The organism is Stenotrophomonas sp. YJH_SMC_106-19, from assembly GCF_059368375.1.
Map to the genome: position 1 here is coordinate 1 of NZ_JCAFRQ010000008.1, position 56,836 is coordinate 56,836.

General features: G+C 66.5%; 51 protein-coding genes and 1 pseudogene (1 of these 52 cut by a window edge). 16 read left to right on the top strand and 36 right to left on the bottom strand.

Annotated elements, in window-relative coordinates:
• From AC5P5M_RS17570 to dnaA, 18 genes and pseudogenes are all read right to left on the bottom strand, one after another.
• Positions 1–210: pseudogene (locus AC5P5M_RS17570) on the bottom strand (hypothetical protein); the annotation flags it as partial.
• Positions 211–455: 245 nt separating this feature from the next.
• Positions 456–716, bottom strand: coding sequence for a hypothetical protein (locus AC5P5M_RS17575; RefSeq protein ID WP_414487598.1), 261 nt, complete (start codon positions 714–716; stop codon positions 456–458).
• A 330-nt stretch (positions 717–1,046) separates the two neighbouring features.
• Positions 1,047–1,265, bottom strand: a complete 219-nt coding sequence (locus tag AC5P5M_RS17580; protein WP_414487599.1) for a hypothetical protein — start codon at positions 1,263–1,265, stop codon at positions 1,047–1,049.
• Between the two features lie 743 nt (positions 1,266–2,008).
• Positions 2,009–3,100, bottom strand: a complete 1,092-nt coding sequence (locus tag AC5P5M_RS17585; protein WP_180876224.1) for a PA0069 family radical SAM protein — start codon at positions 3,098–3,100, stop codon at positions 2,009–2,011.
• A gap of 77 nt (positions 3,101–3,177) precedes the next feature.
• Entirely contained in the window at positions 3,178–3,921 is a 744-nt protein-coding gene (locus AC5P5M_RS17590; RefSeq protein WP_495206208.1) for a pyridoxine 5'-phosphate synthase, read from the bottom strand.
• Positions 3,922–3,930: 9 nt separating this feature from the next.
• Positions 3,931–4,200, bottom strand: coding sequence for a hypothetical protein (locus AC5P5M_RS17595; RefSeq protein ID WP_312555501.1), 270 nt, complete (start codon positions 4,198–4,200; stop codon positions 3,931–3,933).
• 40 nt (positions 4,201–4,240) lie between these two features.
• Entirely contained in the window at positions 4,241–5,704 is a 1,464-nt protein-coding gene (gene cls / locus AC5P5M_RS17600; RefSeq protein WP_065182132.1) for a cardiolipin synthase, read from the bottom strand.
• Positions 5,705–5,864: 160 nt separating this feature from the next.
• Complete coding sequence (locus tag AC5P5M_RS17605) at positions 5,865–6,278, bottom strand: ExbD/TolR family protein (RefSeq protein WP_053517211.1); 414 nt, start codon at positions 6,276–6,278, stop codon at positions 5,865–5,867.
• Between the two features lie 3 nt (positions 6,279–6,281).
• Positions 6,282–6,707: an ExbD/TolR family protein gene (locus AC5P5M_RS17610; protein WP_053517212.1), complete on the bottom strand. Its 426-nt coding sequence runs from the start codon at positions 6,705–6,707 to the stop codon at positions 6,282–6,284.
• 61 nt (positions 6,708–6,768) lie between these two features.
• Positions 6,769–7,530 carry a TonB-system energizer ExbB gene (gene exbB, locus AC5P5M_RS17615; protein WP_053517213.1) on the bottom strand — a complete coding sequence of 254 codons (762 nt, stop codon included), beginning with the start codon at positions 7,528–7,530 and terminating at the stop codon, positions 6,769–6,771.
• Positions 7,531–7,622: 92 nt separating this feature from the next.
• Positions 7,623–8,291, bottom strand: a complete 669-nt coding sequence (locus AC5P5M_RS17620) for an energy transducer TonB (protein ID WP_053517215.1) — start codon at positions 8,289–8,291, stop codon at positions 7,623–7,625.
• A 143-nt stretch (positions 8,292–8,434) separates the two neighbouring features.
• Complete coding sequence (locus AC5P5M_RS17625) at positions 8,435–9,628, bottom strand: tetratricopeptide repeat protein (RefSeq protein WP_053517216.1); 1,194 nt, start codon at positions 9,626–9,628, stop codon at positions 8,435–8,437.
• A 132-nt stretch (positions 9,629–9,760) separates the two neighbouring features.
• A complete protein-coding gene (locus tag AC5P5M_RS17630) occupies positions 9,761–10,567 on the bottom strand; it encodes a M48 family metallopeptidase (RefSeq protein WP_053517217.1) in 807 nt (268 codons plus the stop codon).
• Positions 10,568–10,637: 70 nt separating this feature from the next.
• Entirely contained in the window at positions 10,638–11,483 is an 846-nt protein-coding gene (locus AC5P5M_RS17635) for a CPBP family intramembrane glutamic endopeptidase (RefSeq protein ID WP_461289124.1), read from the bottom strand.
• Between the two features lie 67 nt (positions 11,484–11,550).
• Positions 11,551–14,010: a DNA topoisomerase (ATP-hydrolyzing) subunit B gene (gene gyrB / locus AC5P5M_RS17640; protein ID WP_065174070.1), complete on the bottom strand. Its 2,460-nt coding sequence runs from the start codon at positions 14,008–14,010 to the stop codon at positions 11,551–11,553.
• A gap of 112 nt (positions 14,011–14,122) precedes the next feature.
• Positions 14,123–15,217 carry a DNA replication/repair protein RecF gene (gene recF / locus AC5P5M_RS17645; RefSeq protein WP_461289125.1) on the bottom strand — a complete coding sequence of 365 codons (1,095 nt, stop codon included), beginning with the start codon at positions 15,215–15,217 and terminating at the stop codon, positions 14,123–14,125.
• Positions 15,218–15,924: 707 nt separating this feature from the next.
• Positions 15,925–17,025 (bottom strand): DNA polymerase III subunit beta, encoded by a 1,101-nt coding sequence (gene dnaN, locus AC5P5M_RS17650; protein ID WP_005411731.1) that lies wholly within the window; start codon positions 17,023–17,025, stop codon positions 15,925–15,927.
• 275 nt (positions 17,026–17,300) lie between these two features.
• Positions 17,301–18,632, bottom strand: coding sequence for a chromosomal replication initiator protein DnaA (dnaA, locus tag AC5P5M_RS17655; RefSeq protein ID WP_053517222.1), 1,332 nt, complete (start codon positions 18,630–18,632; stop codon positions 17,301–17,303).
• A gap of 254 nt (positions 18,633–18,886) precedes the next feature.
• Here dnaA and rpmH point away from each other — a divergent pair, with 254 nt between their 5' ends.
• The 5 genes from rpmH (at position 18,887) to AC5P5M_RS17680 (ending at position 23,963) form a co-directional block, all read left to right on the top strand.
• Positions 18,887–19,027: a 50S ribosomal protein L34 gene (gene rpmH / locus AC5P5M_RS17660; RefSeq protein ID WP_005411729.1), complete on the top strand. Its 141-nt coding sequence runs from the start codon at positions 18,887–18,889 to the stop codon at positions 19,025–19,027.
• A 5-nt stretch (positions 19,028–19,032) separates the two neighbouring features.
• Positions 19,033–19,527 carry a ribonuclease P protein component gene (rnpA, locus tag AC5P5M_RS17665; protein ID WP_080375251.1) on the top strand — a complete coding sequence of 165 codons (495 nt, stop codon included), beginning with the start codon at positions 19,033–19,035 and terminating at the stop codon, positions 19,525–19,527.
• A complete protein-coding gene (gene yidC / locus AC5P5M_RS17670) occupies positions 19,527–21,242 on the top strand; it encodes a membrane protein insertase YidC (RefSeq protein ID WP_065174067.1) in 1,716 nt (571 codons plus the stop codon). Before rnpA ends, yidC begins: the two co-directional genes overlap by 1 nt.
• A gap of 112 nt (positions 21,243–21,354) precedes the next feature.
• A complete protein-coding gene (mnmE, locus tag AC5P5M_RS17675; RefSeq protein ID WP_495206209.1) occupies positions 21,355–22,704 on the top strand; it encodes a tRNA uridine-5-carboxymethylaminomethyl(34) synthesis GTPase MnmE in 1,350 nt (449 codons plus the stop codon).
• A gap of 143 nt (positions 22,705–22,847) precedes the next feature.
• Positions 22,848–23,963 (top strand): glycerophosphodiester phosphodiesterase, encoded by a 1,116-nt coding sequence (locus AC5P5M_RS17680; RefSeq protein WP_065182139.1) that lies wholly within the window; start codon positions 22,848–22,850, stop codon positions 23,961–23,963.
• A gap of 86 nt (positions 23,964–24,049) precedes the next feature.
• Here the strand turns inward: AC5P5M_RS17680 and AC5P5M_RS17685 are convergent, their stop codons facing one another.
• Together AC5P5M_RS17685 and AC5P5M_RS17690 are read right to left on the bottom strand one after the other, a co-directional pair.
• Positions 24,050–24,820 (bottom strand): rhomboid family intramembrane serine protease, encoded by a 771-nt coding sequence (locus tag AC5P5M_RS17685; RefSeq protein WP_476342965.1) that lies wholly within the window; start codon positions 24,818–24,820, stop codon positions 24,050–24,052.
• Between the two features lie 103 nt (positions 24,821–24,923).
• Positions 24,924–25,886 (bottom strand): TerC family protein, encoded by a 963-nt coding sequence (locus AC5P5M_RS17690; protein WP_053517229.1) that lies wholly within the window; start codon positions 25,884–25,886, stop codon positions 24,924–24,926.
• 350 nt (positions 25,887–26,236) lie between these two features.
• Here AC5P5M_RS17690 and AC5P5M_RS17695 point away from each other — a divergent pair, with 350 nt between their 5' ends.
• Entirely contained in the window at positions 26,237–27,406 is a 1,170-nt protein-coding gene (locus AC5P5M_RS17695) for a class I SAM-dependent rRNA methyltransferase (RefSeq protein WP_283219174.1), read from the top strand.
• Between the two features lie 128 nt (positions 27,407–27,534).
• Positions 27,535–28,776, top strand: coding sequence for a dipeptidase (locus AC5P5M_RS17700; RefSeq protein ID WP_340044145.1), 1,242 nt, complete (start codon positions 27,535–27,537; stop codon positions 28,774–28,776).
• Positions 28,777–28,827: 51 nt separating this feature from the next.
• Here the strand turns inward: AC5P5M_RS17700 and AC5P5M_RS17705 are convergent, their stop codons facing one another.
• The 3 genes from AC5P5M_RS17705 to AC5P5M_RS17715 all read right to left on the bottom strand — a co-directional run bounded on the left by AC5P5M_RS17705 (position 28,828) and on the right by AC5P5M_RS17715 (position 32,045).
• A complete protein-coding gene (locus tag AC5P5M_RS17705; protein WP_053517233.1) occupies positions 28,828–30,255 on the bottom strand; it encodes an amino acid permease in 1,428 nt (475 codons plus the stop codon).
• Between the two features lie 173 nt (positions 30,256–30,428).
• Complete coding sequence (gene leuE, locus AC5P5M_RS17710) at positions 30,429–31,058, bottom strand: leucine efflux protein LeuE (RefSeq protein WP_053517234.1); 630 nt, start codon at positions 31,056–31,058, stop codon at positions 30,429–30,431.
• A gap of 15 nt (positions 31,059–31,073) precedes the next feature.
• The gene (locus AC5P5M_RS17715) at positions 31,074–32,045 is read right to left on the bottom strand and encodes a LysR family transcriptional regulator (RefSeq protein WP_495206210.1); all 972 of its coding nucleotides are present in this window, start codon (positions 32,043–32,045) and stop codon (positions 31,074–31,076) included.
• A gap of 91 nt (positions 32,046–32,136) precedes the next feature.
• On the opposite strand from AC5P5M_RS17715, the gene AC5P5M_RS17720 reads away from it, so the two are divergent.
• Positions 32,137–33,144 carry a zinc-binding alcohol dehydrogenase family protein gene (locus AC5P5M_RS17720; RefSeq protein ID WP_164151451.1) on the top strand — a complete coding sequence of 336 codons (1,008 nt, stop codon included), beginning with the start codon at positions 32,137–32,139 and terminating at the stop codon, positions 33,142–33,144.
• Positions 33,145–33,216: 72 nt separating this feature from the next.
• On the opposite strand, the gene AC5P5M_RS17725 is transcribed toward AC5P5M_RS17720, so the two are convergent.
• Positions 33,217–33,822 (bottom strand): glutathione S-transferase family protein, encoded by a 606-nt coding sequence (locus tag AC5P5M_RS17725; RefSeq protein ID WP_164151449.1) that lies wholly within the window; start codon positions 33,820–33,822, stop codon positions 33,217–33,219.
• 50 nt (positions 33,823–33,872) lie between these two features.
• Here AC5P5M_RS17725 and AC5P5M_RS17730 point away from each other — a divergent pair, with 50 nt between their 5' ends.
• The 3 genes from AC5P5M_RS17730 to AC5P5M_RS17740 all read left to right on the top strand — a co-directional run bounded on the left by AC5P5M_RS17730 (position 33,873) and on the right by AC5P5M_RS17740 (position 36,510).
• On the top strand, positions 33,873–35,435 hold the full coding sequence (locus tag AC5P5M_RS17730; RefSeq protein WP_164151447.1) for a DNA recombination protein RmuC: 1,563 nt from the start codon (positions 33,873–33,875) through the stop codon (positions 35,433–35,435).
• A 71-nt stretch (positions 35,436–35,506) separates the two neighbouring features.
• Positions 35,507–35,896, top strand: coding sequence for a hypothetical protein (locus tag AC5P5M_RS17735; protein ID WP_111187105.1), 390 nt, complete (start codon positions 35,507–35,509; stop codon positions 35,894–35,896).
• Between the two features lie 68 nt (positions 35,897–35,964).
• Complete coding sequence (locus tag AC5P5M_RS17740; protein WP_065174060.1) at positions 35,965–36,510, top strand: glutathione peroxidase; 546 nt, start codon at positions 35,965–35,967, stop codon at positions 36,508–36,510.
• A 57-nt stretch (positions 36,511–36,567) separates the two neighbouring features.
• On the opposite strand, the gene AC5P5M_RS17745 is transcribed toward AC5P5M_RS17740, so the two are convergent.
• The 6 genes from AC5P5M_RS17745 to AC5P5M_RS17770 are packed head-to-tail and all read right to left on the bottom strand — an operon-like array spanning position 36,568 to position 40,654.
• Entirely contained in the window at positions 36,568–37,572 is a 1,005-nt protein-coding gene (locus AC5P5M_RS17745; protein ID WP_065174059.1) for an MlaA family lipoprotein, read from the bottom strand.
• 1 nt (position 37,573) lies between these two features.
• The gene (locus tag AC5P5M_RS17750) at positions 37,574–37,885 is read right to left on the bottom strand and encodes an STAS domain-containing protein (protein WP_053517244.1); all 312 of its coding nucleotides are present in this window, start codon (positions 37,883–37,885) and stop codon (positions 37,574–37,576) included.
• A complete protein-coding gene (locus AC5P5M_RS17755; protein ID WP_065174058.1) occupies positions 37,875–38,537 on the bottom strand; it encodes an MlaC/ttg2D family ABC transporter substrate-binding protein in 663 nt (220 codons plus the stop codon). Before AC5P5M_RS17755 ends, AC5P5M_RS17750 begins: the two co-directional genes overlap by 11 nt.
• Positions 38,534–39,058: an outer membrane lipid asymmetry maintenance protein MlaD gene (mlaD, locus tag AC5P5M_RS17760; RefSeq protein ID WP_495206211.1), complete on the bottom strand. Its 525-nt coding sequence runs from the start codon at positions 39,056–39,058 to the stop codon at positions 38,534–38,536. The genes AC5P5M_RS17755 and mlaD overlap by 4 nt, the downstream gene beginning before the upstream one ends.
• A gap of 58 nt (positions 39,059–39,116) precedes the next feature.
• Positions 39,117–39,866: an MlaE family lipid ABC transporter permease subunit gene (locus tag AC5P5M_RS17765; RefSeq protein ID WP_065174057.1), complete on the bottom strand. Its 750-nt coding sequence runs from the start codon at positions 39,864–39,866 to the stop codon at positions 39,117–39,119.
• A complete protein-coding gene (locus AC5P5M_RS17770) occupies positions 39,866–40,654 on the bottom strand; it encodes an ABC transporter ATP-binding protein (protein WP_495206212.1) in 789 nt (262 codons plus the stop codon). The genes AC5P5M_RS17765 and AC5P5M_RS17770 overlap by 1 nt, the downstream gene beginning before the upstream one ends.
• Before the next feature lie 190 nt (positions 40,655–40,844).
• Here AC5P5M_RS17770 and recC point away from each other — a divergent pair, with 190 nt between their 5' ends.
• The 3 genes from recC to recD are packed head-to-tail and all read left to right on the top strand — an operon-like array spanning position 40,845 to position 49,743.
• Complete coding sequence (recC, locus tag AC5P5M_RS17775) at positions 40,845–44,195, top strand: exodeoxyribonuclease V subunit gamma (RefSeq protein WP_495206213.1); 3,351 nt, start codon at positions 40,845–40,847, stop codon at positions 44,193–44,195.
• An 8-nt stretch (positions 44,196–44,203) separates the two neighbouring features.
• Positions 44,204–47,866 (top strand): exodeoxyribonuclease V subunit beta, encoded by a 3,663-nt coding sequence (gene recB / locus AC5P5M_RS17780; RefSeq protein WP_495206214.1) that lies wholly within the window; start codon positions 44,204–44,206, stop codon positions 47,864–47,866.
• A complete protein-coding gene (gene recD / locus AC5P5M_RS17785; RefSeq protein WP_495206215.1) occupies positions 47,863–49,743 on the top strand; it encodes an exodeoxyribonuclease V subunit alpha in 1,881 nt (626 codons plus the stop codon). Before recB ends, recD begins: the two co-directional genes overlap by 4 nt.
• 47 nt (positions 49,744–49,790) lie before the next feature.
• Here recD and AC5P5M_RS17790 read toward each other — a convergent pair whose 3' ends face one another.
• The 6 genes from AC5P5M_RS17790 to AC5P5M_RS17815 form a co-directional block, all read right to left on the bottom strand.
• A complete protein-coding gene (locus AC5P5M_RS17790; protein WP_164151439.1) occupies positions 49,791–50,189 on the bottom strand; it encodes a hypothetical protein in 399 nt (132 codons plus the stop codon).
• A gap of 94 nt (positions 50,190–50,283) precedes the next feature.
• Positions 50,284–52,323 (bottom strand): FUSC family protein, encoded by a 2,040-nt coding sequence (locus tag AC5P5M_RS17795; protein WP_253118421.1) that lies wholly within the window; start codon positions 52,321–52,323, stop codon positions 50,284–50,286.
• Between the two features lie 3 nt (positions 52,324–52,326).
• Positions 52,327–53,778, bottom strand: coding sequence for an efflux transporter outer membrane subunit (locus AC5P5M_RS17800; protein ID WP_065174051.1), 1,452 nt, complete (start codon positions 53,776–53,778; stop codon positions 52,327–52,329).
• The gene (locus AC5P5M_RS17805; protein ID WP_495206216.1) at positions 53,775–54,692 is read right to left on the bottom strand and encodes an efflux RND transporter periplasmic adaptor subunit; all 918 of its coding nucleotides are present in this window, start codon (positions 54,690–54,692) and stop codon (positions 53,775–53,777) included. Before AC5P5M_RS17805 ends, AC5P5M_RS17800 begins: the two co-directional genes overlap by 4 nt.
• Entirely contained in the window at positions 54,689–54,898 is a 210-nt protein-coding gene (locus AC5P5M_RS17810) for a DUF1656 domain-containing protein (protein WP_053517257.1), read from the bottom strand. The genes AC5P5M_RS17805 and AC5P5M_RS17810 overlap by 4 nt, the downstream gene beginning before the upstream one ends.
• Positions 54,899–55,003: 105 nt before the next feature.
• Complete coding sequence (locus AC5P5M_RS17815; protein WP_065174050.1) at positions 55,004–55,459, bottom strand: MarR family winged helix-turn-helix transcriptional regulator; 456 nt, start codon at positions 55,457–55,459, stop codon at positions 55,004–55,006.
• 627 nt (positions 55,460–56,086) lie between these two features.
• On the opposite strand from AC5P5M_RS17815, the gene folE reads away from it, so the two are divergent.
• Entirely contained in the window at positions 56,087–56,698 is a 612-nt protein-coding gene (folE, locus tag AC5P5M_RS17820) for a GTP cyclohydrolase I FolE (protein ID WP_004141296.1), read from the top strand.
• A 112-nt stretch (positions 56,699–56,810) separates the two neighbouring features.
• Positions 56,811–56,836, top strand: partial view of a DUF3375 domain-containing protein gene (locus AC5P5M_RS17825; protein WP_053520046.1) — the start only. The gene runs 1,444 nt beyond the window's last position; only the first 26 of its 1,470 coding nucleotides appear in the window; the start codon lies at positions 56,811–56,813; its stop codon lies beyond the right edge, outside the window.

Genomic DNA, 56,836 nt, shown 5'->3' on the forward strand with positions numbered 1-56,836 from the left:
GACGATCCGCCCCCTGACGGTCAGCTCCACCGAGCGTGCCAAGCGGCCATCGCAGAACACCATCAGGCGGTAGTCGGTCTGCTGTCTGTCCATTTTCACTTGCCACTTGTTCTCTGCTGCCTGCTTCAAGAAGAAGGCAGCGACCTGCTCTGGATCAGATTCGAGCTCAGCGTCGAAGACCACCGCCAGGAAGGTGACCTTCTGCAGCATCTGGACATCAGTCGGAGGGAATCCAGAAGGCAGCACGAACGTCCTGGCAGCCCCTCGCAACTCTGCTTCCGTTGGCTTCCCATTCCAATCTCCGCCTCCTATCGAACGGCCCATTGAGAGGTAGGTCGCACCTATCAGGACAGCCACCGCCACGTACAGCAGCGACCGGAAAAACGATTTGGTCTTTACCATCCACTTCCCCAACTGCCGTCTCTTTCCGAGATCGGAGATGACTCTGTTTTCCCTTACTTTTCCGCAGATAGAATCTTGCAGTTTGTCAGCGCAAGAATCGCGAAGAACGCCACCGTCATGCCAATGAGCTCAAACTGAATTGAGTCCGGATGACGCTTGCAGGCTTCAAACGCAGGAACGTCCTCCGCATGATCAAGGCACTCTCTGACAAGACGGTAGAGCGACGACGCCCTACTGTAGAAATAGACCAAGGCGCCGACACTTGTAGCCCTCGCCGTCAAAAGAAAGATCTTTACAAACTTGGCATTATTCACATTTTTCTTCCAGATACTGATTGATGTTTCTTCCATAGCTGGTGGTCGCAGCTTCCATGAATGCAGCCTATTGTCACCGCGATTGGGGTCTCATCTGGTCCATCCCGCTTGCATCGGCAGCTTTCGTCTTTCCGAAAAATCGAGGTAGACCGAAAGTGCAGACCGACAAGTCAGCCCCTGCTTCTGAGCGTTGCATGCGTTGTCAGAACCAACATCTCGAACAGTGCGTAGATTGCCCCCAGTGTCGCCAGATAGCTCCATCCGCTTCCGACGTTTGGACCACAGTATTCCCCGGTAAGGCAGTTGAAGAGATGTCGCAGGATCTGCAGCTCACTCCAGAGGGCTGCGCTGGTCACAACCAGCATCGATAAAAAGATCGCTCGATTCCCAGTCGCCTTGGCTCCGTTTCATTGCAAGCCTCCGCAGCTCCAGCCATGAACGGAGCGCGAGAATACCTACTGCGCCAAGACCCACGAATCCCAGCAGATGGATGAGAGCGCTCAATAGCGAATTGCTCATTTTCTCTCCATGCAGTTGATGCAGCAGCATGGGCCGCATCTGGGGTCATCATGTGGAGGGCCTGATGAGGTCACTGCTGGTTGCAGAAGGCGATCCAACCGGCGATTAGCCGCAGGGCATTGATATGGCTCTCGAAGCCATGTGGATGCACGCACCGCTCCTTGCCCGGAATGTTGCCGTGACTACCGCCCATACCGGCTTCGACCATATCAGTCCGAATCCACTGTCAACGATTCCCTTGTCGTCGAGAGCTTCCGAGTGAGCGCCGCCTGTACAGAATGACGGCTGCCGTCACTCCGAATATCGCCGTGCCAAGACCCACCACTTCCCTTGCCCCGAAGACTTCGCCTGACAGAAGTCTGCCAATAGTCACCACAAGGAAGTTCACCGGGAGCATCACAAGAAGCGCGATGCCAAGCCAGAAAAGCACTTTCATAATGTTTGCTTTCCACAATCGCAGAGGCGAAGCAGGGTCCGTCACGTTGTCCTTTACCCTCTGGTGGCTTCGTCCGCGTCTGACGACTTTGCACTTCCTGTAGCATATTTCGGATTCCTTTAGTCAAGCGAATGGAGCTTCATGCTCGCTTTTATTCCTTGTGTTGCCGGATCTGGAGTCGCTTTCGCCTGAGCCGTGGGTTCAGGAGGAAGTGGATAGTAATCTGGAGTTCACACAGTTGAACAGAGCGATGTGTGCAGTCGCGATGTCGTATCCGTCGCCGAGGCGCAGATCGCGATCACGGTTTTCCATATGCGTTCCGCAGTAGCGCACTACTTCAGAACAACGACCCCTGAGGCGAATCCACCTTCGGCGGCAGCGGCTTCTGGAAGCGGCTGCAATCCAGTTTCGGCCAGTGGCTGTTCTGGGCGTCGAAGCCCAGGCGCTTGCGCGCCAGCTTGAAGCGGTTGTTCAACAGATCCGCATAGACCCCCTGACCCCGCATGCGCGTGCCGAAGCGGCTGTCATAGTCCTTGCCACCGCGCAGCTGCTGGATGGTGCTCATCACGTGCGCGGCGCGATCCGGATGGTGGGCGTCCAGCCAGTCGCGGAACAGCGGTGCAACCTCCAGAGGCAGGCGCAGAAGCACATAGCCGGCAGTACGCGCACCCGCCTCGTGCGCCGCTTCGAGCACGCTTTCCAGTTCACTGTCGTTGATCCACGGAATCACCGGCGCGACCATCACGCCAACCGGAATGCCCGCCTCATGCAGACGCTTCATCGCGCGCAGGCGAGCGTGCGGTGCAGAGGCGCGCGGCTCGAGCTTCGCCGACAGGCGTGGATCCAGCGAGGTCACCGAGAAATGCACGCTGACCAGGTTCTCCGCCGCCAGTGGTGCGAGCAGGTCGATATCGCGCTCGACCAGCGCGTTCTTGGTGATCAGCGAGAACGGATGCTTCGTCTCCAGCATCACCTCGATCAACTGACGGGTCAGCTTGAACTTGCGCTCGATCGGCTGGTACGCATCGGTGTTGATGCCGAGCGCGATCGGTTGCGGGACGTAGCCTGGCCGGGACAGCTCCTTGCGCAGCAGCTGCGGCGCATTGGTCTTGGCAAACAGCTTGGTCTCGAAATCCAGGCCCGGCGACAGGTTCAGATAGGCATGCGACGGGCGCGCGAAGCAGTAGGAACAACCGTGCTCACAGCCACGATACGGATTGACCGACTGGCTGAAGCCTACGTCCGGGGACGTATTGCGGCTGATGATGCTGCGCGCGGTTTCAGCGCGTACCTCGGTGCGCAGGCGGGGGGCCGCGAACTCGTCGCTTTCATCCACGTCCCAGCCGTCGTCCACCGCCTCGCTGACGGTGCTCTCGAAGCGCCCGGCAAGGTGGGAGGTGGACCCTCGGCCTTTGATCGCGATACCCATGTGGGTAGCCTACGCCGCTGCCGTCTCAGCGGCTGCGACAACAGTATTGGCCCCGCCGGGCAGGGTCCGGCGCTACCTCAGAGCAGCGCCAGATAGCCCCGAACGGTCGCATCCAGCCCGTCATACAGGGCCTCGCCGATCAGCGCATGCCCGATCGAGACCTCCAGCACCTCCGGCACGTTCGCCAGGAAGTCACGCAGGTTGTCCTGCGACAGGTCATGGCCGGCATTCACGCCAAGCCCCACGGCCTGCGCGCGGCGCGCGGCCCTGGCGAACAACGCCAGCATCGCTGCGGCGTCGCCTGCGGCGTGCGCTTCGGCATAGGGTCCGGTGTACAGCTCGATGCGATCGGCGCCGACCTCGGCCGCCTGTTCCAGCAGCGGGTTGCCGGCATCGACGAACAGGCTGACCCGGCAGCCCATCGCCTTCAGCTCGGCCACCAGCGGACGCAGGCGCTCGCCGTCGCGCTCGAAGTCGAAACCGTGGTCGGAGGTGATCTGGCCATCGCCGTCCGGCACCAGGGTGGCCTGCGCCGGACGCGTCTGCGCGCACAGCGGCAGCAGCCCCGGGTAGCCGTCGCGTGGCGGTGCGAAGGGATTGCCTTCGATGTTGAATTCGACGCCACGGACGCGGGTCAGCGTGGACAGCGCCATTACGTCCTCGGCGGTGATATGACGTCGATCGGGTCGCGGATGCACGGTGATGCCATGGGCGCCGGCATCCAGGCAGGCCTGAGCGGCACGCACCACATCGGGTTCGGCACCACCGCGCGAATTGCGCAGGACGGCGATCTTGTTGACGTTGACACTGAGCTGGGTCATCGAACGGTACTACTTGGGAAGAGGGGACGGATCGTGTTCGTCGCGGTGATCCGCGCCACGGGCCTCGGCCTGCTCACGCAGGCGGCGCAGCTCGTCGGCATCGATCAGGGTTGAGGGATCACTCTGCAGATCACCGAACCGGGCCACGTAGCGGCCACGCACCCAGGCCAGCAGGAAGGCGAGGGCCGCCAGCAGCGCCAGCGCCATCAGCCCCGGGCTTGGGGTTTTCAGCGCGAAGGCGAAACAGCCCAGCGCCGGCAGCAGGTACAACCAGTACATAGTCAGGCTCCCCGGATGATCGCCGCAGTGTAGCGCCGCCTTACAGCAGCGGCGAGGCCAGGCGCGCGAAGGCCTCGGGCAGGCGTTGCAGCCACAGCGAGCGGGCCGCGGCCTGGTCGTGCACGCGGGTAGCGCGCTCGAACTCGGCCTCCAGCAGGCCCGCCAGGGCGGCCACCCGCTCGCGGTCGCTGATCATCATCGACAGTTCGAAGTTCAGGCGGAAACTGCGATGGTCGAAGTTGGCGCTGCCGACGATGCAGACGTCGTCGTCGGCGATGAAGGCCTTGGTGTGCAGCATGCGGGGGCCGTACTCGTAGATCTTCACCCCGGCGTGCAGCAGCTCGTCGAAGTAGGACCGTGCGGCCTGGGTCACGAACCAGGAATCGCTCATCTTCGGCACCAGCAGGCGCACGTCCAGTCCCCCCAGCGCGGCCGAGGTCAGCGCCATCCGCGCGGCTTCGCCCGGCACGAAGTAGGGCGTGACCAGCCACACGCGCTCCTGCGCTTCCTGGATGGCCGCCACGTGGAGCCGGTGGATGGTCTCCCAGCCCGAGTCCGGGCCGGACACCAGCACCTGTGCGTTGATCGAGCCTTCGCCGCGGAGCGGCATGTCCGCCGGCCACATCCGCGCGATGTCGAAATGCGAGTGGTCCTGACCGCTGGCGTAGAGCCAGTCCTCGGCAAACACCAGTTGCAGGCTGCGGACCACGTGACCGCGGATGCGCATGTGCAGGTCGCGATAGGCGTTGGCGTTGCGGCTCTCATCCTCGTCATCGGTGATGTTGATGCCGCCGGTGAAGGCGAGGCGGCCATCGACGATCACCAGCTTGCGGTGGGTGCGCAGGTTCAGCCACGGTCGCTTGAAGGGCTTCAGCAGCTGGCGGGGATGGAACCAGACCGCTTCACCGCCGGCGTCGAGCAGCGGCTGCAGGAAGCGTCGCGGCACCGCGGACGAGCCCACTGCATCGAGCAGCAGCCGCACCTGCACGCCGGCGCGGGCACGTTCGACCAGGGCATCACGCAGTGCGGTTCCGGCATGGTCGGGATTGAAGATGTAGTACTCCAGATGCACGTGGTCACGCGCCTGCGCCACCGCTTCCAGCAGCGCGGCATAGGTCGCCGCGCCATCGACCAGCCAGGTCACTTCGGTGGCACTGCTCGGCGCCAGTCCGGTGGTGGCCTGTGCGATCTTGGCCAGCTCGGTGCAATCGGCATCGGGCGGGCAGACGTCGCTGTAATGCTCCATCCCCGATCGCGCGCGGCCACGACGCAGGCGCTGCCGCTTCACCTTCTGCGGACCGAGCAGGTAATAGATGAAAAGGCCGAGGTAGGGCAGCAGGGCCAGCGACAGGATCCAGCTCAGCGTGGCTACCGGTTCGCGCTTCTGCAGCATGATCCAGCCCGCCAGCGCGAGCAGGTACAGCAGGTAGGCCACGGCCAGGATCGAACCCAGGTGGGCAATGCCATCAAGCCAGTGGCGGAGGGAGTCGAAGAGGGCGAGCATGCGCCGATCATAGCGGGCGCGTGAAGTCAGAGGGGGTCAGATCCCTTTTCCGCAGGGAAAGGGATCTGACCCCGTCGGGCTTCGCAGGCACAAAAAAAGACGCCCCTGTCTCCAGGGGCGTCTGCAGTCGCGTCATGACTGTTGTGTTGCGGTATTGCGTTTACTGCTGTACGAAGCCGATCTTCTTCATCTGAGCATTCTTCGCGGCAGCCAGAACCTTGGCCATCACGTCGTACTCGGAATCCGGGCTTGCATCGATCCGCAGTTCCGGCTGGTTGGTCGGGTCACGCTGGACCTCCTGTTCCATCCGCTGCTGCAGCTCGCTGGTGCTGATCGGGCTGTTGTTCCACGAGACCTGGTTGCTGGCGTCGATCTTCAGTTCGATCGGCGGCGGCGGTTCGACCAGCTGCGGCGGTGGGTTGAGCACGCGCTGCGGCAGGTCCACGGCGATCGGGTAGGTCATGATCGGCGCGGTCACGATGAAGATGATCAGCAGCACCAGCATCACGTCCACGAGGGGCGTGACGTTGATGTCGGCCATGGGGCCCTTGCCACCACCACTACTGAATGCCATGGCTTATTGCCCCTTTTCTTTGGTCGCGACGAAGCCGACGTCCAGCATGCCCTGCTCCTGCGCGACCTTGGTCAGGTCGTTGATGACGCGCATCTTGGTGGTGCGGTCACCACGCAGGTTCAGCGGCGGCTGCGGGGTCTGCTGGGCGGCGGTCGCCAAGCGCGACTCGAGCGTCTGCTTGGTGATTTCTTCGTCGTTCCAGTAGATCGAGCCGTCTTCCTTGACTGCCAGGGTGATCGGACCGGAGCGCTTTTCGGCGTCATCCGGATTCTGGATCAGGTTGGCTTCCGGCAGATCCACCTTGACCTTGTGGGACATCAGGGGCGCCGTGATGATGAAGATGATCAGCAGCACCAGCATCACGTCCACGAGGGGCGTAACGTTGATGTCGGCCATGGGGCCGCCGCTGTTACCACTACTGAAAGCCATAACGGGCTCCGTCTAGATCTTGATGACTACTTGCTTCGTCGCGGGTGGAAGCGCGCCGCAATCAGCGGACGCGCGAACCGGTGGCGAAGAAGTCGTGCAGGTCGTGCGCGAAGGTATCGAACTTGCTGATGGTCGCGCTGTTGATCTTGCTGAAGAAGTTGAAGGCGAACACGGCCGGGATCGCGACGAACAGACCGATCGCGGTCATGATCAGCGCTTCACCCACCGGACCGGCAACGGCGTCGATCGAAGCGGAGCCGGTGGCACCGATCTTGATCAGCGCGCCGTAGATGCCCCACACGGTACCCAGCAGACCGACGAACGGTGCGGTCGCGCCGACGGTGGCCAGCAGGGTCATGCCCGACTGCAGCTTGTTGCTTTCGCGGGTGACGGCCTGACGCAGGGCGCGGTCGACGAATTCCGAACGGCTCAGGTTCTCACCCAGCCCACCGGTACCGCCGCCTTCAGCGCGCTGGTGGTGGGCAGCTGCCTGGGCAGCGTCCAGGGCGATCTTCGAGAACGGCTCCGAAGCCGGCTGCTCTTCCATCGCACGGATGGCGTCCTGTGCGTTCGGGGTGTCCCAGAACAGGCTGACGACGCGATCGGCAGCGCTCTTCAGGCGGGTGGCGCGGAAGATGTTGATGACGGTCCAGTACCAGGACATGGCCGACATGATCACCAGGGTCAGCAGCACGACCCAGGAAACAGCGAAATCCCCCGGCTTGGTGGTCATTTCGTGGATCAGGTGCTCGAAGCCCATCTGCGACAGGGCGTTGGACGGATTGCCCCCGGCAGCAGCGGCGATGAAAATTTCCTGCAGCATGACGCTTACCTTTGTTGTGTGTGGTGATAAAGGGTGTAGCTAAGCTAAACAATCGAACCGGAGCGGGGGTGGCCCGAAGCCACCCGAACGCATCAGTTCAGCGCAAAGTTGACCGGGACGCGAACGCGACCTGCCGTCTTCTTACCGCCAGATTCAGCGGCGTTGAAGCGCCACTTGCGTGCTGCTTCCATCGCAGCACGGTCCAGGTCGCGGTTACGGCTGGACTTTTCCACCGTGACATTGGTGACGTTGCCGCTGGCATCGACATCAATGATCAGGATCACTTCACCCTGGATACCAGCGCGGAATGCTGCCGGCGGATAACGCGGGGGATTCATCGCCTTGGACGAGATGTCCACGCTGGCCTCGATCGACGCCGGCGGGCTTGGCGGCGACGGCGGGGTCGGCGGAGTGACGATATCGTTCGGACGCGGTTCCGGCACGTCCACGACCGGCGCCTGCGGCGGCGGCGGGACCGGCGACGGCTTCGGCGGCGACAGATTCTTCACCGGCGGCGGCGGAGTATCTGTCGGCGGCGGCGGCGGCGGCGGCGGGGGCGGCGGCGGCGGTGCGTCGACGATGGTCACCATCACATTGCGTTCCTTCTCCGCAGCGGCCTTGGGAGCCACGGCAGGGATCAGAAGCATCATGAAGGCGGCCAGATGCAGGGCGATTACAAACGCGATGCCGACGATGCGAGGCCAGCTCAGCCCCTTGTCATCGGGTTGTTCGTACCGGTGAACGACTAGTTGTTCCGTCATGCGCCAAGAGCTCAATAGTGGGGCCGGGATGCCGGGGGCGGAATCCCTGATCAGCGGTGCATGACACCGCAGGAACCTCCAAGCTTATACCAATCCTGAGCGCCTGCGCATCAACTGAGCAGGCGTTCAGGCGTTATTCCTACTTACTTCAGGTTGATGATTTTCTTGGCATCAGCCTGGTTCTTCACGCCCTTCGCCAGCGCCTGCTGGGCGGCCTGCTTGGCCTCGGGGACGCGACCTTCGGCATGCAGGACGCGTGCCAGGTTCAGGTAGGTCTCACCGTCCTTGGACAGCGGGGCGGCCTTCTGCCACGCATCGATCGCCTGCGGCACCTGGTCGGAGTAGTAGTAGGACTGGGCCAGCGCCAGGTAGACCTGGTAATCCGGCTTCAGGATGCCCTTCTGCAACCCTTCGTTGATGACCGCGATGACGTCCTTTTCCTTGTTCTCGGTGTTGGCATAGATCGAGTACAGCTGCTTGTACTCGCGCTCTTCGGTGAGCTGGCCGCTGCTGCGCAGCTTGTCCATCACCGCGGCGGCCTTGGGCATCTGGTCGGCCTGCATGTACATGTTGGCCAGGTTCAGCTGCGCCTTCTTGTCGTTCGGGTTCTTCGCCGCCAGGGCCTCGGCGGCCTGCACGGCTTCACCGGTCTGGCCGGCCTCGGACAGGGCCGCCATCAGCAGCTGGTTCCAGCTGTCCTTCGGCTCGGTGGAGCCGGCGATGGCCTGCTTCAGCACCGGGATCGCTTCCTGGTAGCGCTCCAGCTGGTACAGCGCCTGGCCCTTGGCGATCAGCTCGTCCGGCTTGGTCGACTTGCTCTCGGCGAAGTACTTGTCCAGGGTGGCCAGGCCTTCGGCGGTCTGGTCTTCCTGCAGCTGCAGCTGGCCCAGCATCAGCATCGACTGGAAGTGGCCGTTGTTGTCCAGGCCGTTGAACTGCAGCACCTGCTTCAGGTAGGCGATGGCGGCGGCGACATCGTCGGTCTGGTAGGCGGCCTGCGAAGCCAGCTGCGCGGCCAGCGACTTGTCGTACTCGTTCGCGGCGCTGTCAGCCAGGATCGCGTCGGCCTGGGTGCGGGTCTCCGGGAACTTTTCCTTGTTGTAGCTGTCTACCAGTTTCTGCAGCTTGCCACCCATCTTGGCCGAGGACTTGGCCGCCGGCTCCTGGCGGGTCGCATTGGGGTACAGCGGTTCGGCCTTGGCCTGCTTGCTGCTGCCGCCGCGGTTGCCACGGTCGGAGGAACGCGAGGACTGCGCGAGCGCATCGGTGACCACGGCGCCGGTCAGGGCGGTCGCGACGAGGACGGAAAGCACAGCTTTGTGTTTACGGAAAATCATCGTTCACCTCGATCGAACCGCCGGATAGCGGCAAAGTCGGACTGTCAGAAAAATCTGAGCCGCCAAACGTATCAGAAACAGATGGCGTGAGAAATCGTTTTATGTGCTGCAATACAGCATGAAACTGCGCACTCATCCGCACTTTGGTCGCAGTCCGGCCGCCTGCGCCTGCTGGTAGACCGGCATCAGGGCAGGGGAATCACGTCGCAGCTCCTGGATCCGGTTGGCCGGATCGGGGTGGGTGGACAGCCATTGCGGGCTGCGTCCGCCGCTGGCGGCCATCATGTTCTGCCACAGGTCCACCGCCTGCGCCGGGTTGAAACCGGCCTGCGCCATCAGCCGCTGGCCGATCACGTCCGCCTCGCTTTCCTGGGTCCGCGAGCCCGGCAGCAGGAACGCCGTCTGTGCCCCCATGCCGCCAAGCTGGTTGACCGTGCTGGCCGCGCCTTCGCCATAGGCAGCGCCGGCCAGTGCGCCGAGTACCGCCAGGCCGGTCTGCGCGCCCATCTGCCGGGTGATGCGCTCCTCGTGGTGGCGGGCGATGACATGGCCGATCTCGTGGCCGATCACGGCCGCCAGCTGGTCCTGGTTCCTGGCTACGGTGAAGATGCCGGTGTTCACGCCCACCTTGCCGCCAGGCAGGGCGAAAGCGTTGGGTTCCTTGTCGACGAACACGGCGGTTTCCCACCGTACGCCACGGTATTGTGGAGGCAGCTGGGCGACCAGCGCGTTGACCACGCACTGCACGTAGCCGTTCTGCCGGCCGTCCGTGCTGATCTTTTCCTTCTGCTTCGTCTCGGCGAACGCCTGCGCGCCGAGCTGGTCAAGCTGTGCCTGCGAGACGCCACCGATCATCTGCCGCCGTCCGGTCGGCGATGTGGTGGTCGCGCAGGCGCTGACCAGGGTGGTGATGACAAGGGCCAGCAGCAGTTGTTTCATGGGTCCACCCCCGTGTTCATGAGCGCAGTGTGTATCGTCGCTGCTTAATCTTTCGTCAAGCGGACAGCCGTTACGTCGCGCCGAAGAACACCAGCGCCACCAGTGCCACGGCATTGTTCAGGGCATGTGCGGCGATGGCCGCCCAGAGCGTTCCGGTACGGCGGTACAGCCAGCAGAATGCAGCGCCCATGCCGCCGTAGACCAGCCACAGCTGGGCGATCTCGGCCGGGCCGTTGGCGCTGGTGCCGGGAATTTCATGGATCAGGGCGAAGGCAAGGCTGCTCAGTATCATGCCCAGCAAGGGGCGACCGGCCTGCCACAAGCGCCCGAACAGGACGCGCCGGAACAGCAGTTCCTCGTAGGCCGGCGCCAGCACCACCGCGAACAGCATCAGGAACAGCGGAAAGCGCGCGACCGCGTTCTGCATCAGTTCCACGTTGGTCGGCACCGGTTCGATGCCGAACTGCCGAGACAGGAAGGCGATGCCGTTGCTGCCCACTACGATCAACGTGGCCACCAGCAGCGTCCAGCCCCAGGTGGAGGGCCGGCGCAGCGCGTCACGCGACGCCTGGCGTTCGGCCGCATTGGCCGGTCGTCGCCAGAAATACAGCAGCAGGGCCGCGCCGCCGGTAGCGAACAGCGCCATCAGGATCTGCGCCAGGGCCCCCGGCTGACCCAGTGCTTCGGTCAGGGTGCCGGGATCGGGTGCGGCGCCGTTGGCCTTCGCGTTTGCGTAGCCGACCATCATTCCGCGGTACAGGCCCCAGAACAGGCCACTGATCAGGCTCAGGCCGAACAGGGTGACGGCGGCGATGCCCAGATCGATGAAGAATCCCGCCAGCGGCGAAGCGGCGCGGGGGGCGGCGGTCGCCGGCGGAACCGGCGGCGGTGCGGAAACCGGAGCGGAAGCGGACATCAGATACCTGCGATCAAGGGGCAAGGGCCGGCGCGCCTCCCCGCGCACCGGCCACGTCCCGATTGTGTCAGATATCCAGGTTGGCGACCTTCAGTGCGTTGTCTTCGATGAAGTCGCGACGCGGCTCGACGACATCGCCCATCAGGGTGCTGAAGATCTGATCGGCGGCCACGGCGTCTTCGATGCGTACCTGCAGCAGGCGGCGGGTATCCGGATTCACGGTGGTATCCCACAGCTGTTCCGGATTCATTTCACCCAGGCCCTTGAAGCGCTGGATCTGGCGACCGCGCTTGGCTTCATCCAGCAACCAGTTCTGCGCCTTCACGAACGAATCGACCTCGATCGACTTGGCACCGCGGGTGATGGTCGCCCCCTCGCGTACCAGGCCATGCAGCAGCTTGGCTGCCTGGTGGATCGCGCGCAGTTCGCCGGTTTCCAGGGCCGAAAGCGGCAGCACCTGGATGTGCTCTTCGCCCATGTGACGTCGGGTCACCAGCACGGCCGCGGGGCGCTGTTCATTGGCCTCCTGCAGTTCCAGGCTGAAACGCGGGCTGCCCAGGCTGCCCTGGTTCAGGCGCCTGGCCAGCGCGTCCAGGCCTTCGCCTTGTCCGGCATTGCGCAGGGTGTCCAGTTCCAGCGGCATGAAGTCGACCAGCGCTTCGAGCAGGTTGCGATCATAGCGATGCGCATTGCGTTCGATCGCGTCCTGCGCGGAGGCGTAGGCCAGCAGCAGCTTCTCCAGGGCAACGCCCTCGATGCCGGGCTCGCCGGCGGCCGGCACCAGCGACGCGTTTTCCACCGCGCTGCTGGCCAGATAGCTGTCCAGCGCCGGATCATCCTTCAGGTACAGCTCCTGCTTGCCCTGTTTGATCTTGTACAGCGGCGGCAGGCCGATGTAGACGTAGCCGCGCTCGATCAGCTCCGGCATCTGACGGTAGAAGAACGTCAGCAGCAGCGTGCGGATATGGGCGCCGTCGACGTCGGCGTCGGTCATGATGATGATCTTGTGATAGCGCAGCTTGTCCGGGTTGTACTCATCACGGCCGATGCCGGTACCGAGCGCGGTGATCAGCGTACCGACCTGGTCGGACGACAGCATGCGGTCGAAGCGCGCACGTTCCACGTTGAGGATCTTGCCGCGCAGCGGCAGTACCGCCTGGTTCTTGCGGTTGCGACCCTGCTTGGCCGAACCACCTGCCGAGTCACCCTCGACGATGAACAGCTCGGACAGCGCCGGATCCTTCTCCTGGCAGTCGGCCAGCTTGCCCGGCAGGCCGGCGATATCCAACGCGCCCTTGCGGCGCGTCAGGTCACGGGCCTTGCGGGCCGCTTCGCGCGCGCGCGCGGCATCGACGATCTTGCCGGCAATCGCCTTCGCTTCGTTCGGATTCTCCTGCAGGAATTCTTCCAGACGCTGGCCGAAGGCACTTTCCACGGCCGGACGCACGTCCGAGCTGACCAGCTTTTCCTTGGTCTGGCTGGAGAAGCTGGGATCGGGCACCTTCACCGACAGCACCGCGATCATGCCCTCTCGCATGTCATCGCCGGTCAGGTTGATCTTTGCCTGCTTGGCGATGCCGTTCTGCTCGATGTAGTTGTTGAGCACACGGGTCAACGCACCGCGGAAACCGGCCAGATGGGTGCCGCCGTCCTTCTGCGGAATATTGTTGGTGAAGCAGTACATCGTTTCCTGGTAGGAATCGGTCCACTGCAGCGCCACTTCCACGGTGATGCCGTTGGATTCGCCGCTGACCGCGATGACGTTCGGATGCAGCGGCGTCTTCAGCTGGGCCAGATGCTCGACGAAACTGCGGATGCCGCCTTCATAGTGGAAGTCGTCGCGCCGGCCATCGCCGCGTTCGTCCGCCAGCACGATCTTGACGCCGGAGTTCAGGAACGACAGTTCACGCAGGCGACGGGCCAGGATGTCGTAGTGGAATTCGACGTTGTCGTGGAACGCGACGGTCGACGGCCAGAAGCGCACGGTCGTGCCGCGCTTGGTGGTGCTTTCCAGCTTGGCCAGCGGGCTGACGGCAGCGCCGTTGCTGAATTCCTGCTGGTAATGGAAGCCGCCCTGGAATACGTCCACCAGCAGCTTCTGCGACAGCGCATTGACCACGCTGACACCCACACCATGCAGACCGCCGGAAACCTTGTAGCTGTTGTCGTCGAACTTGCCACCGGCGTGCAGGACCGTCATCACCACTTCGGCTGCCGAGACTTCGCGGCCCAGCTTGGCGCTCATCTGCTCATGCTTGCCGACCGGAATACCACGACCGTTGTCGGAGACCGACACCGAACCGTCGGCGTGGATCGTCACCGCGACATGGTCAGCATGACCGGCCAGCGCCTCATCGATGGAGTTGTCGACCACCTCGAACACCATGTGGTGCAGGCCGGTACCGTCATGGACGTCGCCGATGTACATACCGGGACGCTTGCGGACAGCCTCCAGGCCTTCCAGGGCGGTGATGCTGTTGGCGTCGTAGTTGCCATTGTTTACCGGGGTGTTCTGTTCGTCGCTCATTGCGCTTGCCGTAGGCTCCGCAGGTCGGGCACCACAGGAAGCGGTGCGCCGAGAATGAAAGGATTGCAACCCGAATTATACCAGCCGGGGTCGAGCGGCCCTGTTGTACGCACTATGGCACAGCCACGATCTGTCCATGTTCCACGTGGAACCGGGTAATGTCGGTCAGCGCCTGCAGCGCGGCCGGCGTTTCGGTTGCCGTGACGAAGATCTGCGCCGGGCCGGCAAGCAGGCGCTCCAGCACCCGCGCCTGGTGGGTGCGATCCAGTTCGGAGGCCAGATCGTCCAGAGCAATGACCGGCCATTCCCCGCGCTGTTCCGCATAGTCTTCGGCCTGGGCCAGCAGACACGCCAAGGCCGTAAGTTTGGCCTGGCCGCGCGACAGCGCGTCCCGCCCTGGAATATGGCTGAAGTCCACGCTCCAGTCCGCCCGATGGGGCCCAACGGATGTATAGCCCGCCTGCCGGTCCCGCTCGCGTGCCAACAGCAGTGCATCGGCCAGCGGCAGTTCGTGGCGGCGCCATCCCGGACTCAGGTCCAGCGCCTGGATACCCAGCTGGGGGGCAAGACTGGCCGCCAGCGCGATGGTGCGCTCCTGCAGCCGCTCCAGATAACGCTGACGTCGGCTGGTCAACGGTTCGCCGGCCTCTGCCAGTTCGTAATCCCACGTATCGAGCATCCTTGCTGGCCCTCCCTGTTTGAGCAGGGCATTGCGCTGCTTGAGCGCCCGTGAGTAGCGGCGCCACAGGGACAGAAAATCCGGTTCCACGTGGAACAATCCCCAATCGAGGAAACGGCGACGGGGCTCACCACCACCGCTGACCAGAGCATGGCTGCCCGGCTCGAACGTCACCACCGCCAGTGCAGCACATAGATTGCCGAGCTGGCTGACATCTTCACCATCCAGACGTCCCTTCCAGTCCTGTCCAGTATGGCGGAGACCGGCCTTGCGGCGGTGTGGCGATGACTGGGCGCGCTGTTCCTCCCATTCCACAAAGATGTCCAGCGCATCCTGGCCCTGGCGGACCAGGCCGTCGCGCACCCGACCACGGAAGCTGCGCCCGTAAGCCATCAGATGCAACGCCTCCAGCACACTGGTCTTGCCGGCCCCGTTATCGCCCGTCAGCAGATTCAATCCCGGTTGTGGCGACAGCTCCACCACGCCGAAGCGGCGCAGATGGTGCAGGACGAGGCGACGGATCTGCATGGGGTGCGAAGGACCATCCGCACGAAGCGGTAGAGGGGCAGGGAATCCATCAGCTTACTGCATCGGTCAAGTCCGCCGTTGGCGTCAGGCTATCGCTCTGCAGACCATGGCGCGGTTGCGAACGTGTCCTGACCGGCTTACGGACGACGGCCCGCAAAAAACCTGCCGCATTTCCTTGAAATCTGCGCACCAACGCCCGTGGCGGTTCCACAGATTTCAAGAATTTCAAGCCAGCGGTTTCACGCTATGCACAGCGGCCCGGTATTACTTATACACAAGGTATGGGCAATCTGTGGATAAAAAAGCCGCTTTGGCCCTGCCTGAAATCTATCCACAGGTTCCCCCCCAGCCCCAGGCGCCGATATGCAGGGGGTTTCAGTACATTAAAAACCAATAAAATCAACGAGATGACCCTGTTTTCCACGAAATCTGGCTCTACCATCACCACCAGGCTTTAGATTTATACCCAGATTTAGAAGCTAGGAAGGGCAGACAGCGCCTGCAACGACGTCTGTGGATAGTCGCGTCAGCAACAGGAGCAACTACGCGGATCCGGGCAGGCAGAACAGCTATAGGGATCTGCCACACCGGGGACTGGCCCCTTGCAGCACGATGGAGAAACGGGATGCTCCACGTGGAACCCCCCCAAAAAAAACCGCCCGGAACGTTCCGGGCGTCTTCTGGTTCCACGTGGAACAGCGCAACCGTCAGAGACGCAGCGGCATCACCACATGGCGGGACTTCTCGCTGCTGGACTCGCGCACCAGCGCCGACGAATTGGAGTCGCGCAGCTGGATGATGACCTCTTCGTCGCGCAATGCGGACAGGGCGTCCAGCAGGTAATTCACATTGAAGCCGATGGCCAGATCGCTGACGGTGGTATCGGCTTCGATCTCTTCCTGCGCTTCTTCCTGTTCCGGGTTATGCGCGCTGATCTTCAGGTTGCCCGGCGAAACTTCCACGCGGATTCCGCGGTACTTCTCGTTGGACAGGATGGCCGCACGCTGCAGCGAGGCACGCAGTGCCTCACGGTCGACCTTCACCTCGCGGTCGGCACCAATCGGAATCACGGCTTCATAGTCCGGGAAACGACCATCAATCAGCTTCGAGGTGAACGTGACATCGTCCCGCTTAACGCGCACGTGGCTACGGCCTACCTCCAGCTCGATCTCCCGGTCGCCGCTCTCCAGAAGGCGCTGCAGCTCGGTCACGCCCTTGCGCGGCACGATGATCTGTCGCTTGGAGCCGCTGGGCTTGGCCAGATCCGTTTCACACAGGGCGAGGCGGTGTCCGTCGGTGGCCACCGTACGCAGCGCATCGCCACGCAGGTCGAACAGCAGGCCGTTGAGGTAGTAGCGCACGTCCTGCTGGGCCATCGCGAACGCAGTGCGTTCAATCAGCTCCTTCAAGGTCGCTTCGCCGATCGCCACGCGCTCGGTGGCTTCCACCTCGTCTACCGACGGGAAGTCGTTGGACGGCAGCGTTGCCAGGGTGAAGCGGCTGCGACCCGCCTGCACGGTGATCTTGTCACCGGTCTGCGAGACGGTGATCCGGCTGCCATCGGGCAGGGCGCGGATAATCTCGAACAGCTTGCGCGCCGGAATGGTGGTTTCGCCGTCCTGGGCATCTTCAACCGCGATCCGCGACACCATCTCCACTTCCAGGTCGGTACCGGTCAGCGAAAGCTGGCCGTTCTGCACCTGGACCAGGAAATTGGCCAGAACCGGAAGGGTCTGGCGGCGTTCGACCACGTTGACGACCTGTGCCAACGGCTTGAGAAAGGCTTCGCGCTGCAGTGTGAAACGCATGTGGTTCCGTGCCCCTATGCTTTAAAAAATGTGGAATAAATCAAAAGCTTGGTGGTGCTGGTAGAGACAGAATCGCTGGAAAACAACGTTAAGTCTTTGTAATAAAAAGGATTTCTGGCCTCGAAACCCTCTGTATTACCGCCCCCCAGAGGGTGGGGAAAGCTGTGGATAAATTCCGCGCGTTGTCAGGCGCCTTTTTTATCCACAACTCATCCCGCGCTTGCTACCGGATTCTGCACCGTTTTGTGCGATGACGCCTCATCGGCGTCCGTGCATCATTCGCTCAGCTTCCGGATCAGCTTGTCCCAGTCCTCACGGAGCTTGCCGTCGGTTTCCATCAACGTCCGGATCTGACGGCAGGCATGCAGCACCGTGGTGTGATCGCGACCGGCGAATGCGTCGCCGATCTCGGGCAGGCTGTGCTCGGTCAACTCCTTGGTCAGGGCCATGGCGACCTGGCGCGGACGAGCCAGCGATCGGGTGCGGCGCTTGGACAGCAGATCCTTGATCTGCAGTCCGTAGTAGTCGGCAACGGTTTTCTGGATGTTGGGAATGCTGATCGCCTGCTGCTGGGCGCGCAGCAGGTCACGCAGGGTTTCCTGCGCGAACTCGGTGGTGATCGCACGGCCGGTGAAGTTGGCGCGGGCGGTCAGGGTATTCAGCGCGCCCTCGAGGTCGCGCACATTGGAGCGCATCTTCTTGGCGATCAGGAACGCAACATCATCGGGAATCTCCGCACCGCGTTCGCGCGCCTTGGCCAGCACGATCGCCGCACGGGTCTCGAAGTCAGGCGGTTCGATTGCGACCGACAGTCCCCAGGCAAGCCGCGACTTGAGGCGTGCTTCCAGCCCTTCGACCTCACGCGGGTACCGGTCACAGGTCAGGATGATCTGCTGCTTGCCGTCGAACAGGGCGTTGAAGGTGTGGAAGAACTCTTCCTGGGTGCGATCCTTGCCGGCGAAGAACTGGATGTCGTCGATCAGCAGCGCGTCGACCTGCTGGAACTGGCGCTTGAACTGATCCATGGTCTTTTCCTGCAAGGCCCGGATCATCGCGCTGAAGAACTGTTCCGAGCGCAGGTACAGCACCTTCGCACCCGGATTGGCCTGGCGCATGGCGTTGCCGGCGGCGAACATCAGGTGGGTCTTGCCCAGTCCGGTGCCTCCGTACAGCAGCAGCGGATTGTGTGCGCGATCGCCCGGTTTCTGCGCTGCCTGGAACGCAGCGGCGAGGCCGAGCTGGTTGCTGCGGCCTTCGACGAAGTTGGCGAAGGTGTAATGGCTGTCCAGATTGCCGGCGAACGGCACCTGGGGTTCGCTGGCTGCGTGCGCCGAATGCGTGGAAACCGGCGCGGTCTGCGCCTCCACGGGGCGCGGACGGGAGCCGATTTCAAGAAAAACGTCGCTGAAACCGGCGAAATGCGCCAGCAGCTCGCGGATGCGCGCCAGGTACAGCTCGCGCACCTGGTCGACGATGAAGGCATTCGGTGCATACAGCACCAGGCTGTCCACGCGCAGATCGGCCTGCAGCGGCTTCAACCAGGTGTGAACGTCTTCAGGCGGGAACTCCGCTTCGAGGCGTTCGAGACTACGGGACCAGGCATCCATCAGCAATAATCGTCCGATGGCCGGGGTGGGGGCGCGACAAGGCGCCCAAACACAGGCCGGAAAGGGGGGAAATGGATGGCTCAGACTACCACCGAGCGCCCGCCTTCGGAATGCTTGTCCCCTACTTATTCACAAAAACATCCACAGCTATTGCACAGGCCGGTGAATTCGCGTAGTCCCCAGGGCTTGACGCGGGGTGGGGTACCTCTCTAGAATTTCCGGTTCTTTCCGTCCCATTCATACGAGAGGCCCCAATGGCCACCAAGCGCACCTACCAGCCCAGCAACCTCAAGCGTAAGCGCGACCACGGCTTCCGTGCCCGTATGAAGACCGCTGACGGCCGCAAGATCCTGTCGCGTCGCCGCGCCAAGGGCCGCAAAGTCCTGAGCGCCTGATTGCCATGCCGCACATCGCGGCAGACGCAATCCCTTCGACAGTGAATACTGCAGACCCGCGCAAGCGATTCCCTCGCTCTGCGCGGGTTCGCACGCGTGCCGAATACTCAACGGTCTTCAACGGCGCCCGCCGTGTGTCCGATCCGCTGATGACCCTGCACTGGCTGCCGGCTGACCGGCCGGCCAGGCTGGGTCTGGCGGTTTCCCGCAAGGTCGATCCGAACGCCGTCGGGCGCAACCGGATCAAGCGCGTCCTGCGCGACATCCTGCGTCAGACACGAACCGATATCCAGCCAGGCGACTTTGTCGTCGTGGCCCGTAGTGCTGCGCGTCATGCCAGCAACGACGACATCCGCCAGGCCTTCCTGCGCCTGCTGCGCCGCCTGCGTGCATTGCCCGCGCCGGGCGTGGACGGCACAATGCCGCCGCCTGATGGCATCGCAACTCCCTCTTTGACCGAGCCGGCACCGCGTTCCGGCCCCGCCGAGCCTGTCCGCTGATGAACCAGACCCGCGTATTTCTTATTTTTGCCTGGCTGATGGTGGCCGTGCTGCTGTGGATGGAGTGGAGCCGCGAGCAGGCCGCTCCGACCCCTGCTCCGACGACCCGTTCTGCCCCGGCCGCGGCGCAGACCGTGCCGGGCGCCGCCGCAGGCAGCGTTCCCAGCGCCCAGGTGCCGGCGGCCCCGGGCCAGGCGCCCACGCAGGCCCAGGCCAGCGCGACCCCGGCCGCCCAGCGCGTGACCGTCACCACCGACGTCCTGCGCCTGGTACTGGACGGGGGCCGCGTGCTCGACGCCGAGCTGCTGCAGTTCCCGCAGACCAAGGATGAAGGCAGCCCGCCGGTCCGCCTGCTGACCGAAGATCCCGCGCATCCGTACAGCGCGATCAGCGGCTGGGCCAGCCAGGACAAGAACGCCCCGGTGCCCGGCGCCGACGGCTTCAAGCTGGTCGGTGACACCCGCGACTTCGTGCTGGCCAAGGGCCAGAACGAACTGCAGATCCCGTTCGTGTGGACCGCCGACAACGGCGTGACCATCAAGCGCACCCTCACCGTCTCGCGCAACGAGTACGCCGTGCGCTTCAAGGATGAAGTCAGCAATGCCGGCGCCACCACGTGGAACGGCTACGTCTACCGCACCCTGGATCGCACCCCGACCATCCTGTCGCGGAGCATGACCAACCCGGATTCCTTCAGCTTCAACGGTGCCACCTGGTACGACAACGACAAAAAGTACCAGCGTCGTGCGTTCAAGGATTACCTGGAGGACGGTGCCCTGAACCAGAACATCACCGGCGGCTGGCTGGCGATGCTGCAGCACCACTTCTTCACCGCGTGGATCCCGCAGAAGGACCAGGTCGCCCACTACGTGCTGTCGCAGGTGGACGGTCGTGACCTGATCGAAGCGCGCGGACCGGCCTTTACCCTGGCCCCGGGCCAGTCCACCAGCACCGAAGCGCGCCTGTGGGTCGGCCCCAAGCTGGTCAACCTGATCGCCAAGGAAGACGTGCCGGGCCTGGACCGCGTGGTCGACTACAGCCGTTTCTCGATGATGGCGGTGATCGGCCAGGGCCTGTTCTGGGTGCTCAACCAAGTGCACAAGCTGGTCGGCAACTGGGGCTGGGCGATCGTCGGCCTGGTGGTGCTGCTGAAGCTGGTGCTGTACCCGCTGTCGGCCGTGCAATACAAGAGTGGCGCCAAGATGCGCCGCTTCCAGCCGCGCATCCAGCAGCTGAAGGAACGCTATGGCGATGACCGCCAGAAGTTCCAGACCGCGATGATGGAGCTGTACAAGAAGGAGAAGATCAATCCGATGGGCGGCTGCCTGCCGATCCTCATCCAGATGCCGATCTTCTTCGCCCTGTACTGGGTGCTGGTGGAGTCGGTCGAACTGCGCCAGGCGCCGTGGCTGGGCTGGATCCAGGACCTGACCGCGCGTGACCCGTACTTCATCCTGCCGGTGATCAACGTGGCGGTGATGTGGTTCACCCAGAAGCTCACGCCTGCGCCGGGCATGGACCCGATGCAGCAGAAGATGATGCAGTTCATGCCGCTGGTGTTCGGCGTCATGATGGCCTTCATGCCGTCCGGCCTGGTCCTGTACTGGGTGGTCAACGGCGGCCTGGGCCTGCTGCAGCAGTGGTGGATGACCAAGCGCCATGGCGGCGACCCGGTCCCGGCCACCGCCGCATCGGCTCCGGTCAAGAAAAAGTAATCGGTAGAGTCGGCCGCTGGCCGGCTGACCGCAGCAGAAGCCCGCCGTAAGGCGGGCTTTTCGCATGAGGCGGTAGAATTCCGCGCGTGCGCAACCGGAGACGTTCCAAGCGATGAATGAGGCAGCCCGCACCGACACCATTGTCGCCATCGCCAGCGCGTCAGGTGCAGGTGGCGTCGGCATCCTGCGCCTGTCCGGCCCGCGCGCCGCCGCCATCGCCAACGCACTGGGCGCAACCGGCCTGCGCCCACGTCACGCGCATTACGCACGTCTACGCGACGCCGACGGCGAGGTGATCGACGATGGCATCGTGCTGTGGTTCCCGGCACCGAACAGCTTCACCGGCGAAGAAGTGGTGGAATTGCAGGGCCATGGCAGCCCGGTGTTGCTGCAGCAACTGGTTGCACGCTGCATCGCGCTCGGCGCGCGGCAGGCGCGGCCCGGTGAGTTCAGCGAGCGCGCCTTCCTCAACGGCAAGCTCGATCTGGCTCAGGCCGAGGCCATCGCCGATCTGATCGCTGCGGGCGACAACCGCGCCGCGCGTGCTGCCCGTCGCTCGCTGGACGGGGTGTTCTCGCGCCGCATCGACGCCGTGGTCGAGCAGCTGGTGCTGCTGCGCGTGCATGTGGAAGCGGCCATCGATTTTGTAGATGAGCCGCTGGATACGCTGGGCGGCGCGCAGGTGCGCCGCGGGCTGGAACTGGCACGCAGCGACCTGGCCCTGCTGCGCCGCGATGCCGAGCGTGGCCGTCGCCTGCGCGATGGCCTGCACGCGGTGCTGATCGGCCCGCCCAACGCCGGCAAAAGTTCATTGCTCAATGCGCTTGCCGGCAGCGAACGCGCCATCGTCACCGACATCGCCGGCACCACGCGCGACACGCTGCGCGAGACCATCCGCCTGGATGGACTGGAGCTGACCCTGGTCGATACCGCCGGCCTGCGCGACGGTGGCGACGCCATCGAACGCGAAGGCATGCGCCGCGCGCGCGTGGAGATCGAACGCACCGACCTGGCGCTGATCGTGCTGGATGCGCGCGATCCGGCGGCGGGCGAGGCGGCCATCGGCGAAGCGGTGCGGGCTGTGCCGCACAAGGTCTACATCCACAACAAGTCGGATCTGCTGCAGGCCGGCCCAACCGTGGACGATCCGGACCGTGTGTTCGTTTCGGCCGCCACCGGTGCAGGACTCGGCGACCTCCACGCGCGCCTGCGCGCGATCGCGTCGGCAGGCGCGGGCGAACAGGTGGACGGCGAGTTCTCCGCGCGCACCCGCCACGTGGATGCAATCGAGCGTGCGCAGGAACATGCCCGTCGCGCTGATGACGAGCTGGCCCACGAACACCTGGAACTGGCAGCCGAAGAGCTGCGGCTCGCACATGACGCGCTGGGCGAGATCACCGGGCAGATGAGCGCCGATGACCTGCTGGGACGGATCTTCTCCAGCTTCTGCATCGGCAAGTAAGCCGGGGTCAGATTCCCGCAGGGGCTCTGACCCCGTTTGCCACATGGGGTGACAGCCGCTGCGGGGATCCGACCCCAGGTCCCCCACCTGTCACATTGCCGCCGCATACTGCCGCCCATCACCTACCGTTGGGGGACGTTGCAGTGAAGTCGTGGGGTTGTGCGTTGCTGTTGTCGCTGGCCGTGGCACCATCGGTGGCCATGAGTGCTGAATCCTCTCTCCCGGCTGCGGCCAGGGCGTCGGTCTATGGTCATCGCGGCGCCAGCGCGCTGCTGCCGGAACACACCCTGGCTGCGTATGCACAGGCCATCGCCGACGGAGCCGACTACATCGAACCGGACCTGGTGATGACCAGGGACGGGGTGATGGTGGCCCGCCATGAGAACGAGATCGGGGGCACCACCGATGTCGCCTCGCATCCCGAATTCGCCAGCCGCCGCACCCGCAAGGTCATCGACGGGCAGACGGTGGACGGATGGTTCACCGAAGACTTCACCCTGGCCGAGCTGAAGACGCTGTACGCGCGCGAACGCCTGCCCGACCTGCGCAGCACGGCCTACGACGGCCAGTTCCGCATCGCCAGTCTCGATGAAATCCTCGCGTTCCTGGTCCAGCAGGCCGGCCGCGCCAATCGCGGCATCGGGCTGGTGCCGGAGATCAAGCATCCGACCTACTTCCAGTCCATCGGTCTGCCGATGGAAGACAAACTGCTGGCCGCGCTGCGTGGCAATGCCTACACCAACGTCGGCCCGGTCACCATCCAGTCCTTCGAAACCGCCAACCTGCGTTACCTGCGCAGCAAGATCCCGCAGGACAGCAACATCCGCCTGCTGCAGCTGCTGTGGAAGGGCGATACCCAGCCGGCCGACGTCGCCAAGGCCGGGGGCACGCTGACCTATGCACAGATGATGACTCCAGCGGGCCTGAAGGACATCGCGGCCTATGCCGATGGCATCGGTCCTGAACTGCGCTCGATCATTCCGCTGGACGCCAACGGTGCGCTGGGAACGCCGACCGCGCTGGTGCGCGATGCGCACGCGGCCGGCCTGATGGTGATCCCGTATACCTTCCGCCCGGAGAATCAGTTCCAGCCCAGCAACCTGCGCAGGGGAGCGGACAACGCGCGCAACGCCGAAGGGTCGATCGCCGAGATGCGCGCCTATCTGGCCACCGGCATCGATGCGTTCTTCACCGATGACCCGGCGCTGGGCCGGCAGGCGGTGGATGGCACTGGCGCGGCGGGCAACGCGGCGAACTGACACGTCAACGCCGCCGGGCATGGCCCGGCGCTACCCGGGATGCCGGTGAACCGTAGCGCCGGGCCATGCCCGGGACCCATCCCACCTCAGCCGCGCGGTTCGTCCGGCCGCCGGAACGGGATGACCACGTAATCCTGCCCTTCGCGCGGCTGCCACAGGACCGGCACACGGTGTGGCGACGGCGGCTCCAGTTCATCGTCGGCCAGCGGTTCTGCGTTGTCTTCCTCGTCCTCCCAGCTGTAGCGCGGACGCGGTGGCAGCGGGTCAGCGGTACGGAACAGCAGCGCTGCGATGATGCCGGCGAAGGCGCCGCCCATGTGCGATTGCCAGGACACGCCGTCGGCATGCGGCAGGATGGTCATCAGCATGCCACCGTAGAACAGCATGCCGATCAGGCCGGTGGCGATGGCGGCGCGGTCGCGGCGCAGCAGGCCGAGGCCGGCGAGCAGGAACATCAGGCCGTGGGTCACGCCGCTGGCACCCAGATGGATGCTGCCGGGATTGCCCAGCATCCATGCGCCCACACCCGATCCCAGCCAGAGCAGGGGCAGGGCGCGGACGGTGGCCTTGGGATAGACGCTTCCGGCCAGGGTGCCGAGGATCAGGATCGCGATGCTGTTGGCGGCGATGTGCTCGACCGAGGCATGCAGCAGCGGGCCGCCGAGCAGGCCGAGCAGGCCCTTGGCTTCCAGCGGCGCTACCGCCCAGGGGCGCCAGTCGAACGTGCCCTGCAGGGCGAACACGACCACCAGCACCAGCACGGCGGCCAGGCTGACATTGAACGCCCGCAGGATGCGGAGGCGGTCGTTGCGGGGGGCCGGCACGTCGCCGGCGGGCAGGGGCGCGTTGCTGTTCATACCTCAAGCAATGGCGGTGGCTGGCGCGAAACCAAGGCCACCGCTGCGGGAGAGTGGAAGCGGCCAGCGGGACAATCCCGCTGGCCATGTCTGCCAGCCGCGATCAGGCCTGGCCTTCGCCTTCCTTGGGCGGGTACTTCAGGCTCAGCACGACGGTGGCGGCAATGATCAGCGCGACCACGCCCAGCGAGACCGGGGTCGGGATCTTGAACAGGTCGATGATCATCATCTTGATGCCGATGAAACCCAGCACCAGTGCCAGGCCGTACGGCAGCAGGTGGAAGCGGTCGGCCATGCCGGCCAGCAGGAAGAACATCGCACGCAGGCCCAGTACCGCGAACACGTTGGAGGTCAGCACGATGAACGGATCGGTGGTGATCGCGAAGATCGCCGGGATGCTGTCCACCGCAAAGATCACGTCGGTGACGGCGATCAGGATCAGCACCGCGAACAACGGGGTGAACCAGCGCACGCCGTCGCGCTTCACGCTCAGGGCGTTGCCGGCGTACTCCGGCAGCAGGCGAAGGTGCTTGCGCATCCAGCGCAGGGCCGGGTTGCTCTCCAGGTCCGGCTCCTGTCCGGCGGCAAACCACATCTTCCAGCCGGTGAACAGCAGGAAGGCGCCGAACACGTAGAGCAGCCAATGGAACTGGCTGATCAGCACGCTGCCGGCGAAGATCATGATCGTACGCAGCACGATCGCGCCCAGGATGCCGATGATCAGCACCTTCTGGCGCTGTTCCTCCGGCACCGCGAAGTAGCTCATGATCATCAGGAAGACAAAGATGTTGTCCACCGCCAGCGCCTTCTCGACCAGGTAGCCGGTCAGGAACTCGAGACCGACCTTGTTGGCCACGACCTGGCCGGCCGTCTCATTCAGGTAGTACCAGAGGCCGGCGTTGAACAGCAGGGCCAGCGCGACCCAGCCGATGGACCACCACAGGGCCTCCTTGAAGGTGACCTTGTGCGGGCCACCATGGCGCATCAACACGAGGTCGACCAGCAGGGCGATGACCACCACCGCTGCGAAGCCGCCCCACAACCACATGTTACCGATCGTCTGCATTGGGAATGTCCGTTGGAAAGATGAATGCCAGGCCGGACGGCGAGGATCTGCAACGGAGGATCGGGAGGGGATCCAGGGACAGAGCTTCGCCAGTACGGCGAAGGTCTCGCTCGCAGTTCCAGTCGGCTGGAACTGCCGTTGCACCGGAGCCTGCGGGCTCGAAATGACGGCGACAACGTCTGGGAGCTACTCCCCTTCTGGCGCCGATTCTGCGGCCTGCCGCGTCCGCCGTCAAATGCCCGGGCACGGGGGTCGGATCCCCGCAGGGGGCCCGAGCCCATGTTCCCGCCAGAGAGGGGTCAGAGCCCCTGCGGGGATCTGACTCCCGGCGGCCGGTTTACAATAGGTGGATGAATACCCCCCTTCCCGTTGTCCGCCTCAAGAACGCGTGGCGCTCCAGCCACCCGTGGATCTTCCAGAAACTGGTCGAGAAGCCGACCGTCCGGCCCAAGCCCGGTTCCCTCGTCGACGTGGTCGGGGTGGACGGGGAATTCATCGGGCGCGGGTTCTACAACGGGCACTCGCGCATCGCCGTGCGCATTCTTGAAACCCATCAGGCCGTTGCGGTTGATGCCGGCTGGTTCTCGCGCAAGATCGCCCAGGCGGTGTCGCTGCGCCGTGAGGTGCTCAAGCTCGACGCGGTGTCCGACGCCTGGCGTGTCGTGCACAGTGAAGGTGATGGTCTGTCCGGCCTGGTGGTGGACCGCTACGGCGACCTGGTGGTGGTCGAGTTCTTCGCTGCCGGCATGTTCCGCCACCGCGAATGGATCTACGATGCGCTGCGCGAGCAGTTCCCCGGCTGCCGCTTCCACAGCTTCGCCGACGAGCACGTGCAGAAGCAGGAAAGCTTCGACTTCCACGGCAACACCACCACCGAAGCGTCGGTGATCACCGAGTACGGCATCAAGTTCCGCGCCGATCCTGCCGGCGCGCACAAGACCGGCTTCTTCGCCGACCAGCGCGAGAACCGGCAATGGCTGAGCCAGCAGGTGGAAGGCAAGAGCGTACTCGACCTGTGCTGCAACACCGGCGGCTTCGCGGTCTATGCAGCGGCACGCGGGGCCTCGGACGTGGTCGGCATCGACATCGATGAAGACGTCATCCAGATCGCCAAGGGCAATTCGCGCCTGAACAACGTGCGCCCGAAGTTCATCCAGTCCGACATCTTCCCGTGGCTGCGCGATGCCGCCAACCGCGGTGAGCAGTACGACGTGGTGATCCTGGATCCGGCCAAGATGACCCGCGACCGCGACCAGGTGATCAATGCGCTGAAGAAGTACTTGGACATGAACAAGCTGGCGCTGGGCGTGGTCAAGCCCGGTGGCCTGTTCGCCACCTTCTCCTGCACCGGCCTGGTGGCCGAGGACCAGTTCCTGGACATGCTGCGCCGTGCGGCCTATTTCTCCGGCCGCACCCTGCAGATCCTGAAGGTTGCCGGTGCCGGCGCGGATCATCCGTTCATGGCCCACGTGCAGGAATCGCGTTACCTGAAGGCGGTGTTCTGCCGCGTGGTTGATTGACCGCGTGGCGCTGTAGAGCCGAGCCCACGCTCGGCTGATCTGTCTGGCAGCCGAGCATGCGCTCGGCTCTACAAATTGGCCGGCCGCAGCGCTATGGTCGGGTTCTTCCCATTGCCGGTAGGAACCCCATGCCGTCGTTGCGCCGTCTGTCCGTGCTGCTTGCCCTGGCGCTGAGCGCGCCGCTGAACGCCCATGCCATCGAGTTCAGCGCGCAGGAGCTTGCGCGTGCCAAGACATTGCAGCAGCGCCTGCTGACGCTCGACAGCCACCTGGATACGCCGGCCAACTTTGGCCGCACCGGCTTCGATATCGAACAGCGCCATGATCGCAATGCGCTGTCACAGGTGGACTACCCGCGCATGGTCGAGGGATCACTGGACGGCGGGTTCTGGGCGATCTACACCGACCAGGGCGACCGCAGCGCCGCCGCCCACCTGGCCGAGCGCGATCACGGCCTGCAGCGCCTGCTGGAAATCCGCGAGATGGTGGCGGCCAACGGCGATCGGTTCGCCCTGGCCCTGACCGCTGACGATGCGGCGCGGATCAAGGCCGCCGGCAAACGCGTGGTCTACATCAGCATGGAGAACGCCAGCCCGCTGGTGGCCGACCCCAGCCTGCTTTCGTTCTATCACCGTGCCGGCCTGCGCCTGCTGAGCACGGTGCATTTCGCCAACAACGAGTTCGCTGATTCTGCGACCGATCCGAAGGGACCGGAGTGGAAAGGCCTGAGCCCGGCCGGCAAGGCGCTGGTGCGCGAGGCGGTGAAGCTCGGCATCGTCATCGACCAGTCGCATGCCTCCGATGCCGTGTTCGACGATCTGCTGGCGATGATGCCGGTGCCGTTCGTGCTCTCGCACAGTTCAGCCAAGGCGGTCTACGACCATCCACGCAACCTCGACGACGCGCGGCTGAAGAAGCTGGCCAAGGCCGGTGGTGTGATCCAGGTCAACGCCTATGGCGGCTATCTGATCGACACCGGCAAGACGGCCGAGCGCAAACAGGCCGAAGAAGCACTCAGCCGGCAGCTGGGAGGCTGGGAAGGCATGGGCATCGAGCAGGGCGTGGCCTTGTTGAAGGCCGAACAGGCACTGGACCACGAACACCCCGTCCGGCACGCCAGCCTGGAGGACTTCTTCGCCCACTTCGAGCACATCCTCCAGGTGGTCGGGCCCGAACACGTGGGCATCGGCCTGGACTGGGACGGCGGCGGCGGCCTGAGTGACCTGCCCGATGTCAGCCAGCTGCCGAAGATCACCGCGTGGCTGCTGCGCAAGGGATACACGGAACAGCAGATCGCCGGCATCTGGGGCGGCAATCTGCTGCGGGTGATGCGGCAGGCGCAGGACTACGCCGCCAGGCAGGGCGGGTAACCGCCCCACCCGGGCCGGATCTGCGCCGGGCCGTGCCCGGCGCGGTCTGGATCAGCGCGCGATCAGCGCATGGCGACGGCTGTACAGGAAGTACAGCACCAGGCCCGCGACATTCCACAGCAGGAAGTACAGCTGCGTGGTGTGCGGCAGGCTGATGAACAGGTAGATGCAGCCCAGCGCCGCCAGTGGCCCGACGATGAAGGCCAGCGGCGTGCGGAAGGTCCGCTCGCGGTTCGGTTCACGCACGCGCAGCACGACCAGGCAGATGCCTACCGCGGTGAACGCCGCCAGGGTGCCGGCGTTGGCCAATGCCGCGATCTCGTCCAGGCGTGCCACGCCGGCCAGCGCCGACACCACCAGCGCGGTGAACAGCGTGGTGGCCACCGGCGTGCCGGTGCGCGCGCTGACCTTGGACAGGCCACGCGGCAGCAGGCCATCGCGGCTCATGACGAAGAAGATGCGGCTCTGCCCGTACAGGAAGGCCAGCAGCACGGTCGGCAGGGCGATGATCGCGATGACACCGATCACCATCGCCGCGGTGGGGTGGCCGAGCTGGCGCATGATCAGCGCCAGTGGCTCAGCACTGTGGCCGAACACTGCGTAGCTCATCGCACCCACGGCGGCCAGCGCCACCAGCACGTAGACGATGGTGCAGCCGATCATCGAACCGATGATGCCGATCGACAGGTCGCGGCCCGGGTTCTTGGTCTCCTCGGCAGCGGTGGAGATCGCGTCGAAACCGTAGAAGGCGAAGAAGATGATCGCGGCGGCCGCCATCACGCCTCGCTCGACACCATCCGGACCCAGTGATTTGGCGAAGCCATACGGCATGAACGGCTGCAGGTTGCTGCTGTCGAAGGCCGGCAGTGCCACTGCCACGAAGATGGCCAGCGCGATCAGCTTGAACACCACCAGGATCGCGTTGAGGGTCGCGCTCTCCTTGGTGCCGGCCATCAGCATCAGGGCCACCAGCCAGGTGATGACGATCGCCGGCAGATTGATCATGCCGCCTTCCACGTGCGGACCCGCGGCCAGCGCGGCCGGCAGGGTCACGTCCCAGCCGAACTGGGTGTGGACCCACTCCAGGAAGCCGACGAAGTACCCCGACCAGCCCACGGCCACCGTGCTGACCACCAGCGAGTACTCCAGGATCAGGCTCCAGCCCACCACCCAGGCGAACACCTCGCCCAACGCGCTGTAGCTGTAGGTGTAGGCACTGCCGGCGGCCGGCATCATCGTCGACAGCTCGGCGTAGGACAGGGCCGCGCAGGCGCAGACCGCACCGGCGATGGCGAAGGAGATCAGGACGGCCGGGCCGGCGAGATTGGCACCGACGCCGATCAGCGTGTAGATGCCGGTACCGACGATGGCGCCGATGCCCAGCGCGATCAGGTGCGGCCAGCTGAGTGTCGGGACCAGTCGCCTGCCGGCTTCATGGACGGTGACGGAATCTAGGGACTTGCGCCGGAGCAGGGACATGCAGGCCTCGGAAGGGGTGACTGATAACGACAAGTCTCCGAGTGTGACCGAACGCAGCGCAGCATTACCACTGACGGGGGTCATGCCTGGCGCAGCGCGCGCATGACCGCGACGACACTGCCGGAATCAGCACAAAGGCTGCGGAACGGGCCCGACGCCCGTCGCCGTGCCGGTCAGCCGTTCAGTCCCAGGCGGATGCCGAAGCCGACCAGGAACACTCCGGCCACGCGCCGCAGCGCGTCGCTGACGCGCGGATGCTGGATCAACCGGCGCCGCGCCAGGTTGCCGACCCAGATCAGCAGCGAGCAGTAGGCGATGCTGACCACGAAGATGATCCCCGCCAGCGCGACGAAGGTGGCGATGCCCTGGTGCGCCCTGGGGTCGATGAACAGCGGCAGGAAGGCCATGTAGAACAGGATCGCCTTCGGATTGAGCAGGCTGACCAGGATCGCCTGCTGGAAGTAGCGGCCCGGCTGCATGCGGATCGGGCCGGCATCGCCGCCCTCCTGCCTGGGCGTGCGCAGCAGGCTGATGCCCACCCACACCAGATAGGCCGCGCCCAGGTACTGCACGGCGTGGAAAACCAGCGGGTTGGCCTTCAGCAGGGCCGCCACGCCGGCCAGGGCCAGCCACATCAGGATCTGGTCGCCGACCAGCAGGCCTGCCAGTGCGGTGTAACCACCGCGCACCCCGCCCCTGCCGGTGGCGGTCAACAGGGTGAACGTGCCAGGCCCGGGCAGGGCGAGGAACACCAGCACGGCGACCAGAAACGTCCACAGGTCCTGGATGCCCATCCACGGCATGGCGATGTTCTCTTGCTACGGGGAGCCGGTATTGTCGGCCAGTGCCGCGCGCTGCGACAGGGGGCCGCCGCCGCCCTCGGGCATGCCCGACAGCAGCGGTTGCAGGTGCTGGCGCAGTTGCGCATGCAGCTGCCGCACCGCGGGCGAGAACTGCTTGCGGTGCGGGCAGACCAGCTGCAGTGGGATGTGGCTGCCCACACCGCCAAGCAGCAGCTGCAGGCGCCCGGCGAGCACGTCCTCGCGCAGGTCCAGCCAGGACTTGTAGGTGATGCCCTCACCGGCCACCGCCCAGCGCCGCACCACATCGGCGTCGTCGCACACCAGCGGGCCCTGTACCGGGATCACCACGCGACGGCCGTCGATCTCGAAGGCCCAGCGGTCGTAGGCGCGACCACCGAGCTGGTAGGCCAGGCAGTCGTGATCGCGCAGATCATCCAGCCGCTGCGGCGTGCCGCGCCGCTGCAGGTAGCCGGGCGACGCCGCCAGCACGCGCCGGTTGCCTTCCAGCAGGGGCAGGGCGACATAGCTGGCATCATCGAAATGCCCGATGCGGATCGCCACATCGACCGGATCGCGGAATACATCAGCCACTTCGTCGGACAGGCGCAGATGCAGCCGCAAGCGCGGATGCATCGCACGGAACCGGGTCAGCCACGGCAGCAGCAGGTTGCGTCCGAAGTCCGACGGGGCAGAGAGCCGCAGCGTGCCATGCAGCTCGGCATCCTCGCCCTGCACCCGGGCCTGGCCTTCGCGCAGGGTCGCCAGCACCTCCTGCGCGTAAGGCAGGTACAGCGCGCCTTCGGCGGTCAGCCGCAGGCTGCGGGTGGTGCGCACGAACAGGCGCAGGTCCAGTTCGCGCTCGAGCCGGGCCACGGCGGCGGCGACCTGTCCGGGCAGCAGGTCGGCCTCGCGCGCGGCCTGCGAGAAGCTGCCCAGCGCGGCGGTACGGACGAACAGCTGCAGGTCGTCGAAGCGGATCATTTTCATCGCAGGAGTGAAAGTCCTGCCCGATTGTGCGCCTTTCCGGCGGACCGTGCGCGGCGCACGCTGTGGCCTCCTTTCCCACTGGACCGCTGCCATGCGCGCCATTGCCTATTCCCATGCCGGCCTGCCGATCGACGATGCACAGGCCCTGATCGATATCGACCTGCCGCTTCCGCAGCCGGGCCCGCGCGACCTCCGGGTGGCGGTGCGCGCGGTGGCGGTGAACCCGGTCGACACCAAGGTCCGCCGCAACATGGCCACCGATGGCCCGCGCGTGCTCGGCTGGGATGCCGTCGGCATCGTCGATGCGGTGGGCAGTGAGGTGACCCTGTTCCAGCCGGGCGACGCGGTGTACTACGCAGGCGTGATCGACCGGTCCGGCAGCAATGCCGAGTACCAGCTGGTGGACGAGCGCAGCGTGGGCCGCAAGCCGGCCAGCCTCGACGATGCGGCCGCCGCAGCCCTGCCGCTGACGGCGATCACGGCCTGGGAGCTGCTGTTCGATCGCCTGCGCATCGCCGAGGGCGCAGGCGAGGGCCAGACCCTGCTGGTGATCGGCGCGGCCGGTGGCGTCGGCTCGATCCTGGTGCAGCTTGCGCGTCGCCTGACCCGCTTGACCGTGATCGGCACCGCCTCGCGCCCGGAGACGCAGGACTGGGTGTACGCGATGGGCGCGCACCATGTGATCGACCACGGCCAGCCACTGGCCGAAGGGCTGGCACGGCTGGGCATCGCGCAGGTGGAGCATGTCGCCAGCCTGACCCACACCGACCAGCATTTCGCGCAGATCGTGGAGGTGCTGGCGCCACAGGGCCAGTTGGGGCTGATCGACGATCCTGGCCAGCTGGATGTGATGGCGCTCAAGCGCAAGGCGCTGTCGCTGCATTGGGAATCGATGTTCACCCGCCCGCTGTACCGGACGCCGGACATGCAGCAGCAGCACGTGCTGTTGAACCGCGTCGCGGACCTGGTCGATGCCGGCGTGCTGCAGACCACGCTGGGCGAGCATTTCGGCCGCATTGAAGCGGCGAGCCTGCGTCGCGCGCATGCCGTGCTGGAGAGTCACCGCGCCAAGGGCAAGATCGTTCTCGAGGGCTGGTAGAGGCCTGTCTGCCTCCTGCAGAGCAAAGCATGACCCGGCCCTGCAGGAGGCCTCGCGGTACGTGCCGCTGCCTCAGGGGTCACCGTTGTCGACGTGTTCGGCGAACCCGGGTCGCGACCGCAGGCGGTCAAACCAGGCGTCAAGGCAGGGCAGCGCGGGCCTGGCGCCGGGGGTGCTGCGCCAGCGCTGGGTGGACAGGCCCAGCGCGATGTCAGCCAGGGTGAAGTCGTCGCCGGTGACATACGCTCCCGTGCCGGCCAGCTGGGCATCCAGCAGACCCATGAGCTCATTCCAGCGGGCCAGGCCGGTCTCGGCGCGGCCGTCGTCGGGATAGTCAGGATGCTGCCGCACGCGCGCCATGAACACGTGGCGCCAGGCGCTGTTGAGGTCGGTCGCCTGCCAGTCCATCCATTGCTCGACCTTCGCACGCGCCTGCGCATCTGCCGGCAGCAGGTCAGCGCGTCCGGCGCGGGAGGCCAGGTAACGGCAGATGCTGTTCGATTCCCACAGCACGAAGCCGCCGTCGCGCAGCACCGGCACCTGCAGGTTCGGATTCAGCCCGGCCAGCTGCCGTGCCGACGGTGCCGGGTCGTGCTCGATGGCCAGCCTGAGCTCGGCGCACAGCCACAGCACCTTGCGTACGTTGATCGACGTGGGCTTTCCGAACAGCGCGAGCATGACCGGGGCGGGACGCAGCAGTTGAGACTGGCCCAGCCTACACTGGTGCCATGCAAACCGAATCCCTGCTCATCGCCGGCCTCCTGTTGGTCGTACTCATCCTGCAGCTGGTCGCCCTGCTGCGCCGCCCACCGCATGATCGGCTGGAGCAGGCCGTACGCGAGGAGGCACGGACGGGCCGCAGTGAACTGCGCGAACAGTTGGATGGCTTTGCCCGGGCGCTGACCGACCTGTCGACCCGCACCGACCAGCGCCTGGACCTGCTGCGCGAGGCGCTGGGCGAGGATGCACGCAAGGCACGCGCCGAAGCCGCCGACAGCCAGCAGCGCAGCGGCGCCCTGCTGGCGCAGCGGCTGCAGGAACTGCGAGGCCAGCTGGAGAGCTTCGGCCAGCAGCAGGAGGCGCGCATCCATGCCTTCGGCCAGCAGCTGCAGGAACTCACCGGCCGCACCGATGCCCAGCTCGGCGCGCTGCGCCAGACCCTGGTGGACGATGCACGCAAGGGCCGCGAGGAAGGGGCGCTGTCCCAGCAGCGTCTGACCGAGAGCCTGGGCCTGCGGCTGCAGGAGCTGACCCAGCGCAATGAACAGCGCATCGCCGAGATGCGCGCCACTCTGGAAGAACAGCTGCGCGCGCTGCAGAACGACAACGCCCAGAAGCTGGAGCAGATGCGCCACACCGTCGATGAGAAGCTGCAGTCGACGCTGGAAACACGACTGGGCCAGTCGTTCACCCTGGTCTCCGAACGCCTGGAACAGGTGCAGCGCGGGCTGGGCGAGATGCAGCAGCTGGCCACCGGCGTCGGCGACCTCAAGCGCGTGCTGACCAACGTCAAGAACCGCGGCAGCTGGGGCGAAGTGCAGCTGGAGAACATTCTCGAGCAGACCCTGACCCAGGAGCAGTACGCGCGGGGCGTCAAGGTCCGTCCAGACAGTGGCGAGATGGTCGACATCGCCGTGCGCCTGCCGGGCCGCAGGAACGACGACACGCCGGTATGGCTGCCGATCGACTCCAAGTTCCCGCGTGAGGACTATGAGCGCCTGCTCGATGCGCAGGAGCAGGGCGATGCCGAGGGCGTGCGCCTGCAGGGCATCCAGCTTGAGCGCGCGGTGCGGGTGCAGGCCAAGTCGATCTGCGAGAAGTACATCGTGCCGCCGCACACCACGGATTTCGCAGTGATGTTCCTGCCTACCGAGGGCCTGTATGCCGAAGTGATCCGGCGTCCGGGCCTGGTCGACGGCCTGCAGCGCGATCACCGCGTGGTCGTGGCCGGGCCGACCACGGTCACCGCTCTGCTCAACAGCCTGCAGATGGGTTTCCGCACGCTGGCCATCGAACAGCGGTCCAGCGAGGTGTGGAGCCTGCTGGGGGCGGTGAAGAGCGAATTCGGCAAGTTCGCCGGCATCCTCGAGAAGGCCGAGAAGCAGATCAGCACCGTGGGCCGCAGCATCGGCGACGCCAGCCGCAAGACGCGCACCATCGAGCGCAGGCTGCGCGGAGTGGAATCGCTGGCCACCGAGCAGGCGCAATCGCTGCTCGGCGACCTGGGCGAAGGGGATGCGGAAGGCAGCGGCGAGGATGACGGAAGTGAAGGCGGGACCGACGCCCGCTGAGCGACGCAGACACCCTGCCGACGGGGGCGATGCGTATGCTGGCGGCCTGTCCATCGCCAACAGGTACCGCCATGCGTTTCCACCTTGCCGCCAGTGCCGCCCTGGCCGCAGTGCTTGCTGCATGCAGCAGTACACCGCCTGCCACGCAAGCCGGTGATGCCCAGCCAGGCCCGGAGGCCACGCAGGCCTACCAGGACGCGCGTGATGTGGACTGCCAGGCCGCCGGCGGCACCCTGCAGCCGCTGGGACGCCTGCAGCGCCTGCAGTGCGTGATTCCATACGCCGACGCAGGAAAGACCTGCAGCAGCAAGCGTGACTGCACCGGCCAATGCCTGGCCAGCGACGGCATCGCCGCCGGCACGGCAGCCACCGGCACCTGCCAGCGTGACGTCAGCCAGAACTTCGGCTGTCGTCAGCGCATCGACGACGGCAAGGCACAGGGCACGCTCTGCGTGGATTGAGGCGTTCCGGCGCAGCCACGTGGCGCTATGCTGATGGGCCATTCCCCGCTGTTGCCGGAGCACCCCGCGTGAGCACCCCGATCCAGGACATTCCCCTCACCACCATCGACGGCCAGCCGTCCAGTCTTGCCGATTACCAGGGCAAGGTGCTGCTGCTGGTCAACGTCGCCTCCAAGTGCGGCCTGACCCCGCAGTACGAGGGCCTGCAGGCGCTGTATGCGCAGAAGCAGGCACAGGGGCTGGAAGTGCTCGGTTTCCCGGCCAACAATTTCCTTGGCCAGGAGCCGGGCAGCGAGGCGGAGATCCAGCAGTTCTGCCAGCTGACCTACGATGTCACATTCCCGATGTTCGCCAAGATCAGCGTGGCCGGCGATGACACGCACCCGCTCTACCAGCAGCTGATCGCCGCGCAGCCGCAGGCCATCGGCGAAGGCCCGCTGCGCGAGCGACTGTCCAGCAAGGAGATTCCGATCCACCCGGCGCCGGCGGTGTTGTGGAACTTCGAGAAGTTCCTGGTGGGCCGCGACGGCGCGGTCATCGCCCGCTTCGCGCCGGATGTGGCCGCCGATGATGCGCGTCTGCGCGAGGCCGTCGACGCCGCACTGGGCGCCTGATCGCCCGCAATGAAAAACCCCGCCGAGGCGGGGTTTTTCATCGGGTGCCGGCAGGACTCAGTTGCCCCACTGCGGCATCGGCATCGCATCGATCGGGATCGGCGAATTGGGATCGTCCTGGCCGCGGTTGCGCTTGCCACGCAGATCGTTCTCGATCTGGTAGTTGCGACGCTGCAGCCACGCATCGCGGACCAGCGCGTACTCGTCCACCGCCGAACTGCGCAGATCGTCCACCGCCAGCAGCTGCGCGCGGCTGTCGACCAGCTGCAGGCCCTGCAGGCCGATGCGGACCTTGTCCTCTTCGATGTTGCGGATCGGCGAGAGCGGCATGTCGCCGGCCAGGCCGAACACATCACGCACGGTGCGGGGACCGAAGAACGGCAGCTCGACGTAGCGCGAGCGACGCCAGCCCCATGCACCCAGCGTCTGGCCGAAGTCTTCCTTGCGGTTGGCGACCATCGCCTTGCTGGCCGGATCGAACAGGCCACCGATACCCAGCGTCGAGTTCATCAGGAAGCGACCCAGCGTGTCCCAGGCATCATCCGGACGGCCCTGCAGCAGCTGGTTGACGATCGTTACCGGCGAGCGCAGGTTGCTGAAGAAGTTGCTCACACCGGTGCGGGCAAAGCGTGGCACCACGTGGGTGTAAGCCGTCGCCAGCGGTCGCGCGACGGCATTGTCGACCGCCACGTTGAACCGGTGCACCTTGCGGTTGAACGGTTCCCACGGGTCGTAGGCCACCGCGTTGCCAGCCGCACCGTCGGCGCCGTACAGCGCGTCGAAATCATCGTCGCCGCCGGGCTGCGCAGCGGCAGCCGAGGCACTGGTTCCAGCAGACGCGTCCGTGGCCGGAGGCGTATTGGCCGTGGCCGTTTCGCCGCTGGCCACGGGGGTGGGCTCCGCTGCCGGTGCGGGGGCATCGGTGGCGGTATCGGTGGCGGCGGTCGGGCTGGCCGGAACCAGCGTATCGGCAACCGGCGCATCGCTGCGCGCGGGCTTGCCGGCACAGGCGCTGAGCGCGGCGGCCAGGACGATCAGGGGGAGAGCGCGTACGACGTTCATGTCAGCTCGCAGCAGAAGTAGCGTTGAAATCCAGGTCGGGCGACAGCCGGTAGGCTGCGCTCAGTTCGTTGTAGCCGGCGGGCATGCCGGAGATCACCAGGGGGTGGCCGGCCTTGCGCGCGCGCGCGGCCAGCTCGGCCAGCAGGGCCAGGCCGGCGCTGTCCACGCGCTCGACCTCGCCCAGTTCCAGCCGTGCCAGCTGCGCCGGCAACGCCTGCAGCTGCGGCCACAGTGCAATGACAGCGGCACGATCCAGCGCCCCGCGCAGGCGCAGGGTGCCGCCTTCCAGCAGTGCCAGCGCGTTACTTGCCATTGCTGGCCGGTCCGGCCTGGATGCTGCCGCTGTGCAGTTCGTTGGCCACCTGTCGGATGCCCTTCTGGCGCAGGGGACTGTCGAACTGGTTGCGGAAGGTCTGCACGTAGGAGATGCCCTCGATGTTGACGTCGAAGATCTTCCACTGGCCGTTCACGTTGCGCATCCAGTACTCGACGGGCGTCGGCTCGTTGCCCGCACGCACCAGCTCGGTGCTCACCCGCACGCCGCGGTTGCCGGGCAGCGGGCTTTCACCCTTCAGGCGGAAGCTCGGCCTGCCCTGGATGTTCAGCAGGGCCGAACCGTAGCGCTGCATCAGGCTGTCGGCCATCGCATCGGCGAACAGCTTGATGTCCGCATCCGACGCGCCGCGTGCATGCGTGCCCAGCACCAGGCGCGCCGCGTAGTCGCGGTCGAAGGTGCGGTTCAGTTCGCTGTCGATGTAGGAGCGCAGGCTGGACGGATTGCTGCTGAACTCGCTCTTGCGCTGCTGCAGGGTGGACAGGATGCGGCTGCTGGCATCGATCACCACTTTGCCGGCCTGGGCCTGCGGAGCGGCGGCAGCGGGGGCCGCGGCCTGCGCCTGGGCGAGCAACGGGGTCGCCAGCAGCAGCGAGGACGCGAGCAGGGCCGGGATCAGTTTCATCTTCATGGTTGCGGTTCCTTTGCAGGCGCCTGTGCGCCATCGTTGGGCTTCGGGTCTGCGCCGCCGGCGGCGCCGCCACTGAACATGTACTTGCCGACCAGCTGGATCAGGTCCACTGCCGGCTGGGTGAAGACGATCTCCTCACCGGGCTTGAGCACTTCCGGATCACCACCGGGCTGAAGACCGATATAGCTCTCGCCCAGCAAACCACTGGTGAAGATGCCGGCCGAGGTATCCGCCGGCAGGTCCTTGACCTTGCTGTCCATGCGCAGGGTCACGATGGATTCGAACTTGACCGGGTCCAGGTCGATCGCGGCAACCTGGCCGACGGTAACGCCGCCGATCTTGACCGGCGCCTGCTTGCGCAGCTGGCCGACCTGGGAGAAGCGCGCCTTCAGCTCGTAGCCGTCACCGCCCCAGCTCCAGCGCTGGTTGGTGGAAGCCACGGCCAGCACCAGCAGCGACGCCAGGGCCAGCAGCAGGAATGCGCCGACGGAGAATTCGAGTCTGGGACCGCGGATGGCCATGGGGAGTACCTGATCGAGTCGTTGTGGCCGCGCGCACCGCGCACCGCCGATGGAAGGGTTAGGTGAACAGCATTGCCGACAGCACGAAGTTGAACATCAGCACCAGCAGGGAGGCATTGACCACCGCACGGGTGGTGGCCACCGAAGTGCCTTCGATGGTCGGCTCGGCGTGGAAACCGACATAGGCGGCGACCAGGGCTGCAGTGCCGCCGAAGATCGCCGACTTCAGCATCGCCACGCCGAAATCGTCCCAGAAGTCGACACTGTTGCGCAGCGCCGACCAGAACACGCCATTGTCCAGGCCGAGCACGTGGACCGCTTCGAAGTAGCTGGCGCTGATCGCCAGCGAACAGAAGATGCCGGTCAGCAGCGGCACGGTCAGCACGGCTGCCCAGAAGCGCGGCGCCACGGCCTTGGCCACCGGGTCGATCGCCATCAGCTCCAGTGCCTTGATCTGGTCGGTGGCACGCATCAGGCCCAGTTCGGCGGCGATCGAGCTGCCGGCACGGCCGATGAACAGCAGCGCGGTCAGCACCGGGGCCAGTTCACGGTAGAGCGACAAGCCGAGCAGGGTCGACAGGGCATCGGCCGCGCCGAAGGTGGTCAGCGTGCGGTAGCCCTGCAGGGTCAACACCAGACCGACGAAGGCGCCGCCGACAGCGATGATCGGCAGCGAGCGCGCGCCGATCTTGTAGATCTCGCGGGTCAGTTCGGCCAGGAAATCACGGGTCGGCAGCGAACCGCGCAGCACGGTCAGCGAGAACAGGCCGGCGCGGCCCAGCGAGCGGGTGGCTTGGATGAAGGGCATCAGGCGACCCTCGCGCGCGGCTCGGCGTCGAACGGGATGGGGCCATCGGGCTGGCCGTGCAGGAACTGACGCAGCAACGGGTCCTGGCTGGACTGCAGCGCGTCGGGCGTGCCCTGGAAGACGATGCCGCCATTGGCGATGGCGATCACCTGGTCGCAGATCGGCAGCGTCTCGTGCACGTGGTGGCTGACGATGATGCTGGTCAGTCCCAGACTGTGGTTGAGACGCTGGATCAGGCTCATGATCACCCCGGACGCGATCGGGTCCAGCCCGGTCAGCGGCTCGTCATAGATCATCAGCGGTGGATCCAGCGCCAGCGCACGGGCCAGCGCTACGCGGCGCGCCATGCCGCCGGACAGCTCGCGCGGCCAGGCATCGGCCGCGGCCAGCAATCCCACCGCGTGCAGCTTCATCTGCACCAGCCGGCGCAGCACCGCCGCCGGCAGGCGGGTGTGGGTGCGCAGCGGCAGGGCGACGTTCTCGGCCACGGTGAGGTCGGTCAGCAGGCCATTGCCCTGCAGCAGGACGCCGACGCTCTTGCGCATCTCCAGCAGCTCGCCGCTGCGGTGCGGGATCGGCTTGCCGAACAGGGTGATATCGCCGGCCGCCGGGCGCAGTTCGCCGGTCAGCGCGGCCAGCAGGGTCGACTTGCCGCTGCCGGAGGGACCGAGCACGGCGGTGATGCTGCCCTTCGGCACCTGCAGGGAAACGTCGCGCAGGATCGTGCGTCCGCTCCGGTCGATGCGGACGTTGGACAACTGCACCAGACTGGAGGTGGAAGCCGACATGGGCACCATTAACATTTTTTCGACATCGAAGGATCGGGTCAGCCGGCTGAACATAAGCAGACTGGACGGTGCAGTATTGTGGCACGGCAGGGCCCCGGGCAGGTCGGGACAATCGCCGGGCGACCCGGAACAATCCGTGCCGGTGACAGGTTTGACCATTGAATACTGCCAGCCGTGCTGCACACTGTGCATGATGAGTGACCCGGGCAGCGACTTCCGCCTCTACCATTCCAACTCGCTGGATGTGCTGGCCGCGCTGCTGGCACGCAACGTCCGTGCGCCGATGCCAGGGCAGCCGCTGCTCGCACCGGACGTGGTGCTGATCCCGCAGGTGGCGATGCGGCGCTGGCTGCAGGCGACATTGGCCGCCGAATACGGTGTCGCCGCCAACCTCGAATTCCTCACCCCGGGTGAGTTCGTCGCCCGTGCGCTCAACGCCAACGTCGATGGCGAAGCCGACGATCTCGATGCTGCCGGCCTGCACTGGCGGCTGTACCGGGCGCTGCGCGATCCGGCGCTGCTCGGGCAACCACCGATGCGCGCGCTGCAGTCCTATCTTGCCGGCAGCGATGGGCTGAAACCCTGGGCCCTGGCCGGCGAGCTGGCGTCGGTGTTCGAGAAATACCAGGCCTGGCGGCGCGACTGGCTGCTGCGCTGGGAGGCCGGGGCCGACCCGGCCGATCCCCAGGCGATCCTGTGGCGCGCCGTTGCCGGTGGGCATGGCTACCGCGCGCGCCGCATCCAGACCTACCTGGACCGCTTCGAGGGCGCCGGCCAGCCATTGCCGCAGGGGTTGCCGCCGCGCATGTCCGCATTCGCGACGCTCAACATCTCCCCGGACGTGCTGCGGGTCATGGCGACCCAGGCGCGGGTGGGCGAACTGCATTTCTACCTGCCCACCCCGGTGCAGTCGTACTGGGGCGACCTGCAGACCCTGGCCGAGCGGCTGCGCAGCGGCGCTCCCGATCCCTTCGGCGAAGCGGCGGGAGAAAACCGCCTGCTGGAAGCCTGGGGCGCAGCCGGCCGCGACTTCATGGCGGTGCTGGGCAGCTATGAAGTGGTACACCCGGCCGGTGAGATCGCCGCCTACATCGACCCGGAAGACGACGTGCGGCCGACGATGGCCGACGGCGGCCTGTCCGACAGCCTGCTGCACCGCCTGCAGCGCGATCTGTTCCACCGTCGGGCGCTGCCGTCCGGCGAACTGCGTGATGGCCTGGCCGGCGATGATCCCAGCCTGCAGGTGCACGCCTGCCACACCCGCCTGCGCGAACTGCAGGTCCTGCACGACCAGCTGCGTGGCCTGCTTGAGGATGACCGCTTCGACCCGCCGCTGCAGGCCCGCGAGATCGCCGTGCTGGCGCCGGACATCGATCCCTACGTGCCCTACCTGGAGGCCGTGTTCGGTGGCCGCGGTGGCGAGGACGACCACATTCCCTACGCGTTGGCCGACAGCAGTCCGCTGGCGGGCGAACCGCTGGCCGATGTGTTCGTGCACCTGATTGGCCTGCCGGTCTCGCGGTTTGGCCTGAATGAAATGCTGGATCTGCTGGCCAGCGCGCCCCTGGCCGAGGCAGCCGGACTGGACGCGACCGACTTCGACCGCCTGCATGGCTGGCTGCAGCAGGCGGGCGCACGCTGGGGGCTGGATGCGGACCATCGCGCCCAGCACGGCGCGCCACCGGATGATGCCTACACCTGGCAGTTCGCGCTGGATCGCCTGCTGCTGGGCCATGCCACCGGCAGCGATGCCGACCTGGCCGGCGTCGCGCCGTGGACCGGGCTGGAAGGTGGCGCGCTGGATGCGCTGGACCGCCTGCTGCGCCTGCTGCGGGTACTGGCCGCCTACCAGCGCCGTCTTGGCGAGACGTTGACTCCGGCGCAGTGGCGGCAGCGCCTGCTGTCGCTGCTGGATGCGCTGCTGCCGACCCCGCCCGGCTCACCCAACAGCCAGCGCGCGCTGGAGCGGCTGCGCAAACTGCTCAACCAGTTCGCCGAAGACGCAGACAAGGCCGGCTTCAGCGACGGGGTGCCTCCTGAAGTGATACGTGCGCATTTCGGCTCCGCCCTGGCCGAAGCCGACACGCGTGCACCTCTGCTGACCGGCGGCATCAGCTTCGGCCGCATGGTGCCGATGCGATTGCTGCCGTTCCGGGTGATCTGCGTACTCGGCCTCAATGATGGCGATTTCCCGCGTCGCGATCCGGCGGCCGGCCTGAACCAGCTCACCGCCGAACTGGACACGCCCCGACGCCGCCCGGGCGACCGTTCCACCCGCGAGGACGATCGCTTCCTGTTCCTGCAGCTGTTCGCCGCCGCACAGGACGTGTTCTACCTCAGTTATCTCGGCGCCGATCCGCGCGATGGCAGCGTGCGGGAACCGTCGGTGCTGGTCAGCGAGCTGATCGACGCCGTGGCGGCCTACCACCTCGATCCAGCCGCCGCCGCCGCGGCATTCACGGTCCGCCACGCGCTGCAGCCGTTCTCCCCCGCCGCGTTCGGCGATGGCGACCCGCGTCGCTTCAGCTACCGCCGGCAATGGCATCCGGCAGCCGGTCGCCTGGCCGGGCAGCGTGGCGGGCTGTCGCCGTGGTTCGACGCGGCGGCGCTGCCGCCGCCGGTCGAAGCTGCGGTGGAAGAAGAACTGTCTCTGGAAAGCCTGCGCCGGTTCCTGTGCGACCCGGCTGGGCAGTTCCTGTCGCAGTCTCTGGGCCTTCGACTGGCCGATGAGGTCGAGGACGTCGTTGATCTGGAGCCGCTGGTGCTGTCCGCGCGAGGGCCGGACACGCGCAGTGTGCAGGCCGCGGTGGTGCGTGCCACCCTCACCGGCGATGACGACCCGCTCTACCCGAGGCTGCGCGCACGTGCGCTGGTGCCGTCCGGTGCGCTGGGCGAGCGGCAGTTCGAGGTGGAACAATCGAAGACCCGCCCCTATGCCGACGCAATGCTGGGCTGGATGCAGGGCGTACAGCCGGAAAGCCGCCGCTATGAGGTCCAGATCGACGGCGTGCGCCTGCACGGCCGGGTTGCCGATCGCCATCCTGGTGGTCTGGTGCGGCTGCGCGCGGGCACGCTCAACGGCAACGCGGTGATCCGCCAGGGGCTGGACTGGCTGCTGGCCAATGCGGCAGGCGACGCGTTGCCGCTGGTCCAGTTCCACGACGGTGGTGACGCCGGTCAGGGTCCGCACGTCCTGCCGGCACTGTCCGTGCCCGCGGCGCGGGCCGCCCTGCGCGCGCTGCTGCAGCTGCGCCGGCGTGGCCTGCGTGAGCCGTTGTGGTTCGCTCCCTACACCGGCTGGGTGCTGTACACGACCAGCGGCGAGAAACAGCGCAGCGAGGGCTGGAAGCAGTGGCATGGCAGCGACCGCAGCTGGGGCGAATCCCGCAGTGACGCCTGGCAGTTGCTGATGCGCGGTGCCGATCCCTTCGCAGACGATGCCCGGTATGCCGAGCTGCTGCACAACAGCCAGGTGGTGTTCGGCGCGCTGCGCGAAGGCCGCGTGCCCGGCGCCGGTTCACATACAGAGGTCACCGGATGAACGCTACCGTGGCAGGCAGCCCCATCGAACATCCCGGTATCGACCCGTATCTCGCACTGCCCCTGGATGGCGTCCGCCTGATCGAAGCCAGTGCCGGCACCGGCAAGACCTTCACCCTGGCCACGCTGTTCACCCGGCTCGTGGTCGAGCAGGGCCTGCGTATCGGCCAGATCCTGGCGGTGACCTTCACCGATGCCGCTACCCAGGAACTGCGCAAGCGCATCCGTGAGCGACTGGCGCTGGCCGCGCGGATGGTCGACCTGCCTCCGGGCGACGGCGAGGCACCCGACATGCGGTTGACCCGGCAGATCCTGAGGCGCCATCTCGATGCCGGCAATGAGAGCGCGGCGGCGCTGAAGCGTCGCCTGCAGGTCGCTGCCGACGAAATCGATCTGGCCGCGATCTTCACCATCCACGGCTTCTGCACCCGCGTGCTGCGCGAGCACGCACTGGAGAGCGGCCACACCTTCGATCCTCCGGAGCTGCTGACCAGCGACCGCGAGCTGATGGAGGAACTGGCGGCTGACCTGTGGCGCGTGCACGCCAACGATCCGGCCACACTGGAGCCGCTGACCTTGTTGTGGTCGAGCCCGGACGCACTGGCAGGCGACCTGCGCGCGCTGCTGGCCGCACCGCCGCTGCATCCATTGCCATTGCCGACGCTGCCGGACGATCCGCGGCCGCGGATGCTGCAGGCCGCGCAGGTCCTCGCGTCCGCCATCGACTCTGGTCTTGATGCGGCCCGTGGGCAGATCGCCACGGCGTTCGAGAAGAAGGTCTTCGATGGACGTCGTGCCAAGCGGCCGAGCTTCGACAAGGCATTCTCCACCCTGGTCGCCGGGCAGGCGGTCGCGGACTGGTCACGCGATGGAAAACTCCATCTGGAGAAGCTGCTGCCCACTTCGATGCAGGCACTCTGCCGGAACGATCAGCAGGGCGCCTGCCCGGATGCGCCCCTCTTCGACGCATTGCAGGCCTGGTGGGATGCCGCCGACGTGGTCATGTCGTGGCTTCGCCAGCGCGCGATCCGCTTCCTGCACGCCCTGCGCGCCGAAGCCGCGCAGCGACTGGCCCTGTTGAAACAGACGCGACGGGTGCAGACCTACGATGACCTGATCGACGGCGTGGCGCTTGCCCTGCAGGGGCCGCAACGGCTGACGCTGGTGCAACGGCTGCGCGCGCAGTACCGCATTGCCCTGGTCGATGAGTTCCAGGACACCGATGACCGCCAATGGGGCATCTTCCACACCCTGTTCGGCGATTCGCCGGAGGTACGCGAACTGGGACTGGCGCCAGCGCTGTTCCTGATCGGCGATCCGAAGCAGGCGATCTATGGCTTCCGCGGCGGCGACATCCATACTTACCTCAAGGCCAGGCAGGTTGCGCAGCCTGCGCCGGCACTGGACCAGAATTTCCGCTCGCGGCCTGCGCTGCTGCGCGTGCTGCAGATGCTGTACGACAACGGCGGTGAGGACGCCTTCCTCGAGCGTGACATCCGCTTCGAGCCGGTGCGGCCGGGCGGCGTACGTGTAGATGCGGATTACCAGCGTGATGGCCATGCCGCCGCAGCCCTGACCCTGCGCGTGCTGCGCAGCGGCGGTGACAGGCCGCTGGCTGCCGATGCCTCCCGCGAGGCAGCGACGCGGGCGTGTGTGGCCGCCATTCACCAGGTGCTGGTGGACGCGCGCGCCGGCAGGGCCCTGCTGCGTGGTCGCCCGGTGCAGCCGGCTGACATCGCCGTGCTGGTGCGTTCGCATCGCGAGGCCACGCTTGTGCAGCGTGCGCTGGCGGCTGTTGGAATTCCCGCGGTGGCAGCCGGCAGGCAGAGCCTGTTCGCCACCAGCGAAGCCCGCGACCTGCGCGCGCTGCTGCTGGCCCTGCTGCAACCGGCCGACGAAGGCCGCCTGCGCACCGCGCTGGCCACCGTGCTGCTCGGCCAGCCTGCCAGTGCGATCGCAACGATGGAACGCGAAGGCGACCTGCAGCGGGGATTCCAGGCGCAGCTGCTGCACTGGCGCGAACGATGGCAGCGCGGCGGCCCGTTCGCGGTGATCGCCGACGTCTGCGCCGCACAGGGCGAACGCCTGCTGGCGCTGATCGATGGCGAGCGCCGGCTGACCAATTACCTCCAGCTCGGCGAGCTGCTGCAGGAGGCGTCGGCACAGGCGCTGGGCATGCATGGCCTGCTGGACTGGCTGCAGGGCCGGATGGCCAGCGCCGACCAGGACGATGAGCAGCAGCTGCTGCGCCTGGAATCGGACGCGCGCCGTGTGCAGATCATCACCCTGCACAAGAGCAAGGGCCTGGAATACCCCTTGGTGTTCCTGCCGTTCGTGGGCATCGAGCGCGGCGCGAACAACAGCGCTGCACACTGCACCGTGCATCTGGACGGCGAGCGCCAGCTGCACTGGAAGCTGGACAGGGATGAGGTGTGGGACGCCGTCAGCCGCCAGGCGCGGCACGAACAGCAGGCAGAGGACGCGCGCCTGCTGTACGTCGGCATGACCCGAGCCGAGCACGCGCTGTGGATCGCCATCGGTGACCTGGCCGGTCTTGCCAGGACCCCACTGGCGCCGTTGCTGGGCGACCTGCAGGCCCTGCGTGGGTGCGCCGATGTGCAGGTCGACGACAGCGAGCCGGTGGCGCAGCTGCCGCAGCTGGCGGTGGAAATGGACGGCGAACTTCCGGCAGTGCGCACGCAGGCGCGTCGCGTGCCCCACGACTGGTGGGTATACAGCTTCACCCAGCTGGCCCATGCCGATGCCGGCAGTGGCAGTGACATCGAGGCGGCCGCCACCGAACTTCCGGCGCCGGCGGCCGACGAACCGGTTGGCGCAGAGCTGCCCCTGGAGCCCGCGCTGCCGGATCCTGCCGCGACCGAAGAGGCCGCGCCGGTCGACCCGCGTTTCATGGGCAGCCGCTTCGGCAACGTGCTGCACGAAGCGATGGAGAACGTCGACTTCGCCGCATGGGGCGCCTGGCAGCCTGGCCAGGAAGCGCCGGAAGGCCAGGCCGCCGTGCTGCGCAAGGCATTGCGCGAAGAGGGCTATGCAGATGCGGACCTGGATGACGGCATCGCGGTGCTGGTGCCACTGGTCGGCCAGACCCTCATCGCGGAGCTGCCGGAGGGCGGCGCGCTGTACAGCGTGCCCGCGCAGGATCGTCGTGCCGAGATCGACTTCCACTTCGCCATCGAGCCGACCGCTGTGCCGGCGCTGCTGGATGTACTGCATGCCCATGGCATCGCCAGCGCGCGCCGGGGCTTCGGCCAGCGCCGCCGGCTGGAAGGACTGATGACCGGCATGATCGACCTCACCTACGTGCGCGATGGCCGCTGGTACGTGCTCGACTACAAATCCAACCGGCTGCCGGGCTACAGCCCCGACCTGCTGGCCATCGCCATGCGCCACAGCGAGTACGACCTGCAGGCCCTGATCTATACCGTCGCGCTGCATCGCTGGCTGCGCTTCCGGCTGGGGGCGGCCTACCGCTACGAACGCGACATGGGCGGCATCCGCTATCTGTTCTGCCGCGGCCTGGATGGCACTGGCAATGGCGTCTACACCGATCGTTTCCCGCTCGAACTGGTGGACGCGCTCGATGCGTTGTTCGCCGGAGGCAGGCAGGCCCTGGCCGAGCTGGCGGCACGCGCGCTTGGAGCCAGCGCATGAGCCTGCTCAGGGATCTGTACCGCAATGGCCAGCTGCGGACGATCGACCACGCCTTGGCGACCGGCCTGCAGCGCCTGCGCACGGACACCCCGGAGGACGTGGCCCTGGCGGCGGCCCTGGCCTCGCTGGCGGTATCGCTGGGGCATGCCGGTTTCGATCCGGCGCAGCCGCACCGGCTGCTGGAAGGCGTATCCGCCTGGCCGGCGCCGCAATCCTGGATCGAGCAGCTGCGCGCCTCGCCCTGGGTCGCGACCCCCGGGCGCGCCGATGCTGTCGCAGATGACGCCCCGCTGGTGATGGAGAATGGCCTGCTGTACCTGCGCCGCTATCGCGAGTACGAGCGGCAGCTGGCGGCAGGCCTGCAGCGCATCGGCGGCCATCCGCTGCCGGCGCCGGATCTGCCCGCGTTGGCGCCTCTGTTCGCACGGCTGTTCCCGCAGGCCCGGGATGCCGAGGATCATCAGGCGCGCGCGGCAGGCGTGACCCTGCGTCATCCCTTGGCGCTGGTGACCGGAGGACCCGGCACCGGCAAGACCACCACCATCGCGCGCCTGCTGCTGTTGCTGGCTGCGCAGGCAGCGCATTCCGGCCAGCCACCGCCGAAGGTGGCCTTGGCCGCACCGACCGGCCGCGCCGCAGAGCGGATGGCTGAAAGCCTGCGTCTGGCCGTGCAGCGGTTGCAGGAGGAGGGCCTGGACCCGGCGCTGTGCGCCGCATTGCCTACCACCGGTACCACCCTGCATCGCCTGCTGGGCGTCATTCCCGACTCGCCCCGCTTCCGCCACCACGCCGATAATCCGCTGCCGCTGGATGTGGTGGTGATCGACGAAGCGTCGATGATCGATCTGCCGATGATGGCCAAGCTGGTCGATGCCATCGCCAGCGGCACCCGCCTGATCCTGCTCGGCGATCCTGACCAGCTGCCCTCGGTCGAAGCCGGCGACGTGCTGGGCGCGATCCTGCGAGCCAGCGGTGATGGCATGGGCACGCGCGTCGATGATGCACTGGCGTTGCAGGGGATGTTGGCGGCACCGGCATTGCAGCCGCCGGCGCCGGTCCATGCATTCACCGGTCGGCGGGTGCAGCTGCAGCGCGGTTACCGGCAGAGCGACGCATTGGATCTGGCACCGTTGGCGCGTGCCGTCCGCGATGGCGACAGCGTCACCACGCTGCGACTGCTGCGCAGTGGCGAACTGTCGGGAGTCCGCTTCCACGAAGGGGAGCCGGATCCGCTGCGTGACCAGCGTGAGCATCTGCTGGGCCGCTGGCGTGCATTGGCCGATATCCGGGACCCGGTCCTGGCACTGCAGCAGGCCGGCCGCCTGCGCGTGCTGACCGCGCTGCGTGAAGGGCCGCAGGGAGCCCGTGGCCTCAACGAGCGGATCGAACAGCTGCTGGCCGGCACCACCCCGGGCTACTTCCAGGGGCGCCTGCTGCTGGTAACCGAGAACAGCTATCGGCATCGCTTGTTCAACGGCGATGTCGGCATCTGCCTGCGCGACAGCACGGGCGCGATGGTGGCGTGGTTCCCCGGCGACACCGCCGATCAGCCGCGCGCCTTCCATCCGGCCGCATTGCCGGCGCACGAGAGCGCGTTCGCAATGACCGTGCACAAGGCACAGGGCTCGGAGTTCGATGAGGTCTGGCTGCAACTGCCACGGCAGGACAGTCGCGTGCTGTCGCGCGAGCTGATCTACACCGGGCTGACCCGTGCCCGCCAGGTCCTGCATGTGGCGGCCAGTGCCGACGTGCTGCAGGCCGCGCTCAAGCGCCATGCCAGTCGAATCGGCGGCCTGGCCTGGCGGCTGGGTGCAGAAGAGGTGGCCGAACAACCAGCGCGCATGGAACAGCCCACGGTGCAGGGCCAGTTGTTCTGAACCGGGGTCGGATCCCCTTCCCAACGGGAACGGGATCCGACCCGGCGTCATTCCGCGATCAGCACCAGGCCATCGGGGAAGACGATGGCCGCTTCATCCGCGCTGACATCAAAGAAGCCCACCCCGTGCTCCTCCGCAAGGTCCTGTACCCGGCCGTGCGCACGCTCGGCCACGGAGTAGGCAAACGCACCGTAGATGACGTGCCGGCCGATGCTGTAGTCGGTGACCTCGGCGCGATCGTCCCCATCGTTGCTCAGCGGACCATTCAAGGGCGGGAACTCCTGTGCCATCGCGGCGAACCAGCCCTGCAGTGCCGGACTGCTGACCACCGGATCGTCGTACTCGTGGTTCTCGCCCCAGGCGGTCTGCTTCTCGAACCAGGCGATGAACGCTGCCGCCTCACGCGGGGCGACGCTGGCCTCGAACACCATCATGTCGTAACTCATTGAACCGTCCTGTTGTCGGGGCGAAAGGCCGCCGGGCATCGCCCGGCGCTACGGGGTAGCGATGGTAGCGCCGGGCCATGCCCGGCGGATCGCATCACATGGACGGCGATTCAGCATCCGCCAGCCCCGGCGCCAACGCTTTCGCCTCCGGGAACAGGGCGAAGCGCAGGCCCACCAGGCCCATCAACGCCTCGTCGCGTGCCTTGCAGGCCGCCACGCTGCCGACCCGCCCCAGCGAGGCATCCAACCGCTCGCGCAGCGTCTGATCGGCGGTGATCGGCCGGCGTGCCGCGACCTGGCGCCGATAGTGCGCGGCAATCTCCTGCAGGATCTGCTCAACGGCCTCGCGGCTGCGGTCGGGCAGTTCCAGCCGAGCACGCCGCAGCTGCAGGATGTTCAGGCCGATGCGGGCTTCATTGAGCATGTCCACCGACGCGATGTCGCTGCCTTCCGGCGTCGCCGCCAGCCGGGGGGCCAGCAGCCCGAGCAGATCGAGCATGCGCGCGGCGAAGCGCTGCCGGTCCTGCTGTCCGCGGCCTTCGGCCGCTTCCGCCAGGGTGGTCCAGCCTTGCCGGACCAGCCGCCGCGCGGTCCATTCGGCACCTACCGAGCGGAACAGGCGGGTCATCACCACCGCAAAGCCGATGCCGATGAACATCGCCACTGACGAGTTCACGAACGTCTGGATGTTGGCGCTGTAGGTGTTCTGCAGGCTGAGCAGCGCGGCCAGATTGACCGTCAGCGGCAGCGCAAACAACGCACTCTTGGGGTGGTGCAGCAGCAGGCCCAGCGGCAGGAACGCCACCGCCAGCACCAGTGCCAGCAGTCCGAAGTCGTGAACGGCGGGGAATACACCGAACAGGTACACGCCTGCGACCAGCGAAGCCACCATCGCCCACACCAGGAACGAGACCATGCTCGGTGCCGGATCATCCTGTGCCGCGAAGAAGGCCGCCGTCACCGCAGCCATCATCGCGCCGTTGCCACCGCCTTCCCAGCCCAGCGCGATCCACAGCACGCAATAGCCCATCAGCGCCACGCCGGCGCTGAGCGCCGAGAACAGCGCCATGCCGTAGTCGACGTGCCTGTCGGCCGCGACCCGGTCGGTGCGGATGCGATAGTGCGCGCGGTCCAGCGGCGCGTTGCCGTGGTCGATCGCCTGCTGCAGCGTGCGGCAGTCCTGCCACAGGTCCACCAGCTCTTCCAGCCGCAGCAGCAGGCTGGCCAGCTGCAGGTGCTGCAGGTCGCGGTCCACCTGCGGCTTCACTGCGCTGATGCGCGCACGCAGGCGGGCGTAATCACTGGCACTGGCCGGTTGCTGCAGCCATTCGTGAATGTCGTCGATCACTGCCGGCAGCCCATCGGGCAGCGACTGGCCATTGCTTCGCAGCGCACTCAGGCGATCGGCAATGGAGGAAAGCACCGGCAACAGCAACAGCATGCGCTCGCGCAGCCGCTCCATGGAGACCGCCGCGCCGGTGTGGCGCGGATCATCGCGGCGCAGGAACTCGATCAATGCCTCGAACTGCACCAGATCGGCGGCCAGGCGGTTGCGCGGTGCATGCGCGCGGCCTCGCTCCAGGATCTGCCGGCACCACTGCGCCGCATCCTCCATCCAGGTGCCGATGCGTGCGCGCAGCATCGGCCGCACCGAAGCCGGGAACAGCAGCGAGGCGAACAGCACCGCCACCACCGTGCCGAGGATGATCTCCTCGCTGCGTGCCACGACCGTGTCGAAGATCGTCTCCGGCGAGGTCACGGCGGGGAAGCCGATGAAGGCGGTCGTATAGCCGGCGAGCAGGAAGGCATAGCCGCGCGGGCCGCGGTTGAGCAGGGCCAGGAACAGGCAGCCGGCCAGCCAGAACGACATCGCCGCGCTCAGCAGCAGTGGGGTTTCCACCAGCGCGGGCAGCACCAGCAGTGTGGCCAGGCCGGCCACCAGGGTGCCGACGATGCGGTATACGCCCTTGGCGCGGGTTGGTCCCAGCAGCGGCTGGCTGACGATGTAGACCGTACCCATCGCCCAGTACGGGCGCGACAGGTTGCCGGCCATGGCGATGTACAGGGCGGCGATCGCGGCCAGGTAGGTCTTGATCGAGAACAGCCACGCCTGGCGATCGGTCACGGCGTTCATCACTTAGTTCGCCGTGGCCCGTGGAGCGGCCGTCGCCTGCCAGCCACCGCCGAGCACCAGGAACAGGTGGATCTGATCGCGCGAGACCTGTGCTTCGGCCGCGGCCAGTGTGGCATCGCTGGTGGCCAGGCTGCGGTCGGCGTCCAGGCTGGCCAGGTACGGTGTCCGCCCACCCTGGTAAAGCCGGCGGTTCTGCTCGGCTGCCAGCGCGGCCTGTTCCTGGGCGATGCGCAGCGACTGCAGGCGGCGCAGGTCCTGTGCGTAGCGGTCCAGAGCGGTCTGCGTCTCACGCAGTGCCTGCAGCACAGTGTGGTCGAACTCGGCCAGCGCCGCATCGGCGCCCGCTTCGGCAGCGTGGATGCGTGCATGACTGCCCGATGACGGCAGCGTCCACGAGATCAGCGGCCCGATCGACCACTGCTGGGTCATGGGCTGGCCGAAATCTTCCAGCAGGCCGGCGGCGCCGATCGAAGCCCCCAGACGGATGTCCGGATAGAGTTCGGCAGTAGCCACGCCAATGCGCGCGGTGGCCGCGGCCAGCCTGCGTTCGGCCTGGCGCACATCCGGACGACGCTGCAGCAGCGCACGGCCATCTCCGACCGGCAGCGGTTGCGTCAGCGACGGTGCCTGTGCGCAGTCGATCACTCCGCCCGGCAACTGGCCGGGGGTCTGGCCGAGCAGGGCGGCCAGGGAGTACGCCGCCGCCGAGCGCTGCGCGCGCAACGGCGGCAACGCGGCCTCCAGCAGGGCGACCTGGGCATTGGCACGGGCCAGTTCCGGCGGCGTGCCGCGGCCGGCCGCGATCAACCGCTCGGTCACCGAGCGGCCGCGCTGCTGCAGCTGCAGCGAATGCTCGGCCACATGCAGTTCGTGGTTGGCGTGGCAGATCTCCAGATAGCTGTCGGCCACCTGCGCGACCACGCTGACCTGGGCCAGGTCGCGCGCCGCTGCGACCGCCTGCTCGTCGGCCCGCGCCGCTTCCGCACCGCGCTTGAGCTTGCCGAACAGATCGAACTGATAGCTGACCGCGAACTTGCCATCGGCCAGGTTGATCACCGGCAGTTCGTGTTCCTGCAGGAACGATTCGGCCGACAACTGCGCGCGGCTGACGCCGGCCTCGGCCTCGTACTCGAAGCCACCGGCGTCCAGTGCCTGTTCGTACACGGCCGCCGCGCGGCGCAGGTGGGCATCAGCGGCTTTCAACTCAACGTTGTCGCGCAGCGCCTGGCTGATCAGGCCGTCCAGCACCGGATCGTCGTACAGCGACCACCAGCGCGCCGGCAGCGGCTGGTTGGCGGCGATCTGCGGGTTCTGCGTATCGATGAACGCCGCATTCGCCTCCGGGCGCTTGAATGCCGAGCCTTCCGGTAGTGCATAGTCGGGACCAACGGTCCTGCACGCGGCCAGGCTGGCCAGTGCGACGATCAGGCCGAGACGGGACAGTGCGGTATTCACAGGCGGCCCCGCGTCGGCGTGGGGCCGGCCTTGCTGTCATCTGCGCGGTGGCCGGTATCCACCGTCACGGTGGCGGTGCGGCCGGCGATCAACTCAACACCCGCGGGAAGATCATCGATGGCAATCCGCACGGGAATGCGCTGCGCCAGCCGCACCCAGTCGAATGCGGGTGTGACGTTCGGCAACAGGCTGCTGCCGTTGCTGCGGTAGCGGTCCTCGATGCCGGCGGCGATGCTCTCCACATGTCCCTGCAATGGCCTGGATTCACCCATCAGGCGGATGTCCACGCGCTGCCCGGGCACCACACCCTGCAGGCGGGTCTCCTCGAAATAGCCATCGATGCGGAATGAGCCGGTATCCAGCAACGCCAGTACCGGTTTGCCGGCCACCACGTAGTCTCCGACGCGCAGCGTACGGTCGTTGACCCGGCCGTCTGCCGGTGCGCGCACTTCGGTGCGGCCCAGATTGAGTTCGGCCAGATCGACTGCGGCCTGTGCCGTGGCCAGCGCGGCCTGTGCGGCCTGCAGCTTGGCCCGGCGCACTTCGGCGTCCTCGGCAGCGACGAGGTCCTGCAGGCTGCGATCACGACCGATCTCGCGCTTCAGCTGGGCCACCGACGCCTGGCGCTCGGCCAGGCTGGCCTGTGCCTGCTCCAGTGCGATGCGGTAGCGCGCACGGTCGACCACGAACAGCAGGTCGCCCTTCTTCACCGCCTGGTTGTCGGCGACGTTCACCGTCTCCACCAGGCCGGACACATCCGGCGCCATCTGCACCACGTCCGCGCCGACATGGGCGTCACGGGTCCAGGGCTCGTCCATGTAATAGACCCACAGCTGGCGCAGCACCAGCAGCGCGACGATCACGGCGGCACCGGTGAGCAGCACCGGCAGGGACTTCTTCACGATCTTGTTCACGATTGCATCCAGCGCAGAAGGTGGAAAAGCAGGCCCAGCACGATCCCGTACAGCGCCAAGTTGAACAGCGCCGGGTGCCAGACATGGCGGTAGGCACCGGCGCGTTGCAGCAGCGCGTGCAGACCGCTGTTGAGCAGATAGGCCAGCAGCATCAACCCGAGCAGGGTCGGGACGAACACTCCGTGGAGACTGAATTCACCAGGCATCGGTAGGGCAGGGCAGATGGGGGAGGGGAGGAACAACGGCACAACAACAACGGGTGACAGCCGCTGGCGTGGCAACGGCAGCGGCAGCATCCGGGGACATCGGTCTCACGTGATGCGGTCGGCGGCCTCGGCCAGCAGGCGCCATGCCTTCAGCACGGCGTGCAGTTCATCCATGGAAAGCGCGCCGAACACGTCCTGACGCAGGTCGATCAACTGATCTTCAAGTTCCTGCACCAGGGCTTGGCCGGCCTCGGTCAGCCACAGCAGGTTGGCGCGACGGTCGCTTGCATCACTTTCACGGCGGACCAGGTCGCTGGCACAGAGCTTGTCCAGCAGGCGTACCAGCGAGGGGCCCTCCATGCCCAGCTGCTGGGCCAGGGCGACCTGGCGGATGCCGCCGCCGGAGCGGCCGATCATCAGCAGGGGCATGGTGCAGGCGGTGGAGATCCCGTAGCTGCCCAATCGGCTGTCGGCCAGGCGCTGCCACTGCCGCCCTGCATACAGCAGGCCGGAGCTGAGCTGCATCTGCAGCACGGTGCGCTCGTCGAGGGGGCGGTCCATAGATAGATAGGATACTACTAATTTCATTCCTATCAATAGGTTTGCTGAATGGGCGCCCCATTGCGGTAGCGCCGGGCCGTGCCCGGCGAGCGGCATGGGGCCCGTCCACAGAGCCCGCCGGGCATGGCCCGGCGCTACCGCAGCACGTTCCGGAGCCATGAGCCTCGGCCCTCGACCCCGACTGCCGGGGCGCGATGAACCATCCCCACGGGACGACCCACCCCCGGTCCTCCGCCACCCGCCCCACATCCCGCGAACGCGGTGGGTGGGCTCCTTAAAGGCAAGAGCAGAAGCAGTGCGGACCAACGGTCCGCACCCACCAGGGCAGCGGCGCGCCGCTCCCGAAGCCATGAACCCCCGCTTTTGACCCCGCTTTCGGGGGCCGACCGCGCCAGCAGGACATTGTCGGAGAGGGGAGGGGCAGGCCGGGCAGGACCGTCCACGGCATGGATGCCGTGGCCGAGCCTACAGGGACGTACTTGCGGCGTGTCCTGCCCGGCCTGCCCCTTCCCCCTCTCGCTCAGCAGCCACGAGGCGCCGGAAGAACCCCCGATGAACCATCCCCACGGGACGACCCCCCCCCCGGTCAGGTACGATGCTCGCCCCCCGTTCGGGACGCTGTACGCAATGAGCAAGAACAACGAAAAGGCCGCCCCGCAGGGCGACGTGACCCAGGACCAGGCCGAGGATGCCGTGCGCACCCTGCTGCGCTGGGCCGGAGAGGACCCGTCCCGCGAAGGCCTTCTGGACACCCCCCGTCGCGTCGCCGAAGCCTACGGCGACTGGTTCAGCGGTTACCGCGATGACCCGCGCGCCTACATGGAGCGGACCTTCGAGGAAGTCGCCGGTTACGACGAACTGATCGTCCTGCGTGACATCGAGTACGAAAGCCACTGCGAGCACCACATGGCGCCGATCATCGGCCGCGTGCATGTCGGCTACCTGCCGGCCGGCAAGGTGGTGGGCATCAGCAAGCTGGCGCGCGTCGTCGAGGCCTATGCCCGCCGTTTCCAGGTGCAGGAAAAGATGACGGCGCAGATCGCCCAGTGCATCCAGGACGTGCTGCAGCCGATCGGCGTCGGCGTGGTCGTCGAAGGGGCCCACGAGTGCATGACCACCCGCGGCATCCACAAGCGTGGGGTCAGCATGGTCACCTCCAAGATGCTCGGCAGCTTCCGCGACGATGCGCGTACCCGCGCCGAGTTCCTGCGCTTCATCGAAGTGGGCGGCAAGCGCTGAGCCGCTTCTCCCCGCACCGCCGGCCCATGGTGGCCGGCCTGCCCACGGCTGTCCCCGCGACGGCCGTGCGTGGCTGCCCGCAGCCGCCTGTCTTTCCCGATCCCCTCGCTGCATGAAGCATCGCGAACGCATCTCCCG

What these genes read in the sequence shown, in the direction of transcription:
- yidC (WP_065174067.1), top strand. Translation starts at nt 19,527, where the DNA reads ATGAACCAGACCCGCGTATTTCTTATTTTTGCCTGGCTGATGGTGGCC.
- rpmH (WP_005411729.1), top strand. Translation starts at nt 18,887, where the DNA reads ATGGCCACCAAGCGCACCTACCAGCCCAGCAACCTCAAGCGTAAGCGC.
- AC5P5M_RS17745 (WP_065174059.1), bottom strand. Translation starts at nt 37,572, where the DNA reads ATGAACGTCGTACGCGCTCTCCCCCTGATCGTCCTGGCCGCCGCGCTC.
- AC5P5M_RS17720 (WP_164151451.1), top strand. Translation starts at nt 32,137, where the DNA reads ATGCGCGCCATTGCCTATTCCCATGCCGGCCTGCCGATCGACGATGCA.
- AC5P5M_RS17705 (WP_053517233.1), bottom strand. Translation starts at nt 30,255, where the DNA reads ATGTCCCTGCTCCGGCGCAAGTCCCTAGATTCCGTCACCGTCCATGAA.
- AC5P5M_RS17810 (WP_053517257.1), bottom strand. Translation starts at nt 54,898, where the DNA reads ATGCCTGGTGAATTCAGTCTCCACGGAGTGTTCGTCCCGACCCTGCTC.
- dnaA (WP_053517222.1), bottom strand. Translation starts at nt 18,632, where the DNA reads ATGGATGCCTGGTCCCGTAGTCTCGAACGCCTCGAAGCGGAGTTCCCG.
- AC5P5M_RS17625 (WP_053517216.1), bottom strand. Translation starts at nt 9,628, where the DNA reads ATGATTTTCCGTAAACACAAAGCTGTGCTTTCCGTCCTCGTCGCGACC.
- AC5P5M_RS17815 (WP_065174050.1), bottom strand. Translation starts at nt 55,459, where the DNA reads ATGGACCGCCCCCTCGACGAGCGCACCGTGCTGCAGATGCAGCTCAGC.
- AC5P5M_RS17585 (WP_180876224.1), bottom strand. Translation starts at nt 3,100, where the DNA reads ATGGGTATCGCGATCAAAGGCCGAGGGTCCACCTCCCACCTTGCCGGG.
- exbB (WP_053517213.1), bottom strand. Translation starts at nt 7,530, where the DNA reads ATGCTGCAGGAAATTTTCATCGCCGCTGCTGCCGGGGGCAATCCGTCC.
- AC5P5M_RS17590 (WP_495206208.1), bottom strand. Translation starts at nt 3,921, where the DNA reads ATGACCCAGCTCAGTGTCAACGTCAACAAGATCGCCGTCCTGCGCAAT.
- recD (WP_495206215.1), top strand. Translation starts at nt 47,863, where the DNA reads ATGAGCCTGCTCAGGGATCTGTACCGCAATGGCCAGCTGCGGACGATC.
- leuE (WP_053517234.1), bottom strand. Translation starts at nt 31,058, where the DNA reads ATGCCGTGGATGGGCATCCAGGACCTGTGGACGTTTCTGGTCGCCGTG.
- AC5P5M_RS17635 (WP_461289124.1), bottom strand. Translation starts at nt 11,483, where the DNA reads ATGTCCGCTTCCGCTCCGGTTTCCGCACCGCCGCCGGTTCCGCCGGCG.
- AC5P5M_RS17620 (WP_053517215.1), bottom strand. Translation starts at nt 8,291, where the DNA reads ATGACGGAACAACTAGTCGTTCACCGGTACGAACAACCCGATGACAAG.
- AC5P5M_RS17755 (WP_065174058.1), bottom strand. Translation starts at nt 38,537, where the DNA reads ATGAAGATGAAACTGATCCCGGCCCTGCTCGCGTCCTCGCTGCTGCTG.
- AC5P5M_RS17685 (WP_476342965.1), bottom strand. Translation starts at nt 24,820, where the DNA reads ATGAACAGCAACGCGCCCCTGCCCGCCGGCGACGTGCCGGCCCCCCGC.
- AC5P5M_RS17610 (WP_053517212.1), bottom strand. Translation starts at nt 6,707, where the DNA reads ATGGCTTTCAGTAGTGGTAACAGCGGCGGCCCCATGGCCGACATCAAC.
- recF (WP_461289125.1), bottom strand. Translation starts at nt 15,217, where the DNA reads ATGCAGATCCGTCGCCTCGTCCTGCACCATCTGCGCCGCTTCGGCGTG.
- recC (WP_495206213.1), top strand. Translation starts at nt 40,845, where the DNA reads ATGATGAGTGACCCGGGCAGCGACTTCCGCCTCTACCATTCCAACTCG.
- AC5P5M_RS17795 (WP_253118421.1), bottom strand. Translation starts at nt 52,323, where the DNA reads ATGAACGCCGTGACCGATCGCCAGGCGTGGCTGTTCTCGATCAAGACC.
- AC5P5M_RS17695 (WP_283219174.1), top strand. Translation starts at nt 26,237, where the DNA reads ATGAATACCCCCCTTCCCGTTGTCCGCCTCAAGAACGCGTGGCGCTCC.
- AC5P5M_RS17765 (WP_065174057.1), bottom strand. Translation starts at nt 39,866, where the DNA reads ATGCCCTTCATCCAAGCCACCCGCTCGCTGGGCCGCGCCGGCCTGTTC.
- AC5P5M_RS17770 (WP_495206212.1), bottom strand. Translation starts at nt 40,654, where the DNA reads ATGTCGGCTTCCACCTCCAGTCTGGTGCAGTTGTCCAACGTCCGCATC.
- AC5P5M_RS17595 (WP_312555501.1), bottom strand. Translation starts at nt 4,200, where the DNA reads ATGTACTGGTTGTACCTGCTGCCGGCGCTGGGCTGTTTCGCCTTCGCG.
- AC5P5M_RS17700 (WP_340044145.1), top strand. Translation starts at nt 27,535, where the DNA reads ATGCCGTCGTTGCGCCGTCTGTCCGTGCTGCTTGCCCTGGCGCTGAGC.
- gyrB (WP_065174070.1), bottom strand. Translation starts at nt 14,010, where the DNA reads ATGAGCGACGAACAGAACACCCCGGTAAACAATGGCAACTACGACGCC.
- cls (WP_065182132.1), bottom strand. Translation starts at nt 5,704, where the DNA reads ATGCTCGCCCTCTTCGACTCCCTCCGCCACTGGCTTGATGGCATTGCC.
- AC5P5M_RS17735 (WP_111187105.1), top strand. Translation starts at nt 35,507, where the DNA reads ATGCGTTTCCACCTTGCCGCCAGTGCCGCCCTGGCCGCAGTGCTTGCT.
- folE (WP_004141296.1), top strand. Translation starts at nt 56,087, where the DNA reads ATGAGCAAGAACAACGAAAAGGCCGCCCCGCAGGGCGACGTGACCCAG.
- dnaN (WP_005411731.1), bottom strand. Translation starts at nt 17,025, where the DNA reads ATGCGTTTCACACTGCAGCGCGAAGCCTTTCTCAAGCCGTTGGCACAG.
- AC5P5M_RS17605 (WP_053517211.1), bottom strand. Translation starts at nt 6,278, where the DNA reads ATGGCATTCAGTAGTGGTGGTGGCAAGGGCCCCATGGCCGACATCAAC.
- AC5P5M_RS17580 (WP_414487599.1), bottom strand. Translation starts at nt 1,265, where the DNA reads ATGCTGCTGCATCAACTGCATGGAGAGAAAATGAGCAATTCGCTATTG.
- AC5P5M_RS17630 (WP_053517217.1), bottom strand. Translation starts at nt 10,567, where the DNA reads ATGAAACAACTGCTGCTGGCCCTTGTCATCACCACCCTGGTCAGCGCC.
- AC5P5M_RS17725 (WP_164151449.1), bottom strand. Translation starts at nt 33,822, where the DNA reads ATGCTCGCGCTGTTCGGAAAGCCCACGTCGATCAACGTACGCAAGGTG.
- rnpA (WP_080375251.1), top strand. Translation starts at nt 19,033, where the DNA reads ATGCCGCACATCGCGGCAGACGCAATCCCTTCGACAGTGAATACTGCA.
- AC5P5M_RS17730 (WP_164151447.1), top strand. Translation starts at nt 33,873, where the DNA reads ATGCAAACCGAATCCCTGCTCATCGCCGGCCTCCTGTTGGTCGTACTC.
- AC5P5M_RS17790 (WP_164151439.1), bottom strand. Translation starts at nt 50,189, where the DNA reads ATGAGTTACGACATGATGGTGTTCGAGGCCAGCGTCGCCCCGCGTGAG.
- mlaD (WP_495206211.1), bottom strand. Translation starts at nt 39,058, where the DNA reads ATGGCCATCCGCGGTCCCAGACTCGAATTCTCCGTCGGCGCATTCCTG.
- AC5P5M_RS17715 (WP_495206210.1), bottom strand. Translation starts at nt 32,045, where the DNA reads ATGAAAATGATCCGCTTCGACGACCTGCAGCTGTTCGTCCGTACCGCC.
- AC5P5M_RS17750 (WP_053517244.1), bottom strand. Translation starts at nt 37,885, where the DNA reads ATGGCAAGTAACGCGCTGGCACTGCTGGAAGGCGGCACCCTGCGCCTG.
- mnmE (WP_495206209.1), top strand. Translation starts at nt 21,355, where the DNA reads ATGAATGAGGCAGCCCGCACCGACACCATTGTCGCCATCGCCAGCGCG.
- AC5P5M_RS17690 (WP_053517229.1), bottom strand. Translation starts at nt 25,886, where the DNA reads ATGCAGACGATCGGTAACATGTGGTTGTGGGGCGGCTTCGCAGCGGTG.